The following is a 55,485-nucleotide window of genomic DNA, read 5'->3' on the forward strand; positions in this document are numbered from 1 at the left end:
CTGACTGCCTGCCACTGCACGGGAAAGTTCTTCGTGAACTGCCGCCATCTGATTACGTCACTGTGTCTGACTGCCTGCCACTGCACAGGAAAGTTCTTTGTAAGCTGCCGCCATCCTTGTCATTTTTTTGTTTTCCCCATTTTTATAAGGCCTCTGTTCATGGCTGAGCAGCCATGAACAGAGGTTCGTTTTTTATCCCTTTGTTTTTACGGGCATTCGCTTCCATATCCCGCGGGGAATCAGTTGCCAGAAGAATACGAGTAGTCGATACCTCCAATCGATAACCAGAACCCGTTTTTCCCGCTTCAATCCCTGTACGATTTGCCGCGCTACTTGTTCCGTTTTCATCAGCATGGGATAATGCTTGCCGTCGTTCAGCAGGTCTGTCCGTACAAAGCCGGGACGTATGTCGGTGAAGCGGATATTCGCCCCCTGCAAGTGAGCGAGTTGCTCCAGCGCATCCAGATAAGTGTTCTGAAATCGTTTGGTGGCAGAGTAGGCGGGAGCTACGCCCAGACCTTTTGTCCCCGCAATGGAGCTGATAGCAGCCAGATGCCCTTCCCCCTTTTCTTTAAAATAAGAAAAAGCCGTGTTTGTCATCCGTATGAAGCCGAGTACATTGGTGTGTGCGGTCTTCAGTTCTATGTCCGGTTTCAAGTCCGTGTTCTGGAACCCGACGCCGGAGCTAAGCAAAAACAGGTCCATCCCGCCTGTTCTTCTGATCAACTCTTGTAACTTTTCGGATGCGTCGTCTGATGTCACATCCAGTTCTTGTATCTCCACCTGTTGCGGAACCGTGCGTTGCAACTCCTCCAAGGCTTCGCGCCTTCTTCCGGCTATTCCCACTTTCCATCCCTCCTGAAGCAGGAGTTTGGCTGTTTCTTTTCCGATGCCCGATGTCGCTCCTATAATGATTGCTCGTTTCATACTGACCGATTGTTTTGGTATGTACGGGCAAATGTACGAGATTATTCTCAGATTTGCTTCGAAGTTGAATCTTTCTTTACACTTTGGTTTACTCGTACGAGGAAGTCGGTAAACTTGTATGCGGAAATCGGTAAACTTGTACGCGGAAGTCGGTAAATTCGTGCGCGGAAGGAGGGAAGCCGGATGAATTTCATAAAGCGGCTGAAGGCAGATTCTGTACTTATTCCTTATCGGGGCTCAAGAAATGGTGTGTTTTGTATGCCGAATCGGACTTATGTCATATCTTTGCAGCATGAGAAAATTATTGTGCCCGCAATGTAAGATTGCAGCGATGTATGTGAAGAACGAACAGGGAGACCGTTTGTTGGTCTATGTGCTCGAAGATGGAAAGATAGTACCCAAATCTCCGGAAGAATCATTGGAAGGTTTTGACCTGACGGAGGTTTACTGCTTGGGCTGCTCTTGGCATGGGTCGCCCAAGAGGCTGGTGATAAGATAAGGATTTCACGGTTTCGTGGCTTGACAAATGATTGCTTCCGTCCGGTAGGGGTGATAAGAAGACAAGCAATTCTCCGGTTTCGTGCTCTATCTGTGAGTTGGTGCGTCTTATCAAACAGACTGATATCCTTATGCGAAGCAAGTGTTTCCGGAGGGTAAGGCCGATGGTAATGGACAGGACTGTCGTCACAGTACTTCCGATGTGAATATTGTTATCCCGGAAGTTACGTAAAACGACTGCCCGGTTAGAAATCGGCGGTTTTCTCCACGCAAACTCTTTTCCCGTTGACGGGATGACGGAATTCGATGTATTCGGCGTGCAGATAGAGGCGATCTGCCTTTTTGCCGTAAAGCGTGTCGCCTGTGATGGGGCAGCCCAAACCTTGCGGATGGGCGGCGTGTACACGCAGCTGATGCGTGCGCCCAGTCAGCGGAAAGAAGTGCACGCGTATCTGTTTCTCCGAAATCTCCAGTATTCGGTAGTCGGTGACGGCAGGTTTGCCATGCTCCCGGCTGACTATTTGCCGCGGACGGTCTAAGGGATCGAGGCAAATGGGAAGCTCGATTCTTCCCGATTGCTTCAGCAGCCTTTCGTTTTCACTTCTATCCAGCAGGGCGATATAGCGTTTTTTCACCGTCCGTTGTTCGAACTGTGCCTGCAACTGCCGGTGTATCTCTTTGCTCTTGGCTATCAGCAGCAGTCCTGATGTAGCCATGTCGAGCCGGTGGACAAGCAGCGGACCGGTGGCTTTCGGGTATTTCTCCCGTATGAAACGGTATACGCAGTTGGCTTCTTCAGACTTCCCGGGTACGGAAAGCATGCCGGGAGGCTTGTTGATTACCGCCAACCATTCGTCTTCGAATACCGTTTCGGGCTCTTCTGTCCCCATGCTTTGGGCAAGGAGCGGATTTTCGTCTATTTCCAGTCCCCGGAGCATGTGTTGCAGAATAGGTTCGCATTTGCCTTTGCACGACGGATAGTAATGCCCGTGGCAGCGTATCTCCGTCTTCGGAGATCCGCCCCACCAAAACTCCGCCATAGCCAATGGCTTGAGCTTGTGGAGGTATGCGTATTGCAGCAGTTTGGGCAACGCGCACTCTCCGGCTCCTGCGGGAGGAACTTTGCCGACCGTTTGCGCGAAGATGGAGCACAAGTCTTTCACTTCACCCTTGGCATTCAGCATTCGGAACCGACCGAACAACTTTTGCTGCAAAGCCGCCGAACGTTCTTTCCGCTCGGCTTTTTGCTCCCTGATGGCTTCCTCATGAACTTCGATTTCCGCCTTCAGGGCTTCGAGTCTCGCTTGGGCTTTCCGTTCCATTCGTTTAACTTCCGCTTTCCGGAAGCGGCTCTCTTCGATCATAGCAGCCTGCTCTTCTTCCGAAGGGGCGGGGGAGGACTGCCGCCGCATGTCCCGTGCCTGCTTGGCTGCTTTCAAGGCTGTTTTCGCCTCTTGCAATGCTTCGGCGGCCTGTTGCGTTTCAACTTTCAACTTTTCTTGCAGGTTTACGTAAGCCGCATCCGTTTCCAATTCTTTGATGCGGGAGTTGATGGCCGATATCTGTTCCTCTTCTATTTTGAAGAAACCTTGCGGCTGCAACAAATCGTATACGGGGGGAACGAAGTAAGGATGATCGTTTCTTCCTGCCAGATTGCCCGAGAAAGCCGCCAGATAGCCTACCGTTCCCTGCTCGTCTTGCACCGCCAGCACGCCGAACATCTTACCGAGAGACAGCTCCGCTTCCCATTCTTTTCGGGAGCCGATATAGCGTTTCACCTCTTCCGCCGCCAATACGCACAACGGATGCGGCGTGTAGTGAAAAGGGTAAGTGAATTTCTCCGGCAGCGGGACGTGAGCTGCCGGACGGCTGAATAAATGAAATATCGGTTCGTATATCTGCGTCATTGTCGTGCAAAAGTAAGGAAATATGCGAATTTTGTTCTATATTTGTTCTCATATTATTCTTTTACCATCATAAAACAGCCAAATAATGAATAAACTTGTTATCAATTCGTATCAGGATTTCGAGAAGCTGATCGGGCAGCAGTTAGGAGTTTCCGATTACATAGAACTCTCGCAGGAACGCATCAATCTCTTTGCCGACGCCACGCTCGATCACCAATGGATTCATGTGGATACGGAGCGCGCCCGCGCGGAAAGTCCGTATCGAAGCACCATCGCCCACGGTTATCTGACGTTGTCGATGCTTCCTTATTTGTGGAATCAGATCATCGAGGTGAACAACCTGAAGATGATGATCAACTACGGGATGGATAAGATGAAGTTCGGTCAGGCGGTTCTGGCAGGTCAAAGCATCCGTCTGGTGGCGGCGCTGCATTCGCTCACCAACCTGCGCGGTGTGGCTAAAGCCGAGATAAAGTTTGCCATTGAGATTAAAGACCAACCGAAAAAAGCGTTGGAAGGCATCGCCGTTTTCCTGTACTACTTCGATTGATCTGTACATGGCTGCTACGGACGAGATAGGAAGGCATCGCCGTTTTCCTGTACTACTTCGACTGAACTGTGCATGGCTGGCTACGAATGAGATAGGAAGGCATCGCCGTTTTCCTGTACTACTTCGACTGATCTGTACATGGCTGACTACGGACGAGATAGGAAGGCATCACCGTTTTCCTGTATCACTTCGACCGATCGCCTTTAGTCTTTACTGCAAGATAGAATTCGGGAAATTGCTCGTAGAAGCATAAGTCCTTCCGGTTGCGGTGAACCCTCTTTTTTCTGGGGCGGTTCATCGCTTTCAGTATGTTTGCTCGCACGCTTCGCACAGCCGGCGGCAGCAATTCCGGCTCCATGATTTCAAGCAGCGTGCGCAGTTCCTGTTGCAGTTCGGGCGTGTCCTGTGTCAGCTTGTGCGCCAGCTTCAAGCATAGCGACCGGATGGCGGGAGGCTCTTGCTGCGATGTCATCCGCTCCATGCAGAAGTTCAGCAAGTCTATGCGCAGCGGAATGTCGAATGCTTCGCGGATGAGCAACGAAAGCATCAATCGTTTTTTCCCCACATGCGTGCAATGCGTCACGGAGTCGATAAGTTTGTCCTGCTTACGGCAAAGCTCCTCCAGTTCGCAGTCTGTCATGTGCGTGCACACCCACAACGCCTGATAAGCCACTTGGTCGTCCGTGTCGAATATCAGCCGGAACAAGTTTTTCCGGAGATTGTCGTCACTCTGCGCATAATACGTTATTTCCTGCACGTCCTCCATTTGTATTCTCCCGGAGAGCTTGGAGCGTAGATTTATTCTTTTCATTTTTTTGATTTATTTCATCACGTCGTTTGCCCGATCGAATTTTCATCTGCGGGCGACAGAACTTTCATGGATTCCGGACATCGTTTTCATTTGCGGCAGAAACGGTTGCTGTCTTTTTACAATGGGATTCCATTCGTTATAGGCAAGCCTTTGTCTGCGACAAACAGAGCCTTCATTCTTGTCGAACAGAACCTCTGTTTTTGACGAACAGAGCTTTTATTCCTGACGAATGAAGGTTCTGTTTGTTGTGCCCGAAGCTTTCATCTGCCAATAGGTCATTTGATTTCATTTCAGATTTCGGGGTGTACCGAAAACAATCCGCACACCCCTGACTCTTTGCGGCAAAGATATTTAAAATTCGTTGATGCCGCACAATAATATGAGAAGAATCGGTTTCATTTCCGTTCTCCGTACCCTTTTAGCTATTCCAGTTCGTCGAGAATCTTTTTCACGTCTACCGGTTGCAAGCGTCCGTACACTTTTTCACCAATCATCACTACCGGCGCCAGTCCGCAGGCTCCCACACATCGCAGGCAGTCGAGCGAATATTTGCCGTCCGGCGTCGTTTCACCCACGTCGATACCCAGCACCCTCCTGAATTCGTCGAGCAGCTTTTCCGATCCGCGCACGTAACATGCTGTTCCCATACAAACGGATATCGGATGCTTCCCTTTGGGCGCCATGGTGAAAAAGGTGTAGAAAGTGACTACCCCATATACTTTGGAAACCGGTATGCCCAGTTTGGAAGCGATGATTCGCTGCATCTCTTCGGGCAAATACCCTTGCAGATGCTGAGCCTCATGGAGTATGTTGATCAGTTCTCCGGGGTCGTTCCGGTGCTTGTCGCAGATTGCTCTGACCTGCTCTGCTATTTCACAAGCGAGTTTTATATCTGACATAATTTTTCCTTTTACGTTAGTTCTTGGATTTGTTGAAGTAGTGCGTGTGCAACAGCCTTTCCGACAGCTCGTCCAGCGGTTTCCCCAGATACTCTTCGTACAACTGCCGGATGTACGGATTATCGTGCGATTTGCGCAATTGCTTTTGGGAATCTTCGCGATAAAGCGCGTTGGCACGTGCGTAAAGCACGTCGGATTTGCCGTGGTGCAACGGCTGCCCGCCTCCTCCGATGCAACCTCCGGGGCATGCCATAATCTCGATGATGTGGTATTCGTTACGTCCGTTCCGGATATCTTCGAGCAGTTGCCGGGCATTACCCAGTCCGTGCGCGATGCCTACTTTAAGTTCGAATCCGTTCAGATCGATCGCTGCCCGTCGTACACCGCTCAGTCCGCGCACCTGTTCGAAGTTTACGTCTTCCAGAGTTTCACCCGTGTAGATTTCGTACACAGACCGCAGGGCGGCTTCCATCACTCCGCCTGTGGTTCCGAAGATAACCCCCGCTCCGGTCGATTCCCCCAGCGGATTGTCGAAGTTGCTGTCCGGAAGCAAAGTGAAACCGATGTTGGCGCGTTTGATGAGCCGTGCCAACTCGCGGGTGGAGATGGAGTAGTCGACGTCGGGGTGACCCTCTGTTTTGAACTCATGGCGGTCGCACTCGTATTTCTTTGCCAAACAAGGCATGATGGATACTACCGTCAGTTTCTCTCTGGGTATCGCCATCTTTTCCGCCCAATAGCTCTTGGCGACGGAGCCGAACATCTGTTGAGGCGAGCGCGCGGTGGAAGGAATGTCGAGCATATCCGGGAAATGGTGCTCGAAGAAGTTTACCCATGCCGGACAGCAGGACGTGAGGATGGGAAGGCGTACCGATTTGTCTCCGTTGAGATGTCTGGTAAGCCGGTTTAGAATCTCCGAACCCTCTTCCATAATGGTGAGATCGGCCGCAAAGTCGGTATCGAACACGTAGTCGAAACCCAGTTCCCGCAAAGCGTACACCATCTTTCCCGTGACCAGCGTGCCGGGTTTCAGTCCGAACTCCTCTCCTAAAGCTGCGCGCACGGCAGGAGCGGTCTGTACGATGACGATTTTATCAGGGTCGGCCAAGTCTTCGATCAGCCGATTGGTGTGGTCGCGCTCGGTCAATGCCCCGACGGGACATACGGCAACACACTGCCCGCAATAGGTGCATTCGCTTTCGGTCATCATTTTGTCGAAAGCAGGAGCAATGGTCGTATTGAACCCCCGTCGAATGGCTCCGAGTGCGCCGACCGTCTGCACTTCATTGCATACGCTCTCGCACCGGCGGCAGAAAATACACTTGTCCATGTTGCGGACAATGGATGAAGTGACTTCCCGCTTGCGCGGAGAGAGCTCGCCCCCGTTGAAAGGCATCTCGCGGATGTTGAAGCGCAGGGCCAGTGTTTGAAGCTCGCAATCGCCGCACTTGGGGCAGGTGAGACAGTCGTTCGGATGATCCGACAGAATCAGTTCGGCAATAATCTTACGGGCATTCATCACCCTCAGCGTGCTGGTCTTTACAACCATTCCCTCCGTACACGGAGTAGAGCAGGCAGGCGCCAAGTTTCTCCGCCCTGCAACTTCCACGACACACACGCGGCACGAAGCCGGATTGTTCTTGATGCAAGTCCCTTTCAAGTCGATGTGGCAAAGAGTCGGTATGTCGATGCCAATTTTACAGGCGGCTTCGAGAATCGTGCTTCCTTCGGCGACGGTAATGAAGTGACCGTCGATTTGAAGTGTAATCTGTTTTTCTTCCATAGCATATAGATTTTAGGAAACGAGAATCGCTTTGAATTTACAGCGTGCCATGCACATGCCGCACTTGATACAAAGACCGGGATTTATCACATGAGGCTTTCGTACCATGCCGCTGATGGCATCGGAGGGGCAGTGTTTCGCGCAGATGTGGCAGCCGATGCAAAGCTCGGGGTTGATCGTATAGGTAAGCAATGCTTTGCAACGCTTGGCTCGACAGGTCTTGTTTCTGACGTGCTCCATGTATTCGTCGTAGAAATTATCTATGGTGGATAGAACCGGATTGGGCGACGTTTGCCCCAGCCCGCAAAGCGCCGTGTCTTTGATGACGCGTCCCAGCGTAGAAAGCATTGCCAGATCTTTCTCATTCGCTTTTCCTTCGGTTATCTTATTTAATATCTCCAACAGGCGCTTGTTGCCGATGCGGCACGGAGTGCACTTACCGCAAGACTCTTCTACCGTGAAATCGAGATAGAAGCGGGCGACCGATACCATGCAGTCGTCTTCATCCATCACAATCATACCGCCCGAACCCATCATAGAGCCTGCAGCAAGCAAATTGTCGAAGTCGATGGGGGTGTCCAGATGCTTTTCCGTGAGGCATCCGCCGGACGGACCTCCCGTCTGTACCGCCTTGAACTTTTTCCCCTCTTTAATGCCTCCGCCGATTTCATAGATGACTTCCCGCAAGGTAGTCCCCATCGGAACTTCGATGAGACCTACGTTATTTATCTTTCCGGCAAGCGCAAACACCTTCGTTCCCTTAGACTGTTCTGTACCGATGGAGGCAAACCACTCGCTTCCCTTAGTCAGTATCACGGGTATGTTGGCCAATGTCTCCACATTGTTCACGTTTGTCGGCCTTCCCTGATAACCGTACTCTGCGGGGTAGGGGGGCTTTAGTGTCGGTTCGCCTCTTTTGCCCTCCATCGAATGGATCAATGCAGTCTCCTCTCCGCATACGAAAGCTCCTGCTCCGTAACGAATCTCGATATCGAAAGAAAAATCGGTTCCTAAGATGTGGTTGCCGAGCAGCCCATATTCCTGTGCCTGTGCTATCGCCTTCTTCAAACGTTGTATGGCGAGCGGATATTCTGCGCGGATGTAGACCAGCCCTTTCGATGATCCGATGGAATATCCGCAGATAGCCATCGCCTCTACGATGGAATGCGGATCGCCTTCCATGATGGAACGGTCCATGAATGCGCCCGGGTCTCCCTCATCGGCATTGCAAACTACATACTTCATATCCGATTCCTGTTTATGTGCGAACTCCCATTTCATTCCGGTAGGGAATCCCCCTCCGCCCCGGCCGCGCAGGCCCGACCGCTTGATGGCGTCGATGATTTCCGTCGGTTGCTTAAAAAACAGACAGTCGGCCAAAGCGAAGTATCCGTCGCGCGCAATGTATTCTTCGATATTTTCGGGATCGATAAAACCGCAATTACGCAAAGCAACTCTCATCTGTTTCCTATAGAAATCCATGTGTTTGGAGTCGCTGACAGCCTTTTGAGTCTTCGGGTCTTCGTAGAGCAGTCGTTCCACTTTATGCCCTCCGACAATGTGTTCGCTGATAATTTCTTCCGCGTCTTCGGGGGTAACCTGTATGTAAAACGTATTATCCGGAATGATTTTCACGATAGGTCCCTTCTCGCAGAAACCGAAACAGCCCACGGTAATCACTTCCGCTTTATCGGCTATGCCGTTCTTTTCAATCGCTCTTATCAGGTTCTCCCTGATAGTATGGCTCGAAGAAGCCTTGCATCCGGTACCTTCGCAAGTCAGTATCTGAAGATGTTCCGTGCCGGCTGCCAACCCGCAGCTCTCTTCTACCGGCTTCACGTTGCTTTCTTCACGCAAGAGTAAGGCGTGCGCCGCTCTTTTCCTGATTGTTTGTAAATCATAGATAGATAGAAGTTTCATAAGTGTTAGATTTTGAAGACTTTGCAAATATATGTGATATATTTCAGATTCTCACATCAGGCTATAAAAATATGTGAGAATACTTTCGGATTCTTTCTTTATCAGAGAAAAATAAAAAGAAGCACCGTTATTAGTCCGTACAAAAGGAACTAAAACGGTACTTCATTGGATTTGTTTCGCGAAGCGGAAGAACTTTCTGCGGAACTAATCTATACTAAAACGGTACTTCGTTGGATTTGTTTCCCGGCATCGGTCATGCGGGAGAGTATAGGAGAAGACAAAGCGGTGCTTCTCCTATATTTAAGTTTCAAACTCTTGTTTCGGTTTATTCACATCCGCTTTATGGCATTCTGTTATTGCGAAATGTTTATATACGGACTCCGAGCTTTTAATTACAACCTCATCACGTCTTCTTCGAATTGGTCCTTATTTCCTGCTGCCTTATTGCGTATTCTGCTCCGGTAATTATAAATAGTGGCCAAAGAATATCCCAGAAAGTGTGCGATCCGATTACTGTCCGTCACACCTAACCGGATAAGCGCGAAAATGCGAAGCTCTGTGGTCAGCAGTTCATCCGATTTGGGATATATTTTCCCCTCTTCCATCAGCAGATCGTTGAATGAAGAAATGAAGTTCGGAAACAGTTTCAAGAAAGATCTGTCGAATTCATTATAGAATTCATCCCGTTCATCGCGAATGAATTGCTCGGATTTAATGGCTTTGAATAAGTCTTCAATTCGCGAAGCCATCGCTAATTTGGCTAACGAACGCCTGTATGTCTCCAGCTTGTCCAAGTAGTTCACGCATCTGTCGAGATAGCGGGCGATGTATACTTCTTTAATTTTGCCGGTTTCTTCCAACTCTTTATTCACTGCTCGCATTTGTTTATTGGCTATGCTCAAGTCGCGGCGCATGGCAGAAAGTTTTTTCATCCACCGATATAAGAAAAAAATGGCAATGAGCAGGAACAAAGACAATATGCTGATGCTGATTAATAATATCCGTGAAACGGCCCGTTGCCTTTCCTCTTTCAGTTTATATGCTTTGTCGATGATCGGGAAAAAACGGGTTACTTCGATAAAACGCAAGCGGGCATTAGAAGCTACCGCATCTTCCATCGAACGGCTTAAATATTTGTAAGCGCGATCGATATCCCCGCGTTCATACATCAATTGAGCCAGTTTTTGCAGGGAAGCATATTCTCTGACCGATGATTCCAAATCTGCAATCGCTGTGAGTGCCAGATAGTAAGCCTCCTGTTCTGCATCTTCTTTTATATTGCAGGCTTCGGAAAGTGTATAATAGATATATGCTTTTTGTCGCAGGTCTGTTGTGTCTTCGAGTATTTTGTTCAGCATAGCCATTGCTGTGTCAGGGTGGTCATTCACTATATTCTTTTCTGCCAAAACGATTGTCCTGTTTATTCCTGCCGGCATCGAAGCGATAATGGAGTCACGATACAAATCGGTTTTCTTCAGGTATTTTATTTTTTCCTGTTGATTGGTCGTATAATCTGCCAGCCAGCCGTAGCAGGCACGATACGTTTGATAGTAAGATTGCAGGGTTTCTTTTCCCAACTTTCGGGGATTGATTTGCCTTAATTGTTCTAATGCTTCATTATACATTCCCATTACTCCCATTACTGTGGCCCGATCGATAATCAGTTCGTCTTTTAACTCCGGTCGACGAAGTGACGACAAAAGATCCATTTGAAGATCGATGTAATGAAGTGCGGAGTCGGCTTGATAGTGTAAATATGCGTCGAATAAAGAACCGCACAACCTGTATTTCTTCAACACGTCGCCGGAGTGGGTAAGCTGTTGTTTCAGTTCGTCTATTTCTTTTTCTTTCCGGAGTTGCAGGACATTTTTCTCATTCATCACCTTATCCAGTTGTTTGAAGATTGCTTTATCATCTCTGTGTTTTGCGAACAAAGCAGATGAGGAGATAAACAAGAGAAGCAGGATATGATAAATTATCTTTTTCATAAGATTACTTCTTTAGATTCTTACAAAGATATAAATATAGAAAGGAATATAAAGAATATTGCCGTTACTATTTTCATTTCACTTTATATTATTCTCATTCTGTCACAGGCAACCTATCCTTATAATCAATGATATACTCTTTTTATCCTTTATATTTTTATTCTAATGCAGCAAAGCGACCAACAGGAGCTTTATTTTTGCATAAAACGTTTTTGGTAACCCTAAATATAACTGTTTATCATGAAAAGACTTTTTATATTAGTAGCCCTTTCTACTTTTTGGGGATGTCATTCTAAAATAATAGCGGCAACTCCTGTCGTTAAAAAAGTAGCCCCTTCTTTTTGGTGGGCGGGAATGAAGAATCCTGAGTTGCAAATATTGCTGTATGGCGAGCAAATATCCTCAGCCTCGGTCAATCTTTCATCAAGCGATATCCTGTTGAAGGAGGTGGTAAAGCAAGAAAACCCCAACTATTTGCTTCTTTATCTGGATGTGTCGAAGGCTTCTCCGCAACAATTCCATATCTTCTTGAAACAAGGAAACAACCGACTGACGGTTCCTTATGAACTGAAACCTCGCCGGATGGGAGCGGAGAATGTTGAAGGCTTTCATTCGGGAGACGTACTTTATCTGATCATGCCCGATCGTTTTGCCAATGGCGATCCTTCCAACGACAGAATTTCCGGGATGCTTGAATCGAAAGTAAACCGTAACGATCCGTTCGCTCGTCATGGAGGCGACCTGAAAGGGATAGAAGAGCATTTGGATTATATAGCCGATTTAGGCGTCACTGCTCTTTGGTTGAATCCGGTTCAGGAAAACAATATGAAGGAAGGTTCTTACCACGGATATGCCGTTACCGATTATTACCGGATAGATCCCCGCTTGGGCACTAATGACGATTTTCTTCGCTTGGTCGGTCGGGCAAACTCTAAAGGGATTAAGGTAGTGATGGATATGATTTTCAATCATTGCGGAAGAGAGAATTACCTGTTCAGGGACATGCCTTCCAAAGATTGGTTTAATTATGAAGGCGAATATGTACAGACTACTTATCAGACCATTACTCAGTCCGATCCGTATGCAACCGACTATGCGAAAAAGATAGCTGTCGATGGTTGGTTTACCGAATCGATGCCCGATTTCAACCAAAGGAATCGTCATGTGGCAACCTATTTAATTCAGAACAGTATTTGGTGGATCGAATATGCCGGTATTAATGGCATCCGTCAGGATACCCATCCTTATGCGGATTTTGATATGATGGCGAAATGGTGCCGGGCTGTGAATGAAGAATATCCTGCTTTGAATATTGTGGGAGAAACATGGCTGGGAAGCAATGTGTTGATTTCTTATTGGCAAAAAGACAGTAAACTGGCCGCTCCGAAAAACTCTTACCTGCCTTCTGTCATGGACTTTCCGTTAATGGAGCACATGAACAAGGCATTCGACGAAGAAACGACCGACTGGAACGGAGGACTTTTCAGGCTCTATGAATATTTGGCACAGGATATCGTATACCCCGATCCGATGAATCTGCTGACTTTCCTCGACAATCACGATACCTCACGCTTCTTTCGCTCCGATGATGATACTAAGAATCTCGACCGTTATAAACAAGCGCTCGTGTTTTTATCGACTACGCGCGGCATTCCCCAGATATATTATGGAACGGAAATTTTAATGTCCGCCGATAAAGCGAATGGCGACGGATTGCTTCGTTGCGATTTTCCCGGAGGATGGAAAGAAGATACGCTCAATTGTTTTGAGAGTTCCGGGCGCACCGCATTGCAAGAAGAAGCATTTTCCTTTATGCGCGCATTGCTTCAATGGCGGAAGGGAAACGAAGCGATAGCCAAAGGCGATTTGAAGCAAATAGCTCCTTATAAAGGCGTGTATGCGTATCGGCGTAAATACGGAGAAAAATCGGTGGTGGTTTTCCTGAATGGTAATAATCGGGAACAAACAATCGACTTGACTCCTTATCGGGAAATTCTACCTTCTTCTACTGCCATCGATGTTTTGACGAACAAAACGATTCGGCTCGAAAAAGATATGACACTTCCCGCGCGTGGTTTCTATGTTTTTTCTTTCTGAATAAGTTCACTACGACTTATATTTATCGCTGATATAAAAATGATTAATACGCTTATATACAGTATGGTATGATTTATATGCGTTTGTATTTTTATTCTATTGAAAATGTTTATATAAGATAGAGGCTAAATTTGCAATATACCGAACTAAAAGGGATAGCTGTTAGCTTATAATTTAATACCATAAATAAAATGAAGAAGAATTTTCTACTTATCGCTTTTCTTTGCGTTGCGGCTTTGATGAATGCGCAACAAAGACTGACCTCGCCGGATGGAAATCTGGTTATGACTTTTCAAATCAATCAAAAAGGTATTCCTACGTATGAACTGACCTATAAAGGCAAACCGGTAATCAAGACCAGCCGGTTGGGTTTGGAGTTGAAGAAAGAAGATGCGGCCAAGACAGATTTCGATTGGGTAGACCGCAGAGATCTGACAAAGCTCGATGCGCAAGCAAATCTTTATAGCGGCTTTGTTTTGAAAGAAACGAGCACTTCTACATTTGATGAAGTTTGGCAGCCGGTTTGGGGAGAAGAAAAAGAAATTCGCAATCACTATAATGAATTGGCTGCCACATTGCATCAGGCCGAAACCGATCGTCAATTGTTGATACGCTTTCGTTTGTTCAATGACGGATTGGGTTTTCGTTATGAATTCCCCCGTCAGAAGAATCTGAATTATTTCATTATAAAAGATGAACGCACTCAGTTTGCCATGTCAGGTGACCATACTGCTTTCTGGATACCCGGCGATTACGATACGCAAGAATATGATTATACTACTTCTCGCTTGTCGGAAATCAGAGGATTGATGAAGAAAGCAATCACTCCGAACTGTTCACAGGCTCCTTTCTCGGCTACAGGTGTACAAACCTCGCTGATGATGAAAACCGATGACGGTTTATATATCAATCTTCATGAGGCTGCTTTGATCGATTACTCTTTAATGAACTTGAATCTCGATGACAAGAATTTCGTTTTCGAATCATGGTTGACTCCCGATGCACAAGGTAACAAAGGCCACTTACAGACACCTTGTACCAGTCCTTGGCGCACGGTTATTGTGAGTGACGATGCACGCAGTATTCTTGCTTCACGCATCACGCTCAATCTGAACGAGCCTTGTAAGATAGCGGATACTTCATGGATTAAACCTGTGAAATATATCGGCGTATGGTGGGACATGATTACAGGAAAAGGCTCATGGGCCTACACAGACGAATTGAGCAGTGTGAAACTGGGAGTTACCGATTATACAAAAACGAAGCCGAACGGTAAGCACTCCACCAATACTGCGAACGTAAAACGCTATATCGATTTTGCTGCTACCCACGGATTCGATGCCGTACTCGTAGAGGGCTGGAACGAAGGATGGGAAGATTGGTTCGGCAACAGCAAAGATTATGTGTTCGACTTTGTTACTCCGTATCCTGATTTCGACGTGAAAGAAGTTCAACGTTATGCTGCAAGCAAAGGAGTAAAAATGATGATGCACCATGAAACTTCATCTTCCGTTCGTAACTACGAGCGTCACATGGATAAAGCCTATCAGTTTATGGTGGATAACGGATACAATTCCGTGAAAAGCGGCTATGTGGGCAACATCATTCCCCGTGGTGAACATCACTACGGACAGTGGATGAACAATCATTATCTGTATGCGATAAAGAAAGCGGCCGACTATAAAATTATGGTTAACGCACATGAAGCTGTCCGCCCTACGGGAATTTGCCGTACATACCCTAATCTTATCGGTAATGAGTCGGCTCGCGGCACAGAATATGAAGCTTTCGGAGGAAATAATGTAAATCATACGACAATACTTCCGTTTACTCGTTTGTTGGGCGGACCGATGGATTATACGCCCGGTATATTCGAGACGGATTGCAGTAAAATGAATCCGGACAACCATTCCCGCGTGCGTTCTACTTTGGCCCGTCAGTTGGCTTTATATGTCACGATGTATAGTCCGTTGCAAATGGCTGCCGACATTCCCGAAAACTATGAACGGTTTATGGATGCTTTTCAGTTTATCAAAGATGTAGCGATCGATTGGGATGAAACCCGTTATTTGGAAGCAGAACCGGGGCAATACTTAACTATTGCCCGTAAAGCGAAAGGAACGAACGACTGGTATGTAGGCTGCACCGCAGGTGAAGGAGGACATGCTTCCAGACTTTCACTTGACTTCCTTGATTCGGGAAAACGGTATGTGGCTACGATATATGCCGATGCGAAAGATGCCGATTGGGAGAAGAATCCGCAAGCATACACCATTCGCAAAGGAGTGGTCGGCAATAAAACCAAGTTAAATCTTCGTGCCGCCAATGGAGGCGGATACGCTATCAGCATTAAAGAGGTAAAAGATAAATCAGAGTTGAAAGGATTGAAAAGGTTTTAAAATAAAAAGGTTCTGAAACGCAAAGTTTTCAATAGGTATTTTGTGAGAGAATAATTAAATCTTATATACTAACTTAACTTTAAATTAATGACATGAAAAGGTTTTTGATGCTTAAAGCACTACTTTTCGTAGTGGGCTTACTCTTGTCCATAGGAGCGTTTGCACAGCAAATGACGGTAAAAGGACATGTGAAAGACGCAACAGGAGAACCGGTAATCGGTGCCAACGTATTGATAAAAGGAACAACCAGCGGAGTTATCACCGATTTTGACGGAAACTTTGTGTTGCAAGCTAAACAGGGTGATGTTGTAATCATTTCGTTTGTTGGATATCAGACACAGGAATTACCGGTACAACCCGTGCTTAATGTGGTTCTGAAAGACGACTCCCAGTTACTCCAGGATGTAGTGGTTATCGGTTATGGTACGGTGAAGAAGAACGACCTGACCGGATCGACTTTAGCGATCGATGCGGATAAAATGGTAAAAGGAGCTGCAACATCGGCAACCGACTTATTGGTCGGTAAGGCTGCCGGTGTGAGTGTGATAACCAATGGCGGCGCTCCCGGAGCCGGGGCCACTATTCGTGTCCGTGGCGGTTCGTCTATGTCTGCGAGCAATGATCCGTTGATCGTTATCGATGGCGTTCCGGTAGATAATGGCGGTATAGATGGTATGAGTAATCCTTTGGCGACGATTCATCCCAATGATATTGAAACTTTCACGATTCTGAAAGATGCTTCTTCGACTGCGATTTACGGTTCTCGTGCATCCAACGGTGTTATTATCATAACAACGAAAAAAGGGAAATCGGGTAAGGTCAAGGTAAATTATAGCGGTACGTTTTCTGTAAGCACTAAAACGAAAACCGTAGACGTGATGGGTGCTGATAATTTCCGCTCTTTTGTGGAAGAAAAGTTCGGTAAGGAAAGCAATCAGTACGCCGCTTTGGGTGAATCTTCAACGGACTGGCAGAAAGAAATATTTCGTACCGCTCTCAGCACAGACCATAATGTCAGCGTAGCAGGTGCAATACCTCATATGCCATATCGCGTATCGCTTGCGTATACCAATGAAAACGGTATTTTGAAAACATCTAATTTGCAACGTTGGACGGGTGCTGTCAGCTTAAATCCGAATTTCTTCGAAAAGAAGCTGAACATTCAGTTGAATGTGAAAGGCGTATATAATACCAATCGTTTTGCCGATACGGGTTCGATCGGTATAGCTACGCAATTTGACCCGACACAGCCTGTTTACATGGAAGGTTCGGATTTCGGAAACGGATATTATATGGCTTTGGATAAATCAAAATCGCCTATCGGTATCGCGCTGGCCAATCCGGTTGCCATGTTAGAGCAAAAGCATGACGAGTCTACCGTTTATAGAAGCATCGGTAATGCTCAGATCGATTACAGAATGCACTTTTTGCCTGAACTCCGTGCCAACCTGAACTTAGGATATGATGTTTCCAAAGGTGAAGGAGATGTTATTATCGAAGATAATTCTCCGATGACTTGGGTAACCGGTAATTATAAACAAGGCTGGGGCGAGAACTCACATTACTATCAGTTGAAGCGCAACCTTTTGCTTGATTTCTATCTGAATTATGCGAAAGAGTTCGGAAAACATAATTTAGACGTGATGGCCGGATATTCATGGCAACACTTTTATAACAGTACAAGCCGCTCTTATCCTTATTCGGAAGCAATGGCAAAGAAAAAGAACGCCTCGGAATACAAAGATCCCGACAGCTATGAAACAGAGAATTATCTGGTATCTTTCTTCGGTCGTTTGAATTATTCGTTGATGAACCGGTATTTACTCACCTTCACGCTTCGTAATGACGGCTCTTCCCGTTTCAATAAAGATAACCGTTGGGGGTTATTCCCTTCTGTAGCTTTGGCATGGAAGATGAACGAAGAAGGATTTATGAAAGATGTAAGAGCCATATCCGATCTGAAACTTCGTTTGGGATACGGTATTACCGGACAACAAAATCTTGGAAACGGCGATTATCCCTATCTTCCCCGTTATATGGCAAGCAAAGCCGGAGCTGCTTATTTCTTCGGCGACAACAAATATTCATTATTGGTTCCGTTGGCTTTCGATGCCAATCTGAAATGGGAGGAAACTACCACTTACAATGTCGGTATCGACTATGGATTCCTGAACGGACGCATTACGGGAGCATTAGACCTGTATTATCGTAAAACGGAAGATTTGCTGAATACGGTGGCTGTTGCTGCAGGAACAAACTTCAATAATGAGTTGCTCACGAACGTAGGTACACTGGAAAATAAGGGTATTGAGTTTTCAATCAACGCTCATGCCATTACTTCAAAGGATTGGAATTGGAATTTGGGATATAATATCTCATATAATAAAAACAAAATTACAAAGATGACCATCAACGACGATCCGAACTATGTGGGAGTTATTCATGGGGGTATCGATGGAGCTACCGGTACTAACGTAATGATCAATGCGGTGAATAATCCTTATAATTCGTTCTATGTTTTCGAACAGATTTATGACCAAAACGGCAAACCTATCGAAGGCGCTTATGTCGATCATAACGGTGACGGAAAAGTCGGTGAAAAAGAGAATGACGGAGATTTGATTGCCTATAAAAAGTCGGCTCCCGATGTGTTTATGGGACTTACTTCACAACTCTCATACAAGAATTGGGATCTTTCGTTTGCCATGCGGGCAAGTATCGGCAACTATGTTTACAATAATGTTCAATCTAACCGTGAGGCATGGGGAGGTTCTGAAATGTATGATAATACAGGCTTCCTGAAAAACAGGATCAATAGCGCCAGAGATACGAATTTCAAAGAACCGCGCCGTCGCTCGAGCTATTATGTGCAGAATGCTTCTTTCTTGAGAATGGACAACATTTCACTGGGCTATACATTCAATAAATTGTTTAACGAAAAGCAGACCGCAAGGGTCTATGCAACGGTGCAAAATCCGTTTGTTATTACAAAGTACAGCGGTTTGGATCCTGAAATAAGCGGAGAAGGAATCGATAACAACATCTATCCCCGTCCGCGTGTGTTTATGATCGGACTTAATCTTAACTTCTAAACTATCAAAATATGAAAACAGTAAAATATTATATAGCTGCTGCCCTGATAGGGTTGGCGTTTACCGGAACTTCATGCGTAGGCGATTTGGATACTGTTCCTCTGTCCGACCGTGAAAAGACTCCGGATAAGGTTCTGGGAAATCAGGAAGCTCCATATTTGGAAAGCTTGGCAAAAATATACGCAGGCATGGTAATGGCCGGAAATGCCGGTGGCGATAACGACGTAGATGTCTCGGGAGTCGATGGCGGTAGTCAGGCTTCTTTTCTGCGGGTACTTTGGAATATGCAAGAGTTGACTACCGATATGGCTCACTGTGCATGGACCGATGACGGTATACCGGGATTCAACATGGTGACGTGGGGAGCCAACAGCCCTTGGATTAAAGGTAATTATTACCGTTTGTTTTATCAGATCAATCTTTCGAATGCCTTATTAAGAGAGACTACTGAGGATAAAATAGCTAAGCGAGGCATTACGGGTGAGGTAGCCCGGCATTTGAAACAGTATCGTGCGGAAGCGCGTCTGTTACGTGCCATGAACTATTGGTATTTGTTGGATTTGTATCGTAATGTTCCTTTGGTAACTGAAGATAGTCCGTTGGGAGAAAAAGACAAACTTCCCACACAGATATCTCCCAAAGAGTTGTTCTCCTTTATCGAAACAGAATTGAAATCTCTGCTTGAGTCCGGAGATTTGCTGAAACCGGTAGTGGGATATTCTCAGCAATACGGGCATGCGGATACGTCGCTGGCATGGGCTATGTTGTCCCGGTTGTATCTGAATGCCGAAGTATATATCGGCGAAAACCGTTATTCGGATTGCATTGCCGCTTGCAAGGAGATACTGAAAGTAGGTTATGAGTTGGAGCCTGAGTATGGGGATATGTTTAAAGCGGATAACCACACGTCGAAAGAGATGATTTTCCCCATCCGATACGAAGGAGAAGAGACTTTGACATGGGGAGGAATGACTTCTTTCCTTTGCTGGGGATCGGCCGAACTGAAAGATGTAACGAATGCCAAAGACGCTTGGCAGGGTGTTCGCGCCAAATCGTCTTTGCTGAGACTTTTTGAAAAAGAAAAAGAGTCGGATAAGGACAACCGTAAGGCTATGTTGCATACCGATCTTACTCAGAATATAGAAATTGTAGATCAAACCGCGTTTAAAGATAACGGAATTCCCGTTGCCAAATATTACAATGTGAATAAAGACGGCAGCATGCCTCCTTCCAAAGAGGCTTGGATCGACTTCCCCCTGATTCGTTTGGCCGAAATTTATTTGAGCTATGCCGAGGCTGTCCTTCGTGGCGGTCAGGGAGGCGATCGCGCTACTGCTTTAAAATATGTGAATGATTTGCGTAAGCGCGCATATAAGGATAAGGCTGCGGCTGTTATCACCGAATCCGATTTTAATCTGGATTTTCTGTTGGATGAAAAAGGACGCGAATTCTTCTTTGAAGCTCAGAGACGTACCGACCTGATACGTTTCGGAAAATTCACCGGAAGCTCTTACTTATGGCCGTGGAAAGGCGGAATACCCGGCGGAAAAGCTGTCGAGGAGTATCTGAAACTATTCCCGTTGCCATCGGATGAGATTGGTTCGAACACAGCTTTAATACAGAACGAAGGATATAAGAGATAACATTGAAGAATACTAAGTTATGAAAAAGATAAGTTATGAAAAAGATATATTTATTCACTATATTGTGCATGGGGATATTGGCTTTTTCCTCATGTGAAGACGATGCTACCCCGGTATTGAGCGTAAAGTCTCCGGCAAAATTGGAACAACTGGCTCAGAGCGAATATAGATTCACGGCAGACAATGCGACTGAAATGTTTACGGTGCGCTGGAAGCCCGCCGATTTCGGATTCGCGGCGGTGGCGGATTATACGGTAAGGATGACGAATAAGGACAACGGTAAAACGTTGAATCTGGGAGTAACGAAATCCAATGAATTATCGTTGTCTTACAAGGATATTAACGCTTTTCTGGGTCAAATGAATGTTTACCCGGGACAAACGGGAAATATGTCGATATCTCTTTCTTGCTCGGCTTATGACTCGAAACTGAATGAGAATTTTGCCGAAGCGATTGATTTTAAGGTTGTGCCTTACGACCCGAAAGCAGTAGAATGGAACTATGTCTATGTAGCGGTAGGCTATCCTGACTGGGACTGGACGAAAGCTTACATGCTGGGAGACCTTGATGAAAACGGAGACTACGAAGGCTATGTAGATTTTCCTGAAGACAATGCAACTTTTGCCATATTGGATGGCAAAACATTGCAGCCGATCGTTGAGGGACAACAGATTGCGAATAAGGGATTCTATCATCTTCTGCTGTCAGGCGGCGAATTGAAGCCGGTAGGCGCTGCGCAGCAATGGGCGCTTATCGGTGATGCGACATCCGGAGGATGGGGCTCGGATACTTCTTTGGATTATGATGCGGAAACGCGCCTGTGGACAAAGGTGGTGAAATTAACCGCCGGCAAAGAATTCAAGTTCAGGGCAAATTCCGATTGGGGAATAAATCTGGGAGCTGCTTCGGAGGGACCCAAAGAAGTGGCGGTAGATGAAACTGAATCTTTGAAAGCAAACGGTCCTAACTTTAAAATGAAAGCAGATAAAGATATTGCTTATTTGGTGACCTTGAACCTGACTGAAGCCGGGAAATATACTTTCTTTTTAACGGAAACATCGTTTGTTCCGTCGAGCGAGTTTATTACCATGCCGGGTAGCTATCAAGGATGGAACCCCGGTGGTGAAGATTGTTACAAACTTACTTCTCCCGACAGAAATTATGTGTATTCGGGCGCTCATTACATGCCCGAAGGTACGCTCTTTAAGTTCCACGATGCAGGTTCTTGGATCGGTATCAATGGGAAGATCGCTTGGAATGCCGAAAACAATGGCGGTACTTTCGCTATCAGCATCAATGGAGGAGAGAACATCGAGATGACTCATGGAGGATATTACAAGTTTATTGTAAATACCGAAAAGAAAACATGTAAGTTCATGCAATCCGGTTGGGGAGTTGTGGGCGACGCCACCCCCGGCGACTGGAGTAAAGATACATGGATGACGTATGATCCGGAAACTAAGTTATGGACGGTGACAATGGACATGAAAAACGGTCATTTCAAATTCCGTTGGGATGCCGATTGGGCTATTAATTTCGGCGGCGACTTGGGAGCCTTGACTCAGGGTGGCGATAATATACCTATTACAGCAGGCAATTATACGATTACTTTGAATCCGGAAGCTAAGAGCGCGACTGTGACGAAAAACTAAAACCGGTTTATGGCAAAAGGATTGGAGGATGGCATTCTTTCCAATCCTTTTGCCTTTATCATACGTTTGTTGGCATATATATTTTGAACTCTTAAAGAAAATACAATGAAAAAAATACTCTGTTTTTATTCTTTGCTTCTCTTTTTTGTTTTCGGCTGCTCTTCCGATAAAGAAGATGCGGACTTTTTGACCTTTTCATCCGAAACTGCCGTTTATTTTGAGAAAGGCATGGATTTTACGTCAGAGTCCGGAAGCCGCAACATATCATTCAAAACAGGAGGTCCGTGGAGAATTTTATTAATCGGAGCCGATTCGCATGCGGTAGATTGGTGTACGGTGTCTTCTGCATCCGGTTCGGGGGGAGACGCCTCTGTCAGCGTAAATGTGAAAGAAAACACCGGATATGACAGCCGGAGTGTAAAACTGGTTTTGACGACGGGCGGTAATATCGAAAAGAACCTCGTCATCACCCAAAAGCAAAAAGACGCGCTCACACTTACTTCATCGCATTTTGAGGTTCCCAAAGAAGGTAAGAAGATTGTGGTGGAGGTGAAGGCGAATATTGATTTCGAGGTGGAAATTCCTGAGGCGCATCGGAGTTGGATTTCTCAGGTAAAGACAAGGGGGCTTGTTTCGACTGAACTTACTTTCGATATCGCTCCCAACGAAGGTGTATGGGATCGGGAAGGAGAAATCATTATCAAGAGCGGCTCTCTCTCGGAGAAACTGAAAGTGGTGCAAGCGGGAAGTATGGCGGGAGGTCTAAGCCATCATCCCGAATCGCCTGATGCCGACAAGGAACTGACCGTTTCGTTCAAGGCTCCGGCAGGAACTCCGCTTTACGGATATGCCGGCGATGTGTATATTCATGCCGGTGTGTTGGATGAAGGAACTTGGCTTTATGTGCCGGCAGGCTGGAACGATAATCTGGACAAATGCAAGATGACCAGGGTGGGAGAGAATGTGTGGAGCATTACGCTCAAGCCTTCTGTACGTGCATGGTTCGGTTCGGGCGAAACTCCGGTGACAAAGCTGGGGGTAGTCATCCGCAGTGCCGACGGAACGAAGAAAGGTATAGAAAACGATTCGTTCATCGAGGTCACGGATACGAAATATACGGCTTTCGAGCCTGCCGATATTCGGTATGCTCCGCTTCCTTCGGGCGTACGCGAAGGCATTAATGTGATTAATTCCGGCACGGTTACGCTGGTGCTGTACGACAAAACTCTTTCGGGCAGCCACAAAGATTTCGCTCATGTGGTGGGCGACTTCAATCAGTGGAAACTGAGTAACGAAGAGGGGTGTCAGATGCGGCGCGACGACGCCAAGGGCTGTTGGTGGATAACGCTGAGCGGACTGGATGCTGCGAAAGAGTATGCTTTTCAATACTATGTCGGGATGAAAGGGGGAGAGAGAATCCGCCTGGGCGACCCGTACTGCGAGAAGATACTCGACCCTGACCACGACAAAGACATCGCTGCCTCCACTTATCCGGAGAGTAGGAATTACCCCGAAGGGGCAAGAGGAATCGTGTCTGTGTTCAAGATCCAAAAGGATGAATATCATTGGAGTGTGCCGGACTTCAAGATAAAGGATGCCGGCAGTCTGGTGGTTTACGAAATGCTGCTGCGCGATTTCACTTCGACGGGCGATATCAACGGAGCGATGCAGAAGCTGGACTATCTGAAGACGCTGGGGGTGAATGCCGTAGAGCTGATGCCTGTGCAGGAGTTCGACGGGAACAACAGCTGGGGATACAATCCTTGTTATTACTTTGCGCTCGACAAGGCTTACGGAACGAAACAAATGTACAAACAATTCATCGATGCCTGCCATCGACGGGGGATGGCTGTCATTCTCGATGTGGTTTACAACCATGCCACCGGCAATCATCCGTTTGCAAAGCTTTATTGGGATGCCGCGAAGAATAAAACGTTGCCCGACAACCCGTGGTTCAACGTCGACGCTCCGCACCCTTACAGTGTATTCCACGACTTCAATCACGAGTCGCCGCTGGTACGCGCTTTCGTCAAGCGCAATCTGGAATTTTTGTTGACGGAGTATAAGTTCGACGGGTTCCGTTTCGACCTGTCGAAAGGCTTTACGCAACAATCGAGCACGGAGGCTACTGCCGCAAAGAAAGACGATTCGCGCATCGCCATCCTTACCGATTATTACCATACGGTGCACGCTGCAAACCCTCATGCGGTGATGATTCTCGAACATTTCTGCGATGAGGAGGAAGAAACGGCTTTGGCGAATGCGGGCATGAAGTTGTGGCACAATATGAACGGCAGGTATTGCCAATCGGCAATGGGCTGGAAAGAGGATTCTTCTTTCGAGGCGATGCGTAATAACGGCCGGCCTGCGGGCAGCATGATAAGCTTTATGGAAAGTCATGACGAAGAACGCATGGGATATAAGCAGATTGCTTATGGCAACGGACCGCTTAAAGACCGGTTGCCGGCGCGTATGAACCAACTCGCTTCGAACGCGGCTTTCTTCCTTACCGTTTCCGGCCCGAAGATGATTTGGCAGTTCGGTGAGCTGGGCTACGACTTTTCCATAAACTCGCGTCCGGACGGAGTGGTGGGCGACGAAGGAAACCGAATGGACCCGAAGCCGGTGAGATGGGATTATGTGGAGCAGCCCGACAGAAAGGCGTTGTATGAAGTTTACTGCAAGCTGATGAAGCTGCGCAACGGCTATCCCGACTTGTTTGGAACAAACGCTTTCAAACAGTGGAGAGTGGGAGAGAACGATTGGACGGCGGGACGGTTCATGAAACTGGAGAGCACTACCCGAAAGCTGGTAGTGGTTGCCAATTTCTCGCAGGAACAAACGGAAGTGAACGCCGATTTCGGCCATACGGGTACATGGTATGAGCTTCGCGGCGACCGCTTGAATGTCACTTCTTCTACGCAGAATGTGAAAGTTCCGGCACACGAATTCCGGTTGTACACCAGTTTCGAATAGCAGTTTCCACCCGTCGGGGCAATGAAGCAGGCTTACAGCATAAGAGGCTGAAGAAATCGGCTAGACCGAACCAATACTTTCAGAAGAAACAAACGTAAATTTACATGGGGAGACTGTTGGGTTTCCGTGAAATTGTGTAAATTTGCGTTTGTTCGCTTTCGGACGTTTTGCAAAAACTGTTTGGAATCTGTAATCGTCTGAATGTTGTCTCCGGCATCTGCTCGGAATTTAAGGCGATGTTTCCGCTACCGGATAATATTCAATATGGCGACCGGAGAAAATGGCGGCAATGCTTGTTTGCAAACTTTGCTGTGCTTCAAAAAAAAGCCCGCCGTGTTTTAAAAAAAGCCCGCCGCCTTTGATTTCAAAGCCCGCCGCCTTTTTAAAAAAGGCCGCCGTGTTTTTTTCAAAGCCCGCGGGCTTTTTTTCGGTCAATAAAAAAGTTTGGATGATGAGAGATTACAAAGTAGATAAAGCCCGGTTTTCGGATGATTTCCGTTGCAGCGTTTACGAGATAGTGGCGCAGATCCCTCCGGGAAAAGTCGTCACTTACGGAGAGATTGCCACCCTGCTCGGTATGCCCGGACGCTCGCGTCTGGTGGGGAAGGCGTTGAAGGAAGTTCCGCCGCAGTTTTCCCTCCCTTGTCATCGTGTGGTGAATGCGGCGGGACGCCTCGTTCCCGGATGGGCGGAACAGAAAGATTTGCTACTGGCGGAGGGCGTCCGGCTGAAAGCCAACGGTTGTGTGGACTTGAAACGCTTTAGAATGAAAACATAGCCTTTATCAGACATTCCCGCGGACGGAGCGTATTAGCGGAGTATCGCTGTGTGAGATGGTCGATATACGTATGGTTCAGCGTGGAGTGATTCAACAAATTATTCACGGCAAACTCGATTTCGAACAGACGATGCGAAAAAAGCAGCGAAGCGTCGGCAAAATAAGTTGCTTTCCGGTTTCTGTTGTTGTGTGATATCTCTTGGGTGACTCTTCCTTTCCAGTGCTGCGAGAAAACGATGTTAAGGTCTATCGTATGATGAAAGCTCCATGCTTTTACCGCGCCGTTCTCCGGAAGGTCCAGCTGCGACAGCGTGTGTATGGCGGAGCTGCTCCCTTCGAAGCTGAGGCTTCTTACCGGTCGCAGGGAGAAATCGAATCTTAAAGAATACACTTGCATGGTGCTGTTCGCCATCCGCTCTTCCAGCAGCATCTTGTCTTTTTTGTTGGAATAGCTCATGCCTACGGAGGTATACAGCTTGCTCCAGGCAAACGTTTTCGACAGTTTTCCATTTACGCCGTACAGGTGGTTTGTATGGGGGCGGTCGTAAGTTTCCGTCACCGAAAGGTATTTCTCTTTGTTGCGGTAGCCGTAAATAAGTTCTTGCTTGTTTAAGGTGTAAAAACCCGTCAGGCTTGCGAAGAATCCGGTGAGCGGCTGTACGAAACGCACGCCTATGCTGTTGTAGTAGCTTTTGTCGAACACAGGTTTCGAATGGAACGCAAAAGCCGACCTGTATGAGGTGAACATGTATCCGCCGTATAGTTTCAGAATGTCCGGTTGTATGCAGGAAAGAGAAGAGCGGCCAATCAGTGTCAGATATGGGCTGAATTCATACTTGACGTTCAGTGACGGTGCAGGCAAAAACAGATTTTTCCGTGACTGCTCGGATTGCGGCCGTTCGGTTCGCAGGCCGGCATGATAGAATGAGAGGGGAATACTGAACTGTACGTCCCAGAAATCGTTTTTAAAGTTCAAGCGAGGCTCTATATATGCGTGAAGCGTTTTCAATGTCAAATCGTTGTGATATTCATCGCCCGCAGGCGTGTCGTTGATGGAAAGCGCGGAACTCATCTTCTTCCGGGCGTAAGAGATACCCGCCTTGTATTTCAGATACCACCCCGCGATCTTGTGCTGGAAATAGGTGTAAGCATCCGATTGAAAAGATTGCAGGCGGGCATCTTGGGCGAACTTGCCGTAAGGATTGTTTTGGTTCAGCAATTCTTCGTAGAGTCCCGGCTCCACAGTGAAATGTTGTGGCAGATCGCGGTAAGAGTTGGCCGAATAGATTGAGAACGAATGGCGGCGAGTGTTTTTCACCAGTTCGAAATGATTGTGCAGGAATTTTCGTTGCGGATGTGTGCGCTGTCCGGTTTTCTCATCATTCACCCAAAGGTTTAAAGAACTCTTGTGCAGCCCCAGTAGCCCCTTTATTTTATTTTTCAGAAACAGGGCGCTGTCATTCAACTGATATGTAAATTCTCCTTCCGCCCTGTTCTCCTGCCCGTTATATTGCTCCCGTTCGTCTACCGTGATGGTTTGCGAAGGATAGAAATATGTGGTGCCCGACCGGTATTCCGCTCTTTCTTTTTGGTGGAGAAAACTCAGTTGAAGGCGTATGTCGTTCGTCTTATCGGGCTTGTACAGGTGGTTTATCGCACCCAGATGAGCATCGTTGAACAAGTATCTCGAAGGATCTGCCTCTTTGTTCTGTGAAATGGAAACGGGAAAAAGCTCCGCATCTTCCTCATCCCTGCTTATGTCGATGACACCGCTTTGTCCCAAAGGCAGTATTTCCGCAGCGATGTCTTTGCCCGTATTGTTGTTTTTGTACATGCTCAGGTTTTGCTTCCTTCGTCCGAAGAGCATTCCCAGCAGGCGGTTGTCCCACAATACATCCGGGTCGTTTCCTGCTCCGATGCCTGCGTCTATGAGTTTTATCAGCTTGTTTTTATGGCTGTCTTCCAGCGTTAAGTTCAATGCGGCATGGTCGCTGAACGTCTTTCCTCTTAAAGCGGCTATCGGCTGGTGCGATTGCAAAACTTGCACCTCTTTTACCATGTCTGCCGGGATGTTTTTGCTCGCCAAGGCATATTTGTCCTCCATCAGATTCATGCCTTCGATATAAAACCTGTTGATGGGTTTGTCGTGAAACCTGATGGTTCCGTTTGCGGTTACTTCAATGCCGGGAATTTTCTTCAGTACGTCTTCTATGGTTCTGTCCTGTGGCATTCTGAATCCGCTCACGGTATAGGTGATGGTATCTTTCTCTTTCCTGATCCGTTGACCAGTTATTTTTACTTCCTTGATTTTATATGTGGTTTCCTCCAGTTCGACTGTCGTTCCGTTCTTAAAACTTCGGGCGGGCAACAGGACTTTCCGGTATCCCATGTACGTGAACGACAGGAATTCTGCAGTTCGCGTTCCCCGGTTTATGATTTCAAAATGGCCGTTGCTGTCGGTATACGAATAAGACATGATGGTGCTGTCTGCCGCAAGCAAGCTGACCGCAACCGCTTCCAGCGGTTTTTTGTTTTGTCCGTCCGCCACTTTGCCTGTATAACCCGTTTGCGCGGCTGCAACCATGTGCCGGAAGAAAATGAGACAGAAGATGCCGAAGTGTTTCATGGAGCCTGTTTCCCAATATGTAAGGAAAAAGTTCACGCGTTTCATGGCGTTACTCTTTCTATGTAGTTGAATTTCCGCTTGGGAAATGCGGAAACTGCTTTTCCATTCGAAGTTATTTCTACCGGAGGTTCTATTCCGTGCTTTCTCAGAAAAGTGTTCATGTCTTCTTTATGCAGGAACAGCGACTTCAAATATTCGCTTTTGCTGCATTTGATGTAATTCTTTTTAGGCAGCCGGATAGCGGGGGCATCCGAAACGTTTTTTATTTCGATGCATGTGAACCGATACTCTTTTTCCGAATCTTCCGCTTGCAATATCAGTCCGGGAAGTCCGCATAGTTTCCAAGGTCCGTCTTCGACGGGTATTTCCGGAGCAAACCATGCTGTCCATTTTCTGCCCAAGAAGTTTGTTTCCGCTTTTTGGCAATCATATCCCGCAATCTGCTTTTTTTCTCCGAAGACCTCCCACTGTGGAATTTCCATTTTCTTCGTGTATAGAAAGGATGACTTTATCAGTTGGTCTGTAAGTGTCAATCTGCCTTTCTCCGGATAATTCTTGTAGATCACTGTGTGTTGCGTGCTCACCGGATACTTCACTTTGTCTCTTGCAGCCAAGATTTCTTCCAGCGACGCCCCTTTCGCTGTGAGGCTGTCGCGCAGTCTGGCGTGCTCTCTGCACCATAAGCTGTAGAATTCGGAAGCTCCTTTGCTGATGCTCAACACCATTTCGTCTTGTTTCACTTTCCCTTTTTCCGGATAGTCTATATAAGATTCCGTATAATGGCATTCAAGGAACGGCTCGTGCTGGGCGAAAGCGTTCGACAGGCTTAAGGCGAGGGCTGAAGATAGAAGATAAATGCTCTTTTTCATAGGAAGGAAGTTTGATGTTTTTCGAGATGGCTTTTCAAATACCTTTATATAAACGGATGTATTTAAAGTTTCCCTTTAAAGTTGTTCTATATGAAAAACCGAAAATTAAAATAAAATGATGATTTCTCAATACGAACTGAGTTAAAAAAAGCTTTTCCGGATTCTACTAACTGTTCCTGCACTGATACAGTGATATTATAGATTTATTTTCAGAGTGGAATTTGGGCTTGAAGGAAGGGAGATATAAAATTACGAAATCGGAAGGTACAGGGTTATGATGTATTGCCAATATCCAAATCTCTTTGAATAATATGGCAGATAACTATCTCGTTTTTCTATGCACGTGCTAAATTCAAATGCTTATTTGGTAGAATAAAAAGGGGCTGCCCGATCTCTCCGGACAGCCCCTTGCTTATGATTCAGAATACTGATTCTTGTTTAATTATTCAGCATCCCAGTTGCCTTTTGCCAATCGCTTGTAGCTGTTGTAACGCCATTTTGCGTTTTCTTCGGCAGCTTGGAACAGTTCTTCGGCTTCGGCAGGATATTGCTTCATTACCGATGCGTAACGAACCTCGCCTTTCAAGAAACCTTGGAAGTCTTCCCACTTCGGCTCTTTGCTGTCGAGCTGGAACGGATTCTTCCCTTCTGCTTCCAGTTCGGGATTGTAACGCCACAGGTGCCAGTAACCGCATGCAACCGCTTTGGCTTCTTCTTCCTGAGTCTTACCCATACCGGCTTTCAATCCGTGGCTGATACACGGAGCGTAAGCGATGATGAGCGACGGACCCGGATATGCTTCGGCTTCGCGGATGGCTTTCAGTGTTTGAGCCTGATCGGCGCCCATTGCAATCTGTGCTACGTATACATAGCCGTAAGTAGTTGCCATCAGACCGAGATCTTTTTTGCGTACACGCTTGCCGGCTGCGGCAAATTTCGCAATGGCGCCCACAGGAGTTGCCTTAGACGATTGACCGCCCGTATTGGAATAAACCTCTGTGTCGAGAACAAGGATGTTCACATCTTTGCCGGAAGCGATTACGTGGTCGAGACCTCCGTAGCCGATATCGTATGAAGCGCCGTCGCCACCGATGATCCACTGGCTGCGTTTTACCAGATAATGTTTCAGTTCGGCAATCTGGCGGCAGTGTTCGCACTTGTCTTTCGCGCCTTCTACCAGCGGAATGATCTTGGCGGCCAGTTCTTTTGTCTTGTCGGCGTCGAGCATGTTTTCGATCCATTCTTTGAACAGCTCTTTGTGTTCGGCAGAGCAAGAGTCACCGGCGATGGCTTCGTTCATTATTTTAACGATACGCGCGCGCATCTTCTCGTTGGCCAGTTCCATACCCAAACCGAATTCGCAGAAGTCTTCGAACAATGAGTTCGCCCATGCCGGACCGTGTCCTTGTTCGTTGGTCGTATACGGAGTAGAGGGCACGGAGCCTGAGTAGATGGAAGAACATCCGGTGGCGTTGGCAACCATTTCGCGGTCGCCGAACAACTGAGTGATCAGTTTAACGTACGGAGTTTCGCCGCAACCTGAACAAGCGCCCGAGAATTCGAACAGCGGAGTAGCGAACTGAGAGTTCTTCACGTTTGCTTTGATGTCTACCAAATGCTGCTTGCTCTTCACATTGTCTGCGCAGTAAGTCCAGTTTTCCGCTTCTGCCAACTGGCTTTCGAGGTGTTTCATGGTCAGAGCCTTGCCGCCCTTCTTCGGATTGCCCGGACAAACATCGGCACAGTTGCCGCAACCCAGACAGTCGAGTACGTCGACCTGAATGCGGAATGTCATGCCGTCGAATGCTTTTCCTACGGCTTTCAGCTGTTCGAAGTTGGCGCCCTTCTGTTCTTCGGCATCCAATACGAACGGACGGATGGAAGCGTGGGGACAAACGTAAGCACACTTGTTACACTGGATACAGTTTTCGGGATTCCATTCCGGAACGAAAGCCGCTACGCCGCGTTTCTCGAATTTGGCTGTTCCCTGATGCCAAGTACCGTCTTCGATTCCTTTGAATGCCGATACCGGAAGCAGGTCGCCGTCTTGCGCGTTGATGGGGCGAACCACTTCGTTGATGAATGCCGGATCGTTGTTTTCCACTTTCGCATCATCGGGAAGATTGGCCCAAGCCGGATCGACGGTGAGCTGTTTGTATTCGCCGCCACGGTCTACTGCCGCATAGTTCTTGTTCACCACGTCTTCGCCCTTCTTGCCGTATGACTTGACGATGAACTTCTTCATCTGTTCTACAGCCTGATCTACGGGGATAACGTTCGTAATGCGGAAGAATGCCGACTGAAGGATGGTGTTGGTACGGTTGCCCAATCCGATTTCCTGTGCAATCTGGGTAGCATTGATGTAGTATACCGAAATATTGTTCTTGGCGAAATATCTTTTCACCTTGTTGGGCAGGTGCTTAGCCAGTTCTTCTCCTTCCCAGATGGTGTTGAGTAAGAAAGAACCGTTCTTTTGCAAACCGCGCGTTACGTCGTACATGTGCAGGTAGGCCTGTACGTGGCAAGCCACGAAATTCGGAGTATTTACCAGATAAGTGGAACGAATCGGGTTGTCGCCGAAACGCAGGTGCGAACAGGTGAAACCTCCCGACTTCTTCGAGTCGTAAGAGAAATAAGCCTGACAGTATTTGTTCGTGTTGTCGCCGATAATCTTCACCGAGTTCTTGTTGGCACCTACCGTACCGTCGGCTCCCAGACCGTAGAACTTGGCTTCGAACATGCCTTCGCCGCCCAGAGCCAACTCTTCTTTCATCGGAAGCGAGGTGAATGTCACGTCGTCTACGATACCGATGGTGAAGTGGTTCTTCGGCATCGGCAAAGCCAGATTCTCGAATACGGAGAGGATCTGTGCCGGAGTAGTGTCTTTCGAGCTGAGGCCATAGCGTCCGCCAACGATCACCGGAGCGTTTTCTTGTCCGTAGAAACAGTTTTTCACGTCAAGATACAGCGGTTCGCCGTTAGCGCCCGGTTCTTTCGTGCGGTCGAGCACGGCAATGTTCTTCGCTGTCTTGGGAACGGCTGCGAGGAAGTGCTTGGCAGAGAACGGACGGTACAAGTGTACGGCAACCATACCTACCTTTTCGCCTTGGGCTACCAAGTGGTCGATGGCTTCGCGGGCGGCTTCCGTCACAGAACCCATAGCGATGATCACGCGGTCTGCGTCTTCGGCGCCGTAGTAGTTGAACAAGCCATAGTTGCGGCCGGTAATCTTGTTGATTTCGTTCATGTATTCTTCTACGATGGCGGGAACTGCTTCATAGTAGCTGTTTCCCGATTCGCGGTGCTGGAAGAAGTGGTCGGGGTTTTCGGCCATACCGCGGGCAACCGGCTTCATCGGGTTCAATGCACGGGCACGGAATTCGGCCAACGCTTTTTGGTCGATCAGCGGAGCGAGGTCTTCGTTCTCCAGCATTTCAATTTTCTGGATTTCGTGAGAAGTACGGAATCCGTCGAAGAAGTTCATGAACGGTACACGTGCTTTGATGGTAGAAAGGTGGGCAACACCCGCCAAGTCCATAACCTCCTGTACGGAACCTTCGGCCAGCATGGCGAATCCTGTCTGGCGTGCCGACATGACGTCTTGGTGGTCGCCGAAGATAGAAAGCGCGTGCGAAGCGATGGTACGTGCCGATACATGGAATACGCAAGGCAAAAACTCGCCGGCGATTTTATACATGTTGGGGATCATCAAAAGAAGACCCTGAGAAGCAGTATAAGTGGTAGTCAAAGCTCCCGCCTGAAGCGAACCGTGCACCGCACCGGCAGCGCCGCCTTCAGATTGCATTTCCTGAACCAATACTGTTTCGCCGAAGATGTTCTTGCGTCCTGCGGCAGCCCATTCGTCTACGTACTCGGCCATAGTCGAAGAAGGGGTGATGGGGTAGATGGCGGCTACTTCGGAGAACATATATGAAATATGCGCGGCAGCCTGATTACCATCACAAGTGATGAATTTCTTCTGTTTAGTCATAACTACATTAATATTTAAGTAAATAAATCGCTAATATAAAAAGCCGAACATCCAGAGGGGGATTTGGTTTCCTCTGCCTATCTCCGCCTTATGAAGCGCGTAGGTCACGTTCGGATTGTTTTTTATCTTGGCTCCTTCACAGCAGATTTTAAACGGTCTGGTATCGTCTACCATGAAAGAAATATTCTTGTCTCCCTTATGCACTTTGTGGTCTTTCCACAGGGTGTTGGTGAAGAAAGTGTCCAATACGTCCTGCTCTTCCACTTTCACCGGGAAGATGGAGTACATCAGATTGGAGTTGTGCATCAATATCTTCGACGGCTTCTTGGGGAACTCTTCTCCCTTCGGATACACCAAGTTGATGAGGCGCGCGTCGGCCAGATACTTGATGTAGTTCATCACTGTGGCGCGCGAGGTTTGTATATCGCTTGCCAGTTGGCTCACGTTCGGCGCTTTCGGACCGTCTACCGCCAGCAGGTACAGCAGCTTTTTTATTTTGGGAAGATATTTCAGCTCTATTTGCTTAATCAGCAGGATGTCTACTTCGAGCATCATGTTCATCGTCTTCAATAAATTCTCCGAGAAGTTGCGTTTCTCGAGGAAGAAAGGGTAGAAACCATGATGTATGTAATCTTGAAAATAGTTCAACGGGTGTACTTTCGAGAGGATGCCTTTGGCTATTTGTTCGTGGTTGGCAAGAATCTCTTCGAGAGTGTAAGCGCGGAACTTCATTCCGGTTTGCAGGTTCAGGAACTCTCTGAACGAGAAGCCGCGAAGGTTGTAGCTTTTCACAATGTCGCGCAGCTCGAGGTTTTCCTCTTTCAGCCGCATGACGGACGATCCGGTAAAGACTATCTTCAGGTTCGGGAAACGGTCGTAGCACATACGAAGTTCCTTGCTCCATTCCGGATGCTTGAACACTTGGTCGATCAATAGCACTTTTCCGCCGCGTTTCTGAAATTCGTAAGCGAAGTCTACTAAGCTGTGTCCCGAGAAATAGAAATTGTTCATGTTGATGAACAGGCAAGAGCGGTCGGTACCGAACTTCTCTTTGGCATATTGGAGGAGGAAAGTCGTTTTTCCTACGCCACGGCTACCTTTGATGCCGATCAGGCGGTCGCTCCAATCTATCTCGTCCATGAGGTCGCGTCGGACAGGAGCATTCGTATGCTCGACAAGATAGTTGTGTGTGCGGTAGAATGATTCCATTTCGTTGCTTTGATTTTAGGTCGCAAATATAGTTCTTTTTTTAGTATTTGCAAAGTAGAGATAGCAAATTTGTGCTTTTATTTATTAGTTTGTCTTTATTGCCTGCTTCCCCGATTTCTTTTCCTCTGTGCCTGTTTTGCCGGGATAATGTTTCGGGCATCGCAACAGCGCTTCACATCCGGTATTTTTGACTACCTTTGCCGTGTGAATGCCGGATGAGGCAGAAAGGATTTTAAGCAAGAAAAATGTTGTACGAAATGACGGGGAAACGTCTTTATATATTCAATCCGGAGCACGACTTGGCGTTGGCAAGCGGCGAAAGCCATTACATGGCTCCGGCGTCGGCACGGCAAATGGCTTCCGATTTGGCTTTGCTTCCGGTGTGGTATGCCGGGGATGGGAATGCCGTATTGGCTCCTTCGGCGTATGCGGCGGATTTTCTGAAAGAGATGCAAGAGCGGCTGGGAATGCGGGTGGAACTGGTCACTCCGCCCGAAGTGGCGGATGCGGCAGGCTATTCGTTTTCTCCGTGGGGATGGGATCCGGCTTTGCGGCGACGGCTGCTTTCGTTGGGCGCCGCCGAATCGAGCCTCCCTTCCGCCGGTGGTCTGGAAGCGTTGAGAACGTATTCCCACCGTTCGCATGCGGCGGCATTGCTTCGGACATTGCAAACGGACGAGTATTTTTGCGGCGAAGCCTTTTACCTGAAGACGCCCGACGAGTGGCGGAGCTTTGTGGAAGGGCGGGAGAACTGCCTGTTGAAAGCTCCTCTTTCGGGCAGCGGCAAGGGGCTGAACTGGTGCAAAGGAGCATATACTTCGTTCATTTCGGGCTGGTGCGAGCGTATCGGCGCTTCGCAAGGCGGGGTGATTGGCGAGCCTGTGTACCGGAAGACAGCCGATTTTGCCATGGAGTTTCATTCCGACGGCAGGGGAGCGGTGGCTTTCGCGGGCTATTCCCTGTTCCGAACCGGAGGAAGCGGCATGTACGAAGGCAACTACTTGTTGAGCAACGAACGCATCCGGGAGAAACTTTCCGCTTATGTTCCCGTCGGGGCGATAGAGCGGTTGAAAGTTCGTCTGGAGGAAGAATTGTCGAGGCTCATCGGCTCTGTCTGCGAGGGTTATCTGGGAGTGGATATGATGATTTGCCATTTCCCGGGTGAGAAGCCTTGCCACCGGATACATCCTTGTGTGGAAATCAACCTGCGGATGAATATGGGAGTGGTGGCGCGGTGCGTGAAAGACCGTTATATGGCAGCGGATGCCGAAGGAGAAATGCGTATCGGCTACCATCACGCAGAGGGAGAAGCGCTGGCGGAACACCGGCGGATGGCGGCGGCCTTTCCGCTTGAAATAGAGGACGGGAAGATTCGCTCGGGCTATCTGTCGCTGGTTCCGGTGAGCAAGCACAGCAAATACAGGGCTTGGATGATTTGCGGGGAACACGCTTCCGAATCGCTGTAGGTGGCGGCATCTGCGTTTGCGGGTAAGGGAACGGACGCTTGCTTAGCCTGTCACTGCGTTGCCGCATTTCGATTGATGGCAACCGGAAACTGCGCTCATGGCAAACAGGGGTTTTATTTATTCCCAATGAAAGCTCTGTTTATAACCGATAAAGTTTCTGTTTGCGGTCAGCAGAGTTTCTGTTTGTAATCAGCAGAGCTTTTGTTTGTAATCGATAGAGCTTCTGTTTTCAGTCAACAGAACTTCTGTTTGCGGTCAGCAGAGCTTTTGTTTGCGGTCAGCAGAGCTTTTGTTTGCGGTCAGCAGAGCTTTTGTTTGCGGTCAGCAGAGCTTTTGTTTGTTTTCAATAGAACTTCTGTTTGTAATCAACAGAGCTTCTGTTTTCAGTCAACAGAGTTTCTGCTTGCAGCCAACAGAACTTTTATTTGTAATCAATAGAATTTTTGTCTCTCACCGATAGAGTTTTGTTTATAGTAAACAGAGGTTTTGTTTGCAGTCCGTTACTGAAAACTTATTTTGCCAATTGCGCGGCTTCGCTTTCATTGCCGTATCGGTCGATGGCCGTTACAGCGAAATACTTTTTGGCAGTCCATACCCGTATCGGGGCATAAACATAGCGGGTGTCGCGAACGTTTTGCGCTACGATATTTTCCGCACGGCGGGTGTCTACGGGATATTCGTCGGAAGCATACACCACATACATCGGCGCGTTGTGCGGATCGTTGTCCGTCGAGGCGCGCCATGTGAGCTCTGTATAGCCGTATTCGTCAGGCGTTGCTTTCAAGTCCGACGGTGCCGACGGGGCGATGTTGTCGAGCCACTTCATCGGCGGTTGCAGTGCGGGATAAGCGTAGAAGTTTTCTATCAGTTCGTCGTAAAGCCCTTGTGTGTTCTCCATCAGATACTGCACACGGTAGTGTCCTTGCCCTGCCATGCCGTGATTGCGGATGAAGTTCATCTGCCGGTCTATCTCTTCACGGCTCCATTTCCCTTCGTCGGGATGGAGGAAATAAATGCCCAGACCGGGTATGATGTGCCTTCCGTTGCTCTGTTCCTGCCAGTCGAGTGCGAACGGGTAGAAGCTGTTTCCCTGAAAATACATCATCGGATATATCTGATCTTGAATGCCTTCGCCCAGCCATCCCTGCGGGTCTTGGTACACTGTGAAGAAAGCGTTCCAGCCGTATGAAGAGTAGCGCGACGTGTCGCGGTATTTGCCTACGGGGCAGGTGCTTACTTTCACCCAAGGCTTCATGGCTTTTACACCTTTATATATATAGCGCACGATTTCGGTGATGTTGTCCCGGCGCCACTGGTCCGTAGTGCGTCCTTTGCTTAAACGCCGGAAGTCGTATTGGTCGGGGAAGCGGGGCGCATGTTCGGGATAACGCAGATAGTCGAAGTGTACGCCGTCTACATCGTACCGGCCCACTACTTCCTTTACCAGCTTCATCAGATACTCTTTCGTGGAGGGATGCCCCGGATTGAGGAAATACTCGTTCTTATACGGCACGCAAATGCTCTTCATCCGTTTCGTCACCGACTGTTTTCCGAGCGATGCCACATGCTTCTTGCTGCCCAGCGGAATGCTAACCATCCACGCATGGCATTCCATCCCCCGCTTGTGGCATTCTTCCACGGCAAAAGCAAGCGGGTCGTATCCCGGATCGCCACCCGCTCTGCCCGTCAGTATGGCGTTGAACGGTTCGATGTCCGAGCGATACAGCACGTCGCCGCGTGTGCGTGTCTGAAAAAGCACGGTGTTGAAGTTGGCGTCTTTCAGTTTGTCGAGTATATCCGTGAGCTCTTCCTTCTGCCGCCGGATGCTTTGGGGAGTCGTTGCTTTCGTTCGCGGCCAGTCCAAACCGTACACTGCCGTAACCCATGCGGCACGAACCTCCTGCTTGGGTTGCGCCGTGGCGGAGAAATATAAAAACGGAAATAAGAGAATAAAAAGATATCGCCTCATACCCTTGCGCTTTTGTTTTAAATCCCCGCAAAGTTAGTAAAAGTGTCCGTAATATTGGTTTGTGTCATGAGATTATGTTACATTTGCGCCAATAAATAGAGCATGCCATGGTTACGTTTACGCTTTGCCTGTTGATGCTGATAGCAGGTTATTTTACATACGGACGCCTGATGGAGCGCATTTTCGGTCCCGACGACCGGAGAACGCCGGCACTGGCCAAAACGGATGGAGTAGACTATATCCCTTTGCCTACGTGGAAGATATTTATGATTCAGTTTCTGAACATTGCCGGATTGGGGCCGATCTTCGGGGCTATCATGGGCGCAAAGTTCGGAACTTCGTCTTATCTATGGATAGTTTTGGGAAGTATCTTTGCCGGCGCAGTACATGATTACTTCTCGGGAATGCTTTCCATGCGCCATGGAGGCGAAAGCCTTCCCGAAATCATCGGTCGTTATCTGGGATTGACGACCAAGCAAATCATGCGGGGCTTTACGGTGATCCTGATGATTCTGGTAGGCTCGGTGTTCGTTGCAGGGCCTGCCGGGCTGCTTGCCAAGCTGACACCGCAAGGGTTGGACGCCACTTTCTGGATCATTGTGGTATTCGTTTATTACATTCTGGCTACCTTGCTTCCGGTTGACAAGATTATCGGCAAGATATATCCGCTGTTTGCCATTGCGTTGCTGTTTATGGCTGTCGGGATATTGCTGATGCTTTACGTGCATCATCCGCCTTTGCCCGAACTGTGGGACGGACTGCACAACACAAATCCGGAAGCCGACAAACTTCCTGTTTTCCCCATCATGTTTGTCAGCATTGCATGCGGAGCCATCTCCGGTTTCCACGGCACTCAGAGCCCGTTGATGGCTCGTTGCCTCAAATCGGAGCGTCACGGTCGCCCGGTTTTCTACGGGGCGATGATCACCGAAGGTGTGGTTGCGCTTATCTGGGCGGCCGCCGCCACCTATTTCTTCCATGAGAACGGAATGGGAGAAAGCAATGCCGCCGTTATCGTAGATGTGATCACGAAAGATTGGCTGGGTTCTCTGGGAGGTGTGCTGGCTGTGTTGGGGGTGATTGCCGCCCCCATTACGTCGGGCGATACGGCTTTCCGCTCGGCGAGGCTCATTGTGGCGGACTTTCTGGGAATGGAGCAAAAGCGCGTAAAGTCTCGCCTCTACATCTGTATTCCGCTGTTCGCTGTGGCTGTAGGTTTGCTTTTCTACAGTCTGCGCGACGCGAACGGCTTTAATATGATATGGCGTTATTTCGCATGGGCCAATCAGACACTGGCGGTATTCACGCTGTGGGCTGTTACGGTCTACCTCGCCATTTCGAAGAAACCCTATTGGATAACGTTGGTGTCCGCGTTGTTTATGACAAGCGTATGCTCTACATATATTTGTATCGCTCCCGAAGGACTGGGACTGTCGCATGCGGTTTCCTATTATTTCGGAGCAGGATGTACATTGGTTGCCGTTGTCTGGTTTGCCGTTTGGCTCAGTCGTCGGAAAGAAAGGAAATTATCCGTATGAAAAAAATAAAAAGATCGACGAAGATTGCGATTGCGTTTCTTGTTTATGTTTCCGTCACGGCTGCTTACTTGTTGCCGCGCAATACGGAAATCAGTCAAACCGAGAAATATCTCACGGTGGCGGGCTCGTATATCATTGTAGCACTTCTGTGGCTGGTGCTCCGAAAGAAAGAGCAAATGCGAGACCGCCGCGAGAATGACAGATAGTTTATTTACTAATTAATTAATTTGATGAGAAAATTTGCATTACTTATTTGCTTGTTGACGGTGACGGTGACTGCTTCGGCGCAGTTTGAGAAAGGCACCGTGATTATTAACCCTTCCTTGAGCGGGTTGAACTTTTCGTATTCGCAGCATGATAAAGCCCGTTTCGGTATCGGCGCGCAAGTCGGTACTTTTCTGGCAGACGGTATTGCCTTGCTGGTGAATGCCGGAGCCGATTGGTCGAAGCCGGTGGACGAATATAATCTGGGTACGGGAATGCGTGTGTATTTCAATTCTACGGGAATTTACCTCGGCGGCGGTATCGACTGGAACCATTTTCGTTGGGATAGTGAGAACCATCGCAGCGATTGGGGATTGGGCATCGAAGCGGGATATGCTTACTTCCTTTCGCGCACCGTTACCATCGAACCGGCGGTTTATTACAAGTGGCGCTTCAACGATAGCGACATGTCGCGCTTCGGGGTGAAAGTCGGCTTCGGGTTTTATTTCTAACCGGTTCGGCAACTGTTCCCTTTTTCGTAATCTCGGGTTTGAGAAGGTTTCTTTCCTCCGGTTTGCTTGCGGCGTCTTGCAGTGCCATTCGGAGATTTCTTTCGGAATAAGCCTATATCTGCGCAGGCGGGGTAAGAGGTACGAAAAAAGGAATAGTTGTCATTTCTCCTTCTTTGCCTGAAAAGGTTTTCGGGCTTGCCTGAAATAATAATCGCACTTACCTGAAAAAGTAATTGCACTTACCTGAAAAAGTAATTGCGCTTGCCCAAAAAAGTAATTGCACTTGCCTGAAAAAGTTATTGTACTTGCCCAAATGCGAAAATCTTCTTAAGCAAACACGCCTTTTTTCTTAGGCAAGAACTTTCTTCTCCTGTGAGTTTCAGGAATTCGAAAAAGTGTTTCTTCACCTTATTTCTTATTGCTATTCTTTGCCTGCGATCTGCAACAGCAGCTTTTCATATATGCCTTCCCAATAGATTTTTACGTATATTCCTCGCCTGCTACGTGTACGAACAATTTTTCCGCAGGTGTTTCTCCGCCTTATTTCTTGCACGTGCTTTTCACTCTTCCAGTTTCTCTTTCAGGAACTGTCCCGTATAGCTGGCGCCGCAAGCCGCTACTTCTTCGGGAGTACCTGCCGCCACAATGTTTCCTCCTTTGTCTCCTCCTTCGGGACCCAAGTCGATCACGTGGTCGGCACACTTAATCACATCCATGTTATGCTCGATGATTACGATGCTGTGTCCTCTGCGAATCAATGCGTCGAACGCGTCGAGCAGCTTGCGGATGTCATGAAAATGCAGTCCCGTAGTAGGTTCGTCGAAGATGAAGAGCGTTGGGTCCGCTTTCTCCTGACTCAGGTAGAAGGCAAGTTTGACGCGTTGGTTTTCTCCCCCCGAAAGGGTGGAAGACGACTGCCCCAGCTTGATGTATCCCAGACCCACTTCTTGCAGCGGCAGCAGTTTCTTTATTATTTTCTTCTGCTTGTGGACGGTAAAGAACTCAATGGCTTGGTTCACCGTCATTTCGAGCACGTCGTATATGTTCATGCCGTTGTATCTTACTTCCAGCGTATCGGCTTTGAAACGCTTTCCGTGGCATGACTCGCATTCCAGCACGAGGTCGGCCATGAACTGCATTTCCACCGTGATGGAGCCTTCGCCCTTACACTCTTCGCACCGTCCGCCTTCGCTGTTGAAGCTGAAATGGCCCGGCGTATATCCCATTTGCTTGGACAACGGCTGCTCTGCCCACAGCTTCCGTATCTCGTCGTAGGCTTTGATATAGGTCACCGGATTCGAGCGTGAGGACTTTCCTATGGGGTTTTGGTCGACAAACTCTACGTTGCGCAGGTCGCGCAGGCTTCCTCCGATGGAAGAAAACTCGCCCGGACGGTCGCTGCATTCGTCCAGTTCGCGTTTCAACGCCCGGTAGAAGATGTCGCGTATCAAGGTGCTTTTCCCCGAACCGGAGACTCCCGTAACAACGGTCATAACGTTCAGCGGAATGCGTACGTCTACTCCTTTCAGATTGTTTTCGCGTGCGCCTTTCAGTTCTATATAGTTGTTCCACGGGCGGCGGTGCCGGGGGACGGGTATTTTTTCTTCTCCAAGAAGATAGCGTACCGTATGGCTTTTCGTTCCTTCCCGCAGGTCTTTCATGTCGCCCTGATAGACGATTTCCCCGCCGAGACGTCCGGCATCCGGCCCGATGTCGATGATGTAGTCTGCGGCACGGATGATTTCCTCGTCGTGTTCCACCACTACCACCGTGTTGCCTAATTGCTGCAACTGCCTCAGCACACGGATAAGCCGGTCGGTATCACGGCTGTGAAGCCCGATGCTCGGTTCGTCGAGGATGTAAAGACTTCCTACAAGGCTGCTTCCGAGCGACGTTGCCAGATTGATACGCTGGCTTTCCCCGCCCGACAAGGAGTTGCTGAGGCGGTTGAGCGTGAGGTATCCCAATCCCACGTCGATAAGGAAGCGGATGCGGCTGTTGATTTCCACAAGGATGCGCCGCGCTACGTCCGTGTCGTGTTTGCTCAGCCGCAGGGTGTCGAAGAACCGCTTCAGTTCGGTGACGGGCAGGTCTACCAGTTCCGAGATGCTTTTGCCGCCTACCCGCACGTAGCCCGCTTCCGGCTTCAGCCGTGTGCCCCGACATTTCGGACAGAGCGTTTTCCCGCGATAACGTGCAAGCATTACGCGGTATTGTATCTTGTACTGATTCTCTTCGAGCATGCGGAAAAACTGGTTGATGCCGCCGAAATACTCGTTGCCTTCCCAAAGCGTTCTCCGTTGCTCGTCCGTCAGTTCGTAGTAAGGGGTAAAGATAGGGAAGCCGAATTTCTCCGCATTACGGATGAGTTCGTCCCTCCATTCGCCCATTTTCTCGCCTCGCCAGCAGACGATGGCGCCGTCGTATACCGACAACGAACGGTCGGGTACGACCAAATGCTCGTCGATGCCGATGACTTTACCGAATCCTTCGCACTCGGGACAAGCTCCGATGGGCGAGTTGAACGAGAACATCTGGTCGTTTGGCTCTTCGAAAACGATGCCGTCGGCTTCGAACTTCGTGCTGAAAGAATGAAGGCGTGTGCTTCCGTCGGGCAGGTAGAAGCGAAGCATGCAATTTCCGTCGCCCTCGTACATCGCCGTTTCGGCAGAGTCGGTCAGGCGGCTCACGGCATCTTTGGTACTTGCCACAGCCATGCGGTCCACCAGCAGGTAGACTTCATCGCCCTTCGCCGGAGTGTATTCGTCGATGCGTTTCATCTCGCCATTCACCTCCACGCGGTTGAATCCTTGCTTCAGGTCGATCTCCAATTGCTCTTGCAACGTGCGGTTCTCACGCAGGCGAATCAATGTCAGCACCGTATATCTCGTTCCTTCGGGATAAGAGAGCATGCAGTTTACGATGTCTTCCGTAGAGTGTTTCTTCACCTCTTCTCCGCTCACCGGACTGAATGTTTTGCCAATGCGCGCGTACAACAGGCGCAGATACTCGTATATCTCGGTCGATGTTCCTACGGTCGATCGCGGATTCCGGCTGTTTACCTTCTGCTCGATGGCGATGGCGGGCGGGATTCCTTTAATGAAGTCGCACTCGGGTTTGCTCATCCTTCCGAGAAACTGGCGGGCGTAACTGCTCAGACTTTCTACGTAACGGCGTTGTCCTTCGGCGTATAGCGTGTCGAAAGCGAGCGACGATTTGCCCGAACCCGAGAGTCCGGTGATTACCACAAGCCGGTTGCGGGGAATATCTACATCGATGTTTTTCAGGTTGTTCACCCGTGCTCCTCTGATAGAGATACAGTTGTTTTCTGACATAAATGCTTCTTTTCTGTAGTAGGCGGCAAAGTTAACGATTTTCTCGGTAGAAGAAACCTTTTTGCTGCATTAAGATGATATTTCCGGCTGCGGCTGCCTGTGTGTGAAGTCTGTCGACCGCCCTTTCCCGCCTCTCCGGAATGCTTTTTCTGCCGGGTTCGCCTTTCTGGATGTATAACGCAGGCTATAAGTTCCGTCTCGGAACAATACTTTTTCTGCGGAGTTCGTGCTTTTTGATGTATAACGCAGGCTATGAGTCCCGTTTCGGAACAATGCTTTTTCTACGGAGTTTGTGCTTCTTGATGTATAACGCAGGTTATAAACTCCGTTTCGGAACAATGCTTTTTCTGCCGGGTTCGTGCTTCTTTCATGCGTTTCTTTTTTCCGTTTTCGGTAATTTGTAGTACGTTTGCCTTTGTAAAACAGAACCGATGTCGCTGCGGAAGATTATACATATCGATATGGATGCGTTTTATGCCTCGGTGGAGCAAAGGGATAATCCCGAGCTGCGGGGCAAGCCGGTGGCTGTGGGACATGCTGAGGAGCGGGGAGTGGTTGCCGCTGCCAGCTACGAAGCCCGCCGCTACGGGGTGCGATCGGCAATGTCTTCGCAGAAAGCCAAACGCTTGTGTCCCTCGCTTATCTTCGTTCCCGGAAGGATGGATGTATATAAATCCGTCTCCCGGCAGATTCACGAAATCTTTCATGAGTACACTGATCTGGTGGAACCTCTTTCGTTGGATGAGGCGTTTCTCGACGTCACCGAGAACAAACGGAACATTCCTCTGGCGGTGGATATAGCCGCAGAGATTAAGAGGAAGATACGGGAAAGGCTGCATCTGGTGGCTTCGGCGGGTGTGTCGTACAATAAGTTTCTGGCGAAAATAGCGTCCGACCGCCGCAAGCCTGACGGTTTGTGTACCATTCATCCCGAGCAGGCTCTCGACTTTATCGCCCGTCTTCCCATCGAGTCTTTCTGGGGTGTAGGACCTGTGACGGCAAAGAAGATGCACTTGCTCGGCATCCGCAACGGGCTTCAACTGCGGAATTGCACGCTCGAAATGCTGACGGCTCATTTCGGGAAGGCAGGTTCTCTCTATTACCATTGCGCCCGTGGCATCGACGATCGTCCGGTGGAGGCAGTCCGCATACGCAAGTCCGTCGGTTGCGAACGGACGCTGGAACGAGACATCTCCCTGCGTTCGTCGGTTATCATCGAGCTTTACCACGTGGCGGTGGAACTCGTTGAACGGCTTCGGCGGAGAGCCTTCAGGGGGAATACGCTGACGCTCAAAATAAAGTTTCACGACTTCACCCAGATTACCCGGAGCGCAACCCGTCCGCAAGAACTGACCGACCTGGACTCGGTGCTACCGCTGGCAAAGGAGTTGCTCAAAACCGTCGACTATGAACAGCACCCCATCCGGCTCATCGGTCTTTCTGTTTCTCATCCGAAAGAAGAAGGCCCGGAGCAGCATGGCGTTTGGGAACAGCTTAGCTTTGAATTTAGCGATTGGGAGTGAGGCGTGTTTCCTCATCGAGGTTTGGGGTGAGGTTGGGGGTTATTTTTCTGTGTATGTCAGCCGGACTGAATAAAAATTTTTTGTGATTCCTATAAGGTTCCCGTTTTTTTCTTGGCTTCTTGGAGGGCGGATGTGAGTAGTGTTGTTCGCTTTCTTTGTGGAAGTTTCGGTTTGTTTTTCTATGTATGGCAGCCGGACCTAATGAAGACTTTTTGTTATTTCTGTAAGGGGCTCGGTCTTTTCTTGGTTTCTTGGAGAGCGAATGTGGGTAGTATTGCTTTCTTTCTTTGTGGAAGTTTCGGTTTGTTCTTCTGTGTATGGCAGCCGAACCTAATGAAGACTTTTTGTTATTTCTGTAAGGGGCTCGGTTTTTTCTTGGTTTCTTAGAGGGCGGATGTGAGTAGTGTTGTTCGCTTTCTTTGTGGAAGTTTCGGTTTGTTCTTGTAAGAATCTTGCTTTACCCTTTAGTGGGCACAACCGGAGTGAAGCCGCTGCTTCGCCTGCCGAGAGTTCTGTCTGGTACTGATTGGTTGCACGACGTTGTACAGGTTTACGAGTTGTTTCGGCCGCCGAGAGTCCTGTCTGATGCCGATTGGATGCACGACGTTGTACAGGTTTACGAATTGTTTCGCCCGTCGAGAGTTCTGTCTGAAACATGCCTGACCTTTCTAAATGGAAAAACAAAGGTTCTATTTACAGCAAACAGAACCTTTGTTTGAGGTGAATAGAACTTCTATTCGGAACGGACAGAGCTCTGTTTTTGCGCTCACAGATTTTCTCCCTGATAAAGAAGAGCCTGTGTTCCTCATATTCACCGGCTTTATTTTACCGCAGACAGCGTTTCTGGTCCCGTTATTCGCTGGCTCTTTTCCCCGTAAAACATTTCTGTCCGCCAAACTCGGAGGGTTTTCTTCATTGTAAGAACACTGCCGTTTGTCAAACTTGCAGGGCTTTCTTTCATGTAAAAACACTTCTGTCCGTCAAACTCACAGGCTTTCTCTGTACTGTAAGAACACTTCTACTCACCAAATTCGCAGGGCTTTCTTTCCTGTAAAAACACTTCTGTCCGCCAAACTCGCAGGCTTTCTCTATACTGTGAGAACGCTTCTACTCGCCAAACTCACAGGTTTTCTTCATTCTAAGAACACTGCCGTTTGTCAAACTTGCAGTCTTTCTTCATTCTAAGAACATTACTGTTCATCAAACTCGCAGGGCTTTCTTTCCTGTAAAAACACTTCTGTCCGTCAAACTCGCAACCTTTCTCTGTACTGTAAGAGCACTTCTACTCACCAAACTCACAGTCTTTCTTCATTCTAAGAACACTCTGTCCGTCAAACTCACAGAATTTTCTTCCCTGTAAAAACACTGTCGCTCACCAAACCCACGAGGCTCTCTCCATCATGAAAAAACTCGTTGCTTGCCACAGCGGGAACTTCCATTTCCGGCAGACAAAACCCTTGTCAGGACGCTTCGAACGCCCGAACCCGGTCGTTTGTACTATTTTGCCATCAGGTTCGTATGATTTCTTCACCTTATATTATATAGGAACTCTTATCTTTGTGCTGTTTAAAATCTATATAATATCATGAATCGAACGAAACATTGGCTATGTATTCTGTTGCTGGCGGTTGCGGGAAGCTTGTCTTTCAAGGCCTACGCTTACACCGAGCGCAACATGCTGCAACGGGCGGCAGACGAAGCAACGTTGAAAAACGTATTGGTAATGAAGCAAGCTTGGGTGGCGTATCCGGCTTATACAGACCGGGCGGCATGGGACTCTCTGATGGGGGAAAACAAGCAAAAGCTAATTGCAAACGGGGAGAAATACTTGTCTTACCAGTGGAAATCGATCCCTGCCACTGCTTATCTGGCGTACGAACGCACCGGCGACCGCAATGTGATGCAGCAGCCTTACGAAGCCAACCGATTGGCTCTCAACGCGCTGATGCTTGCCGAACTTGCCGAAGGGAAAGGACGTTTCATCGACCAATTGCTGAATGGAGCGTTTTTCAGTTGCGAGATGACTTCGTGGGTGCTTTCGGCACACTTGCCCCGTCAGAGCAGCAAGCGGTCGCTACCCGACTTTCGTGAACAGATCATCGACTTGGGGTCGGGCGGATACGGAGCTTTGATGGCATGGGTACACTACTTTTTCCGCAGTTCTTTCGATAAAATCAATCCGGTCGTTTCGCTGCAAATGCGCAAAGCAATCAAGGAGCGTATACTCGATCCTTATATGAATGACGATGAGATGTGGTGGATGGCGTTCGGTTGGAAACCGGGCGAAATCATCAACAACTGGAACCCGTGGTGTAACTCCAACGTCCTGCTTTGCTTTCTGTTGATGGAGAACAACAAGGACAAACTGGCGAAGGCGGTGTATCGTTCCATGCAGTCGGTCGATAAGTTTATCAACTTCGTAAAGTCCGACGGGGCCTGCGAAGAAGGTCCTTCTTACTGGGGACATGCCGCCGGCAAGCTGTTCGACTACCTCGAAATCCTTTACCAAGGAACGGGAGGAAAGGTTTCTTTGTTCCACGAACCGATGATACGGAGGATGGGCGAGTACATTTCACGTTCTTATGTGGGCAACGGTTGGGTGGTGAACTTTGCCGATGCGTCCGCTCAGGGCGGGGGAGATCCTATTCTGATCTATCGGTATGGAAAGGCGGTGGGCAGCGATGAGATGAAGCACTTCGCCGCTTACCTGCTCAACGGGAGGAAACCGTATGCTACGATGGGCAACGATGCTTTCCGATCGCTCGAATCGTTGCTCTGCTGCAACGAGCTGGCGCAGACTGCACCCAAGCACGATATGCCCGATGTGACTTGGTATCCCGAGACCGAATTTTGCTACATGAAGAGCAAACAAGGCCTGTTTGTGGCTGCCAAAGGAGGCTTCAACAACGAGAGCCATAACCATAATGATGTGGGAACGTTCTCTTTCTACGTCAATACCATCCCCGTATTCATCGACGCCGGGGTGGGAACATACACTAAACAGACATTCAGCAAAGAGCGTTACACGATCTGGACGATGCAGAGCAATTACCACAACCTGCCTGTGATTAACGGAGTTGGCGAGGCATTCGGGCAGGAGTACAAGGCGACGAACGCTGTTTGCAACGCCGGAAAGCGGACTTTCTCTTTGGATATCGCATCGGCATACCCGTCCGAAGCGAAGGTGAAAAGCTGGGTACGCGGGTATGCTCTCGACGATGCCAAGCTCACCATCACCGACCGTTACGAGCTTAGCGAGGCGGTAGTTCCCAATCAGTTCAACTTCCTCGTTTGGGGTGAAACGTCTTTCCCGTCGGCAGGCAGAATCGTCGTCGAGGTGAAAGGGCAGAAAGTGGAGATGGAATATCCGTCTCAATTCAAGCCCGAACTCAAAACGATAAAGCTCACCGATCCGCGCCTTTCGAACGTATGGGGAAAGGAAATCTACCGCATTACACTGAAAACGGATGAGAAACGGTTGAGCGGCAGTTACAGATTTGTTATTCGGAAAATAAAATAAGAAGCTGTTTCAACCTTCTGCAAAGAAGTTTTTGACTGGCGACTTCCTTTTGTTTTCGTTCGTTCTTTGAGCGGCTTTTCTGCATGAAAGTGGTTGGTGCTCCGCATGATTTGAATGATTTTGATTCTTGGTTTGAGCGGCTTTTCTGCATGAAAGCAGTCGGCGCTCCGCACGATTTGAATGATTTTCATTCTTGAGTTGAGCGGCTTTTCGACATGAAGACGGTCGGCTCTCCGCATGATTTGAATGATTTTGATTCTTGATTTGAGTGATTTTTTTCCGTGGAAACGGTCGGCACTCCGCACGGTTTGAATGATTTTTATTCTTGAGTTGAGTGGTTTTTCCGCATGAAAACGGTCGGTACTCCGCATGATTTGAATGATTTTGATTCTTGGTTTGAGCAGCTTTTTCGCTTCTGTTGGTTTGCGTTTTTCGTCGAATAGCCGGTTGCCCGGCCTGTCACACGAACAAATCGGTCGCAACAGGTCGTCTCAAATCAAGGGGAGTAAGAATTGAAACAACTTGCAAATAATAACCTGTTTTAAATGATATAAGTATGAAAAAAGTATTATTTTTTAGCCTTTTGGCTGCAATGGGAGCCGGAATCAGTGCTCAGAATCTGATTAATAACGGTAAGTTTGAAACCGAAGTGACTGCGAAAGTCACCAACCCGAACAAAGCGAACGAGGGTGAATGGTTTGTAATGAACAATGAAACGGAAGGCGCTACGACCATCTCATGGACGAAAACATCGGACACGGCCTATCCGAATGCGGTGAAGATGGATAATTCGGGAGCCGAGAAAAATCTTTCGTGGTACAAGGCTTTCTTGGGACAGCGGGTGACGAAGGGGCTGGAAAGAGGAGTGTACGTGCTCACTTTCTATGCAAAGGCAGACAAGGAGGACACTCAGGTAGGGGTATACATCAAACAGACGAACGAAGAAAAGAATGAGGCCGGCAAGGCGAACACCACATTCTTCGTGCGCAGAGATTATGATGCGGACGCGCAGCCGAATGCTTCGGGAGCGCAATACAACTTTAAGTTGAAGTCGGCAGGCAAATGGACGAAAGTGGTTGTGTACTACGACATGAGCCAGGTGGTGAATGTAATCAACAGCAAGAAAGCCAATCCCAATCTGGAAGTTACCGATACGGACGACGATGCAGCTATCCTGAAGGATTGCTACGTGGCTATCCTTGCTCAGGGTAAAGGGGCTGTCGTAGAAGTTTCGGATGTTTCGTTGAAAAAGAAATAAAGGCGCGGGTCGGGGATAGTCTCGCTGCAAAATAAAGCGCGTACGGCGATCCCCGAAGAAAAAGGGGCCTTTAAAGAGCCGTTTTTGAAAAGATAGAACTTGCAGAAAGAAACGATTGCTTCCTAAAAAACTTTTCGCGTTTGCCTGAGAAAAAACGCATTTAGGCAAACGCGAAAAGTTTCTTAGGAAGAGTTTTTTGTGCTTGTATGAAATATCGGCACTGAGGCCTGCTCTTCATGATACCGGTTCGTATATGGAAAAGAAAGGGGAGTGCGGAAAGCCTCGGTTCATGTTTTTCATACACAAGGTTTTGATATCCGGTGAATAGACCTTATCCTCCCAATGCCGGTTACATGCATGTGACGAAACCGCCTCCTTCGGCAATGCAAAGTGTTGAATCGTTTTCTTTATTATGAACAAAGAGTGCTTCACGTATCGCCTTTCCGGACTACCCTGAAAAGAGGGGGACGTCTTTTCATTTCATCCGCTTGTTTTGCATGCTGGTTCATTCATTTACGGCGGGTATAAAAAGAGAGCGAGGAATCTGAAAAGACTCCCCGCTCTCATTGTTATATTTCTGTGTGCTTAATTACATGGCAATCTGCTCGTTCAGCAGTTTTTGAAGTTTACCGTTTAAGGTTTGACACATAATACCGTTTCCCATTGCTTGATAGCGTTTGATGCGGTATTGTAACATCATGATTTTTTCATTTACATTCTTTTTCATAACTTTTTTTCCTCTTTTTTTGCTCTCCACGTTTTGAAGAGCGGTTTTACTTTTGTTTCTTATTTACGCTGCAAATATACGATTCCTTTTTGAAATATATGCTATAAAACATATAAAATCGCTTTTTATTTTAGTTTTTTCTTGTTATAGAGGCTCAAATATAACGGATATTACATTTCTGTTACAATTCTTTCCCGTTTATTTTCCGGATGTTTTATTATGTCCTTATGATAAAATCTTGTAAATTTGTCGCTATTATTGCTATACCTTATTATATAATATAGATGCGTAGATATATGAAAACACTTGTTCGTCTTCTCCCTCTGTTTTTGCTTCCTTTCTTTCTCGGAGCTTGCAGTCAATCTCACTTCCTCAAAGAAGAGGCCTATCGTAATAAAGTGCTCGATGATTTTGAACGAAAGAAAGAGGCTCTTCCTAACGGCGATTTATTTGCAATCTTTTCGCAAGCAGACCTTTCTGTTGCCGAAAGAGAGGCCTTGATGTTTCTTTATGCCTACATGCCGATAGGTGATTTGACAGATTACCCCGGCGAGTATTATTTGGAAAACTACCGTTTGTCGGAGCAGGCCCGAGCTGAAATGAGCTGGGGGAAGGATATTCCCGACAAGCTGTTCCGTCATTTTGTTCTTCCTGTTCGAGTGAATAATGAGAATCTCGACGACTCGCGAAGAGTGTTTTATCAGGAGTTGAAGGAGCGAGTGAAAGGGCTTTCCATGAAAGAGGCTATTCTCGAAGTGAATCATTGGTGTCATGAGAAAGTGGTATATCGCCCGAGCGATGCGCGGACCAGCTCTCCGCTTGCTTCGGTGAAAACAGCTTACGGACGTTGCGGAGAAGAGTCTACATTCACTGTAGCGGCTTTGCGGTCGGTCGGTATTCCTGCTCGTCAGGTCTATACTCCTCGCTGGGCTCATACCGATGACAATCACGCATGGGTGGAAGCATGGGCTGACGGAGAATGGTATTTCTTCGGAGCTTGCGAGCCGGAGCCGGTCTTGAATCTGGGATGGTTCAATGCACCTGCCAGCCGGGGAATGTTGATGCATACCAAAGTGTTCGGGCATTACGATGGTCCTGAAGAGATTATGCGTGAAACTTCCAATTATACTGAAATCAATGTGATAGACAATTATGCCCCGACAGCGAAAGTGACGGTTCGGGTTACCGATGAGAAGGGTGCGGCAGTAGCAGGGGCGAAGGTAGAATTTAAGGTTTACAACTATGCCGAGTTTTATACGGTTGCCGCCAAGCATACCGACACGGAAGGAAAAGCTGCGCTGACAGCGGGAAAGGGAGACATGCTGGTATGGGTTTCTAAGGACGGCAGATTCGGTTATCGAAAGGTTTCGTTCGGTAAAGAAGATACTGTGGAAGTGGCGTTAAACCGTAAGGAGGGGGATGCTCATACGTTGGAATTGGATATAACTCCTCCTGCCGAAGGAGCGAATTTGCCGGAAGTCTCTCCCGAAATGCGTGCGGAAAATGACCGGAGATTGGCGCAGGAAGACTCTATACGGAATGCGTACGTGGCTACCATGATGACAGAGGAGCGGGCGGAAGCTGCTTTGAAAGAGATAGACCTTGCTTCGCACACAAGGAGTAGCATGGTGAAGATGCTGGTTGCTTCCAGAGGCAACTATCAGACGTTGCTCGATTTTGTCCAAACTGCTCAGACTCAAGATAAGCAGGAACTTGCCGTCGAACTTCTTCAGGCGCTTTCTGCGAAAGATTGGCGGGATGTGTCGGCAACTGTGTTGGAGGATATTATTCGTCATGCACCTGACCCCCGGAAAGTGGGGATGGCAGCAAGTGTCAGGGTGGCTAATCAGCGCGTGGCCAATGAAATGTTAACGCCTTATCGCGGCTTTTTCAATAATGTAATTCCGCAGGCCGATGCCGAAGCATTCGTTAAGAACCCCGTCCGCTTGGTGGAATGGTGTAAGGAAAACATTAAAATAGATAATGGCTTGAACTCGCAACGTATACCAATCTCTCCGGCAGGCGTGTGGAAAGCGAAGATAGCCGATGAAAAATCTCGTGATATCTTCTTTGTGGCGATGGCTCGCACACTGGGTATACCGGCATGGATTGATGAGGTAACGGGTAAGGTGCAGTATATGGATGAAAATCCTTTTATGGAGAATGGGAAAGAAGTCCGGTTGAAAGAAGGGCGGCTTTTTGATGTGGATTTCTTGGAAAGTGTTCCGTCGCAGGCTTCTGCTGGTCTTGTGTCCGCGACATACAAACCCGTTCCTTCTTTAGACGATCCGAAATATTACTCTCATTTTACGCTATCTGTTTTTAAAGACGGTACTTTCCGGTTGTTAAACTATGACGAGGGCGATGTTGATATGGGCGGTGGTGCGACTTGGGCCAATCTGTTGAAGCGGGGAGCAAGACTGGATGAGGGATATTATATGCTCGTCACCGGAACCCGTCTGGCCAGCGGTGCGGTTCTCTCGCGTCTTTCTTTCTTTAATGTAGCGAGTGGAGGAAGAACTGTAACTGATTTGGTGATGCGCGAGAGTAAGGATGCCGTGCAAGTTATAGGCAGTTTCAATTCGGAGTCTCTGTATCGTCCGGTAGGTACGGATAAGGTAAGTCGGACAAGTGCTTCTTGTGGAAACGAACCAAATGAAACGGCAGGAGAATGTTCTTCTCGAAGTCTCTTACAGGCTTGTGGGCGTGGATATTTTGTGGTCGGAATTTTAGGAGTAGGGCAGGAACCTACCAATCATGCGTTGAGGGATATTGCTGCCCGGAGTGCCGGGCTTGAAAAATGGGGACGGAAAATCGTTCTTCTTTTCTCGTCTGAAGAGCAATACAAGAAGTTCCGCCCCGATGAGTTCCCGGGGTTACCCTCTACTATTATTTATGGTATCGATATCGACAATAGTATCCGGAAGCAGATTGTAACTTCCATGAAGCTTTCCGGTCAAACAAATCTTCCGCTGTTTATCATCTCCGATACGTTCAACAGGGTGGTTTTTGTTTCGCAAGGATATACTATCGGATTGGGAGAGCAATTGCTTAAAGTGATTCACGGACTTTAAATAGAGTGGATGAGCTTTATGGGGTAGACCGGAGATGCTCGCTATAATTCATTTCACAGTCTAAGTAAAGTATATGAATCCTATAATAAATAGGCTGGAATTGATTTGTCATCGGGACTCCTGATTTATAAGAAACGGATGAACTTTATAATAATAGGTAGAAAAGTCCAGGGAATAGTGCAACAGGTTGTAAATTAAATTGTGTCAGCAAAGTTAATACTTTATTCTTTGCTGACACAGTTTGTTTTACACTACCGTGCAACACATTTCTTGGCTATTTCTTTTTTCCGAGAAAACTCCTTTTGTATTCCCCATTTATTTTTCTTTTCATGTTTCTTTGTTTTTTATTTCCTCAGTTTTTATTGTTCCCATAGGCTTGCAACCTATATAAGCGTGTAGATATATAAGGTCGGTTTGTGCATCTTGTGCCACCTTGTTTTCTTGTGTTTTTCCGTTTCACTGCGGGGAAGAGTCATTTTCTTTTAACCATTTATTCGTCTTTGGTCTGTGTTTTATTCGTCTGCCGAACGACAGACGAATAAAACACAGACCAAAGACGAATGGAACGCGAACGGCAGAGGGGTAAGCTGTTTAAGAGAAATTCTTGTGGGTCGAATAAACGGCGGCAATTTTTTTAGCGCCTGCTTGCGTCCTCTGCAATCGAGTTCGCCGGCAGTTTCCCTTTTGCTTTCTTTCCCTGCACTCTGCTTCCCGGCTCCTCACATGCGTAATAATCTCGCGCAGCAAGAGACCCCGTTATATAATTATATGTGTATGGCAGGCGGTGAAGGGGGGCGACAGCAACAACCGTGCATTGGAAGGTTATATATTATATATGTATGGCAGGTTTTCGTTTTGACCGGTATATCGTATATAGGCATCGCCTGCGGCTCTTTGGATATTCCTGTCGAGGTTTAATGTATATCCTCTTTGTTGGTCCTTGTTCCCTTCTGAACCTTGTCCGCTGCGCTTTTCTCATCTGCGGGGCTTTTTTTAAATGCTCTTGCTCACACACCTTGTTTGTTCTGGCGGGGGGCAACAACAGGCGAGTAGATAGCTTGGCTTTCTTTAATGTTTTTGGTCATATATATTGTTTGTTTTTCCGAATCATCCCAACAGTCCCCCGCTTGGCTTTCTTTCATGTCCTTTCTCATCTTCCTGCTCCTTAGTCTCTTATGTTTTTCTTCTGCATTTTCTTTTGAAAAACTCTTTTTTATATTTGGATGTTGTTTTAAAAGTTTCTACTTTTGCACCCGCTTTCCCGGCGTGGGAGGGCTTTCTAAGGTTGACATGTTGCAAAAGCCCGGTGGGGGTTTGATATTCTGTTTTTTCCTTGTTTTAAAAACTCCCCATTAAAATTTGGAGTTATGGGAATAAAATGCTTATCTTTACCGTCCGTGCCGCAAAGGATGGGTTCTTTTCCCGCTTTTTCTTTTCTGGGTTGTCTTTATCTTTCTTACAGAGAGGTTTACGGGTTTTCCGAAAAGAAATGCTGAAAAAAACTTCCTTTAAAATTTGGCGGTTTGAAATAAACCGTTTACCTTTGCACCCGCTTTTGAAAAGAAAGTCGATCCAAGTTCTTTGACATATTGATAAACAATACAAGTAGTACAATAATATTGAACCGTCAATTTTCCTGTTCTCCTTTGTTTTTTTGCGAAGGTTTTTGTTCAGGTATTTTTTTCAAGATTGAGAGTCGATAAATCGTACGGCATCCTGATCAGAGCAATGATTTTTTTAAGTC

The 55,485-nt window shown here is 47.8% G+C and carries 33 protein-coding genes; 17 read left to right on the forward strand and 16 right to left on the reverse strand.

The genetic code is table 11. The annotated features are described in order from the left end of the window. Window positions 1–192: 192 nt before the first annotated feature. Window positions 193–927 carry an SDR family NAD(P)-dependent oxidoreductase gene (locus GGR07_RS01110; RefSeq protein ID WP_021646899.1) on the reverse strand — a complete coding sequence of 245 codons (735 nt, stop codon included), beginning with the start codon at window positions 925–927 and terminating at the stop codon, window positions 193–195. Window positions 928–1,219: 292 nt separating this feature from the next. Here GGR07_RS01110 and GGR07_RS01115 point away from each other — a divergent pair, with 292 nt between their 5' ends. Next, a complete protein-coding gene (locus GGR07_RS01115) occupies window positions 1,220–1,426 on the forward strand; it encodes a hypothetical protein (protein WP_034544058.1) in 207 nt (68 codons plus the stop codon). Window positions 1,427–1,670: 244 nt separating this feature from the next. Here GGR07_RS01115 and GGR07_RS01120 read toward each other — a convergent pair whose 3' ends face one another. Further along, the gene (locus tag GGR07_RS01120; RefSeq protein ID WP_039972960.1) at window positions 1,671–3,311 is read right to left on the reverse strand and encodes an RluA family pseudouridine synthase; all 1,641 of its coding nucleotides are present in this window, start codon (window positions 3,309–3,311) and stop codon (window positions 1,671–1,673) included. Between the two features lie 106 nt (window positions 3,312–3,417). Here GGR07_RS01120 and GGR07_RS01125 point away from each other — a divergent pair, with 106 nt between their 5' ends. Next, a complete protein-coding gene (locus tag GGR07_RS01125; RefSeq protein WP_021646894.1) occupies window positions 3,418–3,882 on the forward strand; it encodes a MaoC family dehydratase in 465 nt (154 codons plus the stop codon). Window positions 3,883–4,066: 184 nt separating this feature from the next. Here GGR07_RS01125 and GGR07_RS01130 read toward each other — a convergent pair whose 3' ends face one another. From GGR07_RS01130 to GGR07_RS01150, 5 genes are all read right to left on the reverse strand, one after another. Then, window positions 4,067–4,693, reverse strand: a complete 627-nt coding sequence (locus GGR07_RS01130) for a hypothetical protein (RefSeq protein WP_021646893.1) — start codon at window positions 4,691–4,693, stop codon at window positions 4,067–4,069. 422 nt (window positions 4,694–5,115) lie between these two features. After that, window positions 5,116–5,592, reverse strand: a complete 477-nt coding sequence (gene nuoE, locus GGR07_RS01135) for an NADH-quinone oxidoreductase subunit NuoE (protein ID WP_021646891.1) — start codon at window positions 5,590–5,592, stop codon at window positions 5,116–5,118. Window positions 5,593–5,608: 16 nt separating this feature from the next. Further along, complete coding sequence (locus GGR07_RS01140) at window positions 5,609–7,375, reverse strand: NADH-dependent [FeFe] hydrogenase, group A6 (protein ID WP_021646890.1); 1,767 nt, start codon at window positions 7,373–7,375, stop codon at window positions 5,609–5,611. Window positions 7,376–7,387: 12 nt separating this feature from the next. Beyond that, the gene (locus tag GGR07_RS01145) at window positions 7,388–9,295 is read right to left on the reverse strand and encodes an NADH-quinone oxidoreductase subunit NuoF (protein WP_021646889.1); all 1,908 of its coding nucleotides are present in this window, start codon (window positions 9,293–9,295) and stop codon (window positions 7,388–7,390) included. Window positions 9,296–9,687: 392 nt separating this feature from the next. Next, the gene (locus GGR07_RS01150; protein ID WP_034543652.1) at window positions 9,688–11,283 is read right to left on the reverse strand and encodes a DUF6377 domain-containing protein; all 1,596 of its coding nucleotides are present in this window, start codon (window positions 11,281–11,283) and stop codon (window positions 9,688–9,690) included. A gap of 240 nt (window positions 11,284–11,523) precedes the next feature. On the opposite strand from GGR07_RS01150, the gene GGR07_RS01155 reads away from it, so the two are divergent. The 6 genes from GGR07_RS01155 to GGR07_RS01180 all read left to right on the forward strand — a co-directional run bounded on the left by GGR07_RS01155 (window position 11,524) and on the right by GGR07_RS01180 (window position 25,142). Then, on the forward strand, window positions 11,524–13,380 hold the full coding sequence (locus tag GGR07_RS01155; RefSeq protein ID WP_034543651.1) for a glycoside hydrolase family 13 protein: 1,857 nt from the start codon (window positions 11,524–11,526) through the stop codon (window positions 13,378–13,380). Between the two features lie 191 nt (window positions 13,381–13,571). Next, window positions 13,572–15,779 carry a glycoside hydrolase family 97 protein gene (locus GGR07_RS01160; RefSeq protein WP_122056555.1) on the forward strand — a complete coding sequence of 736 codons (2,208 nt, stop codon included), beginning with the start codon at window positions 13,572–13,574 and terminating at the stop codon, window positions 15,777–15,779. 92 nt (window positions 15,780–15,871) lie between these two features. Next, window positions 15,872–18,871 (forward strand): SusC/RagA family TonB-linked outer membrane protein, encoded by a 3,000-nt coding sequence (locus GGR07_RS01165; RefSeq protein WP_034543650.1) that lies wholly within the window; start codon window positions 15,872–15,874, stop codon window positions 18,869–18,871. Window positions 18,872–18,882: 11 nt separating this feature from the next. Then, window positions 18,883–20,514, forward strand: coding sequence for a RagB/SusD family nutrient uptake outer membrane protein (locus GGR07_RS01170; RefSeq protein ID WP_122056556.1), 1,632 nt, complete (start codon window positions 18,883–18,885; stop codon window positions 20,512–20,514). 35 nt (window positions 20,515–20,549) lie between these two features. Next, on the forward strand, window positions 20,550–22,166 hold the full coding sequence (locus GGR07_RS01175; protein WP_034543649.1) for a SusE domain-containing protein: 1,617 nt from the start codon (window positions 20,550–20,552) through the stop codon (window positions 22,164–22,166). 105 nt (window positions 22,167–22,271) lie between these two features. After that, entirely contained in the window at window positions 22,272–25,142 is a 2,871-nt protein-coding gene (locus GGR07_RS01180) for an alpha-amylase family glycosyl hydrolase (RefSeq protein WP_021646880.1), read from the forward strand. A 228-nt stretch (window positions 25,143–25,370) separates the two neighbouring features. Here GGR07_RS01180 and GGR07_RS01185 read toward each other — a convergent pair whose 3' ends face one another. After that, window positions 25,371–25,577, reverse strand: a complete 207-nt coding sequence (locus GGR07_RS01185; protein ID WP_034543648.1) for a hypothetical protein — start codon at window positions 25,575–25,577, stop codon at window positions 25,371–25,373. Window positions 25,578–25,593: 16 nt separating this feature from the next. On the opposite strand from GGR07_RS01185, the gene GGR07_RS01190 reads away from it, so the two are divergent. Next, on the forward strand, window positions 25,594–25,920 hold the full coding sequence (locus GGR07_RS01190) for an MGMT family protein (RefSeq protein ID WP_034543656.1): 327 nt from the start codon (window positions 25,594–25,596) through the stop codon (window positions 25,918–25,920). Here the strand turns inward: GGR07_RS01190 and GGR07_RS01195 are convergent. The 4 genes from GGR07_RS01195 to GGR07_RS01210 form a co-directional block, all read right to left on the reverse strand. Further along, window positions 25,904–28,591, reverse strand: a complete 2,688-nt coding sequence (locus tag GGR07_RS01195; RefSeq protein ID WP_021646877.1) for a TonB-dependent receptor — start codon at window positions 28,589–28,591, stop codon at window positions 25,904–25,906. The genes GGR07_RS01190 and GGR07_RS01195 overlap by 17 nt on opposite strands. Further along, window positions 28,588–29,415, reverse strand: coding sequence for a GLPGLI family protein (locus GGR07_RS01200; RefSeq protein ID WP_021646876.1), 828 nt, complete (start codon window positions 29,413–29,415; stop codon window positions 28,588–28,590). Before GGR07_RS01200 ends, GGR07_RS01195 begins: the two co-directional genes overlap by 4 nt. A 442-nt stretch (window positions 29,416–29,857) precedes the next feature. After that, on the reverse strand, window positions 29,858–33,406 hold the full coding sequence (gene nifJ, locus GGR07_RS01205) for a pyruvate:ferredoxin (flavodoxin) oxidoreductase (protein WP_021646875.1): 3,549 nt from the start codon (window positions 33,404–33,406) through the stop codon (window positions 29,858–29,860). 30 nt (window positions 33,407–33,436) lie between these two features. Next, window positions 33,437–34,615 carry an ATP-binding protein gene (locus GGR07_RS01210; RefSeq protein ID WP_034543647.1) on the reverse strand — a complete coding sequence of 393 codons (1,179 nt, stop codon included), beginning with the start codon at window positions 34,613–34,615 and terminating at the stop codon, window positions 33,437–33,439. Window positions 34,616–34,872: 257 nt separating this feature from the next. Here GGR07_RS01210 and GGR07_RS01215 point away from each other — a divergent pair, with 257 nt between their 5' ends. Beyond that, complete coding sequence (locus GGR07_RS01215; RefSeq protein WP_034543654.1) at window positions 34,873–36,081, forward strand: hypothetical protein; 1,209 nt, start codon at window positions 34,873–34,875, stop codon at window positions 36,079–36,081. Window positions 36,082–36,592: 511 nt separating this feature from the next. On the opposite strand, the gene GGR07_RS01220 is transcribed toward GGR07_RS01215, so the two are convergent. Then, window positions 36,593–38,050, reverse strand: coding sequence for a glycoside hydrolase family 10 protein (locus tag GGR07_RS01220; protein ID WP_034543645.1), 1,458 nt, complete (start codon window positions 38,048–38,050; stop codon window positions 36,593–36,595). Between the two features lie 107 nt (window positions 38,051–38,157). Between GGR07_RS01220 and GGR07_RS01225 the strand changes: the two genes are divergently transcribed. Genes GGR07_RS01225 through GGR07_RS01235 form a run of 3 tightly spaced genes read left to right on the forward strand, consistent with a single transcriptional unit; the run spans window position 38,158 to window position 40,304 of the window. Beyond that, window positions 38,158–39,588 carry a carbon starvation CstA family protein gene (locus tag GGR07_RS01225; RefSeq protein ID WP_122056557.1) on the forward strand — a complete coding sequence of 477 codons (1,431 nt, stop codon included), beginning with the start codon at window positions 38,158–38,160 and terminating at the stop codon, window positions 39,586–39,588. Beyond that, the gene (locus tag GGR07_RS01230; RefSeq protein WP_021646868.1) at window positions 39,585–39,794 is read left to right on the forward strand and encodes a hypothetical protein; all 210 of its coding nucleotides are present in this window, start codon (window positions 39,585–39,587) and stop codon (window positions 39,792–39,794) included. The genes GGR07_RS01225 and GGR07_RS01230 overlap by 4 nt, the downstream gene beginning before the upstream one ends. A 24-nt stretch (window positions 39,795–39,818) precedes the next feature. Then, entirely contained in the window at window positions 39,819–40,304 is a 486-nt protein-coding gene (locus tag GGR07_RS01235) for a porin family protein (protein ID WP_034543644.1), read from the forward strand. Between the two features lie 560 nt (window positions 40,305–40,864). Here GGR07_RS01235 and uvrA read toward each other — a convergent pair. Beyond that, window positions 40,865–43,639 carry an excinuclease ABC subunit UvrA gene (uvrA, locus tag GGR07_RS01240; RefSeq protein ID WP_122056558.1) on the reverse strand — a complete coding sequence of 925 codons (2,775 nt, stop codon included), beginning with the start codon at window positions 43,637–43,639 and terminating at the stop codon, window positions 40,865–40,867. Between the two features lie 431 nt (window positions 43,640–44,070). Between uvrA and dinB the strand changes: the two genes are divergently transcribed. From dinB to GGR07_RS01255, 3 genes are all read left to right on the forward strand, one after another. Beyond that, window positions 44,071–45,162 (forward strand): DNA polymerase IV, encoded by a 1,092-nt coding sequence (gene dinB / locus GGR07_RS01245; protein ID WP_027325556.1) that lies wholly within the window; start codon window positions 44,071–44,073, stop codon window positions 45,160–45,162. 1,585 nt (window positions 45,163–46,747) lie between these two features. Continuing rightward, entirely contained in the window at window positions 46,748–48,682 is a 1,935-nt protein-coding gene (locus GGR07_RS01250; protein WP_034543639.1) for a heparinase II/III domain-containing protein, read from the forward strand. 556 nt (window positions 48,683–49,238) lie between these two features. Continuing rightward, window positions 49,239–49,940, forward strand: coding sequence for a DUF4627 domain-containing protein (locus tag GGR07_RS01255; protein ID WP_021646855.1), 702 nt, complete (start codon window positions 49,239–49,241; stop codon window positions 49,938–49,940). Window positions 49,941–50,529: 589 nt separating this feature from the next. Here GGR07_RS01255 and GGR07_RS01260 read toward each other — a convergent pair. Beyond that, window positions 50,530–50,667, reverse strand: a complete 138-nt coding sequence (locus GGR07_RS01260; protein ID WP_172545184.1) for a hypothetical protein — start codon at window positions 50,665–50,667, stop codon at window positions 50,530–50,532. Window positions 50,668–50,963: 296 nt separating this feature from the next. Between GGR07_RS01260 and GGR07_RS01265 the strand changes: the two genes are divergently transcribed. After that, window positions 50,964–53,741 carry a transglutaminase domain-containing protein gene (locus tag GGR07_RS01265; RefSeq protein ID WP_034543653.1) on the forward strand — a complete coding sequence of 926 codons (2,778 nt, stop codon included), beginning with the start codon at window positions 50,964–50,966 and terminating at the stop codon, window positions 53,739–53,741. Between the two features lie 1,007 nt (window positions 53,742–54,748). On the opposite strand, the gene GGR07_RS13765 is transcribed toward GGR07_RS01265, so the two are convergent. Beyond that, complete coding sequence (locus GGR07_RS13765; RefSeq protein ID WP_172545172.1) at window positions 54,749–54,895, reverse strand: hypothetical protein; 147 nt, start codon at window positions 54,893–54,895, stop codon at window positions 54,749–54,751. Window positions 54,896–55,485 lie beyond the last annotated feature (590 nt).

The sequence above is a fragment of the Bacteroides pyogenes genome (assembly GCF_014196225.1).
GTDB lineage: Bacteria > Bacteroidota > Bacteroidia > Bacteroidales > Bacteroidaceae > Bacteroides > Bacteroides pyogenes_A.

Coding starts and splice junctions, on each gene's coding strand:
- GGR07_RS01125 (WP_021646894.1), top strand. CDS start 3,418: ATGAATAAACTTGTTATCAATTCGTATCAGGATTTCGAGAAGCTGATC.
- GGR07_RS01130 (WP_021646893.1), bottom strand. CDS start 4,693: ATGAAAAGAATAAATCTACGCTCCAAGCTCTCCGGGAGAATACAAATG.
- GGR07_RS01150 (WP_034543652.1), bottom strand. CDS start 11,283: ATGAAAAAGATAATTTATCATATCCTGCTTCTCTTGTTTATCTCCTCA.
- GGR07_RS01255 (WP_021646855.1), top strand. CDS start 49,239: ATGAAAAAAGTATTATTTTTTAGCCTTTTGGCTGCAATGGGAGCCGGA.
- GGR07_RS13765 (WP_172545172.1), bottom strand. CDS start 54,895: ATGAGAAAGGACATGAAAGAAAGCCAAGCGGGGGACTGTTGGGATGAT.
- nifJ (WP_021646875.1), bottom strand. CDS start 33,406: ATGACTAAACAGAAGAAATTCATCACTTGTGATGGTAATCAGGCTGCC.
- GGR07_RS01115 (WP_034544058.1), top strand. CDS start 1,220: ATGAGAAAATTATTGTGCCCGCAATGTAAGATTGCAGCGATGTATGTG.
- GGR07_RS01250 (WP_034543639.1), top strand. CDS start 46,748: ATGAATCGAACGAAACATTGGCTATGTATTCTGTTGCTGGCGGTTGCG.
- GGR07_RS01265 (WP_034543653.1), top strand. CDS start 50,964: ATGAAAACACTTGTTCGTCTTCTCCCTCTGTTTTTGCTTCCTTTCTTT.
- nuoE (WP_021646891.1), bottom strand. CDS start 5,592: ATGTCAGATATAAAACTCGCTTGTGAAATAGCAGAGCAGGTCAGAGCA.
- GGR07_RS01200 (WP_021646876.1), bottom strand. CDS start 29,415: ATGAAAAAGAGCATTTATCTTCTATCTTCAGCCCTCGCCTTAAGCCTG.
- GGR07_RS01180 (WP_021646880.1), top strand. CDS start 22,272: ATGAAAAAAATACTCTGTTTTTATTCTTTGCTTCTCTTTTTTGTTTTC.
- GGR07_RS01215 (WP_034543654.1), top strand. CDS start 34,873: ATGACGGGGAAACGTCTTTATATATTCAATCCGGAGCACGACTTGGCG.
- GGR07_RS01145 (WP_021646889.1), bottom strand. CDS start 9,295: ATGAAACTTCTATCTATCTATGATTTACAAACAATCAGGAAAAGAGCG.
- GGR07_RS01210 (WP_034543647.1), bottom strand. CDS start 34,615: ATGGAATCATTCTACCGCACACACAACTATCTTGTCGAGCATACGAAT.
- GGR07_RS01220 (WP_034543645.1), bottom strand. CDS start 38,050: ATGAGGCGATATCTTTTTATTCTCTTATTTCCGTTTTTATATTTCTCC.
- GGR07_RS01225 (WP_122056557.1), top strand. CDS start 38,158: ATGGTTACGTTTACGCTTTGCCTGTTGATGCTGATAGCAGGTTATTTT.
- GGR07_RS01260 (WP_172545184.1), bottom strand. CDS start 50,667: ATGAAAAAGAATGTAAATGAAAAAATCATGATGTTACAATACCGCATC.
- GGR07_RS01155 (WP_034543651.1), top strand. CDS start 11,524: ATGAAAAGACTTTTTATATTAGTAGCCCTTTCTACTTTTTGGGGATGT.
- GGR07_RS01160 (WP_122056555.1), top strand. CDS start 13,572: ATGAAGAAGAATTTTCTACTTATCGCTTTTCTTTGCGTTGCGGCTTTG.
- dinB (WP_027325556.1), top strand. CDS start 44,071: ATGTCGCTGCGGAAGATTATACATATCGATATGGATGCGTTTTATGCC.
- GGR07_RS01175 (WP_034543649.1), top strand. CDS start 20,550: ATGAAAAAGATATATTTATTCACTATATTGTGCATGGGGATATTGGCT.
- GGR07_RS01165 (WP_034543650.1), top strand. CDS start 15,872: ATGAAAAGGTTTTTGATGCTTAAAGCACTACTTTTCGTAGTGGGCTTA.
- GGR07_RS01190 (WP_034543656.1), top strand. CDS start 25,594: ATGAGAGATTACAAAGTAGATAAAGCCCGGTTTTCGGATGATTTCCGT.
- GGR07_RS01110 (WP_021646899.1), bottom strand. CDS start 927: ATGAAACGAGCAATCATTATAGGAGCGACATCGGGCATCGGAAAAGAA.
- uvrA (WP_122056558.1), bottom strand. CDS start 43,639: ATGTCAGAAAACAACTGTATCTCTATCAGAGGAGCACGGGTGAACAAC.
- GGR07_RS01140 (WP_021646890.1), bottom strand. CDS start 7,375: ATGGAAGAAAAACAGATTACACTTCAAATCGACGGTCACTTCATTACC.
- GGR07_RS01235 (WP_034543644.1), top strand. CDS start 39,819: ATGAGAAAATTTGCATTACTTATTTGCTTGTTGACGGTGACGGTGACT.
- GGR07_RS01230 (WP_021646868.1), top strand. CDS start 39,585: ATGAAAAAAATAAAAAGATCGACGAAGATTGCGATTGCGTTTCTTGTT.
- GGR07_RS01170 (WP_122056556.1), top strand. CDS start 18,883: ATGAAAACAGTAAAATATTATATAGCTGCTGCCCTGATAGGGTTGGCG.
- GGR07_RS01195 (WP_021646877.1), bottom strand. CDS start 28,591: ATGAAACGCGTGAACTTTTTCCTTACATATTGGGAAACAGGCTCCATG.